General features: G+C 43.7%; 61 protein-coding genes, 1 other RNA gene and 1 other annotated feature (1 of these 63 running past the window's edge). Of the genes, 59 read left to right on the forward strand and 3 right to left on the reverse strand.

The genetic code is table 11. The features are described from left to right. Nucleotides 1–168 precede the first annotated feature (168 nt). Nucleotides 169–837 (reverse strand): deoxynucleoside kinase, encoded by a 669-nt coding sequence (locus JKM87_RS16155; protein WP_202081413.1) that lies wholly within the window; start codon nt 835–837, stop codon nt 169–171. Further along, nucleotides 821–1,468 (reverse strand): deoxynucleoside kinase, encoded by a 648-nt coding sequence (locus JKM87_RS16160; RefSeq protein ID WP_202081414.1) that lies wholly within the window; start codon nt 1,466–1,468, stop codon nt 821–823. The genes JKM87_RS16155 and JKM87_RS16160 overlap by 17 nt, the downstream gene beginning before the upstream one ends. A 95-nt stretch (nt 1,469–1,563) precedes the next feature. On the opposite strand from JKM87_RS16160, the gene tadA reads away from it, so the two are divergent. The 18 genes from tadA to rsmI all read left to right on the forward strand — a co-directional run bounded on the left by tadA (nt 1,564) and on the right by rsmI (nt 14,696). Then, the gene (gene tadA, locus JKM87_RS16165; protein ID WP_202081415.1) at nt 1,564–2,076 is read left to right on the forward strand and encodes a tRNA adenosine(34) deaminase TadA; all 513 of its coding nucleotides are present in this window, start codon (nt 1,564–1,566) and stop codon (nt 2,074–2,076) included. A 103-nt stretch (nt 2,077–2,179) separates the two neighbouring features. Beyond that, nucleotides 2,180–2,445: signal recognition particle sRNA large type (ffs, locus tag JKM87_RS16170), an RNA gene on the forward strand. A gap of 205 nt (nt 2,446–2,650) precedes the next feature. Next, a complete protein-coding gene (gene dnaX / locus JKM87_RS16175) occupies nt 2,651–4,498 on the forward strand; it encodes a DNA polymerase III subunit gamma/tau (RefSeq protein ID WP_202081416.1) in 1,848 nt (615 codons plus the stop codon). Beyond that, the gene (locus JKM87_RS16180) at nt 4,495–4,806 is read left to right on the forward strand and encodes a YbaB/EbfC family nucleoid-associated protein (RefSeq protein WP_202081417.1); all 312 of its coding nucleotides are present in this window, start codon (nt 4,495–4,497) and stop codon (nt 4,804–4,806) included. Before dnaX ends, JKM87_RS16180 begins: the two co-directional genes overlap by 4 nt. Before the next feature lie 25 nt (nt 4,807–4,831). Next, nucleotides 4,832–5,428: a recombination mediator RecR gene (recR, locus tag JKM87_RS16185; RefSeq protein WP_202081418.1), complete on the forward strand. Its 597-nt coding sequence runs from the start codon at nt 4,832–4,834 to the stop codon at nt 5,426–5,428. 94 nt (nt 5,429–5,522) lie between these two features. Beyond that, nucleotides 5,523–5,759 carry a hypothetical protein gene (locus JKM87_RS16190; RefSeq protein WP_202081419.1) on the forward strand — a complete coding sequence of 79 codons (237 nt, stop codon included), beginning with the start codon at nt 5,523–5,525 and terminating at the stop codon, nt 5,757–5,759. Nucleotides 5,760–5,829: 70 nt separating this feature from the next. Further along, nucleotides 5,830–6,090: a pro-sigmaK processing inhibitor BofA family protein gene (locus JKM87_RS16195; protein ID WP_202081420.1), complete on the forward strand. Its 261-nt coding sequence runs from the start codon at nt 5,830–5,832 to the stop codon at nt 6,088–6,090. Nucleotides 6,091–6,257: 167 nt separating this feature from the next. Beyond that, nucleotides 6,258–7,451 (forward strand): DUF2515 family protein, encoded by a 1,194-nt coding sequence (locus tag JKM87_RS16200; RefSeq protein ID WP_202081421.1) that lies wholly within the window; start codon nt 6,258–6,260, stop codon nt 7,449–7,451. A 103-nt stretch (nt 7,452–7,554) separates the two neighbouring features. Continuing rightward, entirely contained in the window at nt 7,555–7,752 is a 198-nt protein-coding gene (locus tag JKM87_RS16205; protein WP_202081422.1) for a sigma factor G inhibitor Gin, read from the forward strand. A 133-nt stretch (nt 7,753–7,885) separates the two neighbouring features. Next, the gene (locus JKM87_RS16210) at nt 7,886–9,364 is read left to right on the forward strand and encodes an aminotransferase class I/II-fold pyridoxal phosphate-dependent enzyme (RefSeq protein WP_202081423.1); all 1,479 of its coding nucleotides are present in this window, start codon (nt 7,886–7,888) and stop codon (nt 9,362–9,364) included. A gap of 96 nt (nt 9,365–9,460) precedes the next feature. Further along, on the forward strand, nt 9,461–10,108 hold the full coding sequence (gene tmk / locus JKM87_RS16215) for a dTMP kinase (RefSeq protein ID WP_202081424.1): 648 nt from the start codon (nt 9,461–9,463) through the stop codon (nt 10,106–10,108). Between the two features lie 35 nt (nt 10,109–10,143). Further along, entirely contained in the window at nt 10,144–10,473 is a 330-nt protein-coding gene (locus JKM87_RS16220) for a cyclic-di-AMP receptor (protein WP_202081425.1), read from the forward strand. Nucleotides 10,474–10,491: 18 nt separating this feature from the next. Further along, on the forward strand, nt 10,492–11,475 hold the full coding sequence (gene holB / locus JKM87_RS16225) for a DNA polymerase III subunit delta' (protein WP_202081426.1): 984 nt from the start codon (nt 10,492–10,494) through the stop codon (nt 11,473–11,475). Between the two features lie 3 nt (nt 11,476–11,478). Beyond that, on the forward strand, nt 11,479–12,327 hold the full coding sequence (locus tag JKM87_RS16230) for a PSP1 domain-containing protein (protein ID WP_202081427.1): 849 nt from the start codon (nt 11,479–11,481) through the stop codon (nt 12,325–12,327). Nucleotides 12,328–12,350: 23 nt separating this feature from the next. Then, the gene (gene yabA / locus JKM87_RS16235; RefSeq protein ID WP_202081428.1) at nt 12,351–12,710 is read left to right on the forward strand and encodes a DNA replication initiation control protein YabA; all 360 of its coding nucleotides are present in this window, start codon (nt 12,351–12,353) and stop codon (nt 12,708–12,710) included. A gap of 72 nt (nt 12,711–12,782) precedes the next feature. Beyond that, on the forward strand, nt 12,783–13,511 hold the full coding sequence (locus JKM87_RS16240) for a tRNA1(Val) (adenine(37)-N6)-methyltransferase (RefSeq protein WP_202081429.1): 729 nt from the start codon (nt 12,783–12,785) through the stop codon (nt 13,509–13,511). Beyond that, nucleotides 13,504–13,791, forward strand: coding sequence for a GIY-YIG nuclease family protein (locus JKM87_RS16245; RefSeq protein ID WP_202081430.1), 288 nt, complete (start codon nt 13,504–13,506; stop codon nt 13,789–13,791). Before JKM87_RS16240 ends, JKM87_RS16245 begins: the two co-directional genes overlap by 8 nt. Next, a complete protein-coding gene (gene rsmI / locus JKM87_RS16250) occupies nt 13,788–14,696 on the forward strand; it encodes a 16S rRNA (cytidine(1402)-2'-O)-methyltransferase (RefSeq protein ID WP_202081431.1) in 909 nt (302 codons plus the stop codon). The genes JKM87_RS16245 and rsmI overlap by 4 nt, the downstream gene beginning before the upstream one ends. A 177-nt stretch (nt 14,697–14,873) precedes the next feature. On the opposite strand, the gene JKM87_RS16255 is transcribed toward rsmI, so the two are convergent. After that, complete coding sequence (locus JKM87_RS16255) at nt 14,874–15,161, reverse strand: AbrB/MazE/SpoVT family DNA-binding domain-containing protein (protein ID WP_202081432.1); 288 nt, start codon at nt 15,159–15,161, stop codon at nt 14,874–14,876. Nucleotides 15,162–15,470: 309 nt separating this feature from the next. Continuing rightward, nucleotides 15,471–15,753: a binding site (T-box leader), on the forward strand. A 42-nt stretch (nt 15,754–15,795) separates the two neighbouring features. Between JKM87_RS16255 and metG the strand changes: the two genes are divergently transcribed. The 41 genes from metG to JKM87_RS16460 all read left to right on the forward strand — a co-directional run. Then, nucleotides 15,796–17,781: a methionine--tRNA ligase gene (metG, locus tag JKM87_RS16260; protein WP_202081433.1), complete on the forward strand. Its 1,986-nt coding sequence runs from the start codon at nt 15,796–15,798 to the stop codon at nt 17,779–17,781. Nucleotides 17,782–17,839: 58 nt separating this feature from the next. After that, complete coding sequence (locus JKM87_RS16265) at nt 17,840–18,613, forward strand: TatD family hydrolase (RefSeq protein ID WP_202081434.1); 774 nt, start codon at nt 17,840–17,842, stop codon at nt 18,611–18,613. A gap of 135 nt (nt 18,614–18,748) precedes the next feature. Further along, nucleotides 18,749–19,825, forward strand: a complete 1,077-nt coding sequence (locus JKM87_RS16270) for a 3D domain-containing protein (RefSeq protein ID WP_202081435.1) — start codon at nt 18,749–18,751, stop codon at nt 19,823–19,825. Between the two features lie 8 nt (nt 19,826–19,833). Further along, nucleotides 19,834–20,415, forward strand: coding sequence for a ribonuclease M5 (gene rnmV, locus JKM87_RS16275; RefSeq protein WP_202081436.1), 582 nt, complete (start codon nt 19,834–19,836; stop codon nt 20,413–20,415). Then, on the forward strand, nt 20,408–21,289 hold the full coding sequence (gene rsmA / locus JKM87_RS16280) for a 16S rRNA (adenine(1518)-N(6)/adenine(1519)-N(6))-dimethyltransferase RsmA (RefSeq protein WP_202081437.1): 882 nt from the start codon (nt 20,408–20,410) through the stop codon (nt 21,287–21,289). Before rnmV ends, rsmA begins: the two co-directional genes overlap by 8 nt. A 132-nt stretch (nt 21,290–21,421) precedes the next feature. Next, a complete protein-coding gene (gene yabG / locus JKM87_RS16285; protein WP_202081438.1) occupies nt 21,422–22,282 on the forward strand; it encodes a sporulation peptidase YabG in 861 nt (286 codons plus the stop codon). 252 nt (nt 22,283–22,534) lie between these two features. Continuing rightward, nucleotides 22,535–22,813, forward strand: coding sequence for a biofilm formation stimulator Veg (veg, locus tag JKM87_RS16290; RefSeq protein ID WP_202081439.1), 279 nt, complete (start codon nt 22,535–22,537; stop codon nt 22,811–22,813). 105 nt (nt 22,814–22,918) lie between these two features. Beyond that, nucleotides 22,919–23,107 carry a small, acid-soluble spore protein, alpha/beta type gene (locus tag JKM87_RS16295; protein WP_202081440.1) on the forward strand — a complete coding sequence of 63 codons (189 nt, stop codon included), beginning with the start codon at nt 22,919–22,921 and terminating at the stop codon, nt 23,105–23,107. Nucleotides 23,108–23,215: 108 nt separating this feature from the next. After that, nucleotides 23,216–24,076 (forward strand): 4-(cytidine 5'-diphospho)-2-C-methyl-D-erythritol kinase, encoded by an 861-nt coding sequence (gene ispE / locus JKM87_RS16300; protein ID WP_202081441.1) that lies wholly within the window; start codon nt 23,216–23,218, stop codon nt 24,074–24,076. A gap of 67 nt (nt 24,077–24,143) precedes the next feature. Continuing rightward, nucleotides 24,144–24,980 (forward strand): pur operon repressor, encoded by an 837-nt coding sequence (gene purR / locus JKM87_RS16305; protein ID WP_202081442.1) that lies wholly within the window; start codon nt 24,144–24,146, stop codon nt 24,978–24,980. A gap of 14 nt (nt 24,981–24,994) precedes the next feature. Beyond that, nucleotides 24,995–25,381 (forward strand): RidA family protein, encoded by a 387-nt coding sequence (locus tag JKM87_RS16310; protein ID WP_202081443.1) that lies wholly within the window; start codon nt 24,995–24,997, stop codon nt 25,379–25,381. Between the two features lie 162 nt (nt 25,382–25,543). After that, on the forward strand, nt 25,544–25,834 hold the full coding sequence (gene spoVG, locus JKM87_RS16315) for a septation regulator SpoVG (RefSeq protein WP_202081444.1): 291 nt from the start codon (nt 25,544–25,546) through the stop codon (nt 25,832–25,834). 204 nt (nt 25,835–26,038) lie between these two features. Further along, the gene (gene glmU / locus JKM87_RS16320) at nt 26,039–27,418 is read left to right on the forward strand and encodes a bifunctional UDP-N-acetylglucosamine diphosphorylase/glucosamine-1-phosphate N-acetyltransferase GlmU (RefSeq protein WP_202081445.1); all 1,380 of its coding nucleotides are present in this window, start codon (nt 26,039–26,041) and stop codon (nt 27,416–27,418) included. Nucleotides 27,419–27,475: 57 nt separating this feature from the next. Continuing rightward, nucleotides 27,476–28,426: a ribose-phosphate diphosphokinase gene (locus tag JKM87_RS16325; protein WP_202081446.1), complete on the forward strand. Its 951-nt coding sequence runs from the start codon at nt 27,476–27,478 to the stop codon at nt 28,424–28,426. A 105-nt stretch (nt 28,427–28,531) separates the two neighbouring features. Continuing rightward, complete coding sequence (locus tag JKM87_RS16330; protein WP_202081447.1) at nt 28,532–29,149, forward strand: 50S ribosomal protein L25/general stress protein Ctc; 618 nt, start codon at nt 28,532–28,534, stop codon at nt 29,147–29,149. Between the two features lie 71 nt (nt 29,150–29,220). Beyond that, nucleotides 29,221–29,781, forward strand: a complete 561-nt coding sequence (pth, locus tag JKM87_RS16335) for an aminoacyl-tRNA hydrolase (RefSeq protein WP_202081448.1) — start codon at nt 29,221–29,223, stop codon at nt 29,779–29,781. Between the two features lie 81 nt (nt 29,782–29,862). Continuing rightward, complete coding sequence (locus tag JKM87_RS16340) at nt 29,863–30,093, forward strand: anti-sigma-F factor Fin (RefSeq protein ID WP_202081449.1); 231 nt, start codon at nt 29,863–29,865, stop codon at nt 30,091–30,093. A 119-nt stretch (nt 30,094–30,212) separates the two neighbouring features. Beyond that, entirely contained in the window at nt 30,213–33,752 is a 3,540-nt protein-coding gene (mfd, locus tag JKM87_RS16345) for a transcription-repair coupling factor (protein ID WP_202081450.1), read from the forward strand. Then, nucleotides 33,742–34,803, forward strand: coding sequence for a peptidylprolyl isomerase (locus JKM87_RS16350; RefSeq protein WP_202081451.1), 1,062 nt, complete (start codon nt 33,742–33,744; stop codon nt 34,801–34,803). Before mfd ends, JKM87_RS16350 begins: the two co-directional genes overlap by 11 nt. Nucleotides 34,804–35,033: 230 nt before the next feature. Next, nucleotides 35,034–35,576, forward strand: a complete 543-nt coding sequence (gene spoVT / locus JKM87_RS16355) for a stage V sporulation protein T (protein ID WP_202081452.1) — start codon at nt 35,034–35,036, stop codon at nt 35,574–35,576. A 178-nt stretch (nt 35,577–35,754) separates the two neighbouring features. Next, entirely contained in the window at nt 35,755–37,434 is a 1,680-nt protein-coding gene (locus JKM87_RS16360) for a putative polysaccharide biosynthesis protein (RefSeq protein WP_202081453.1), read from the forward strand. Nucleotides 37,435–37,444: 10 nt separating this feature from the next. Continuing rightward, nucleotides 37,445–38,530 (forward strand): MazG family protein, encoded by a 1,086-nt coding sequence (locus tag JKM87_RS16365; protein WP_202081454.1) that lies wholly within the window; start codon nt 37,445–37,447, stop codon nt 38,528–38,530. Nucleotides 38,531–38,607: 77 nt separating this feature from the next. Then, nucleotides 38,608–38,880: an HU family DNA-binding protein gene (locus tag JKM87_RS16370; protein ID WP_202081455.1), complete on the forward strand. Its 273-nt coding sequence runs from the start codon at nt 38,608–38,610 to the stop codon at nt 38,878–38,880. Beyond that, nucleotides 38,880–39,146 (forward strand): RNA-binding S4 domain-containing protein, encoded by a 267-nt coding sequence (locus JKM87_RS16375; protein WP_202081456.1) that lies wholly within the window; start codon nt 38,880–38,882, stop codon nt 39,144–39,146. The genes JKM87_RS16370 and JKM87_RS16375 overlap by 1 nt, the downstream gene beginning before the upstream one ends. Before the next feature lie 130 nt (nt 39,147–39,276). Next, nucleotides 39,277–39,573, forward strand: a complete 297-nt coding sequence (gene yabP / locus JKM87_RS16380) for a sporulation protein YabP (RefSeq protein WP_202081457.1) — start codon at nt 39,277–39,279, stop codon at nt 39,571–39,573. After that, the gene (gene yabQ / locus JKM87_RS16385; RefSeq protein WP_202081458.1) at nt 39,570–40,208 is read left to right on the forward strand and encodes a spore cortex biosynthesis protein YabQ; all 639 of its coding nucleotides are present in this window, start codon (nt 39,570–39,572) and stop codon (nt 40,206–40,208) included. Before yabP ends, yabQ begins: the two co-directional genes overlap by 4 nt. 12 nt (nt 40,209–40,220) lie before the next feature. Further along, nucleotides 40,221–40,586 carry an FtsB family cell division protein gene (locus JKM87_RS16390; protein ID WP_202081459.1) on the forward strand — a complete coding sequence of 122 codons (366 nt, stop codon included), beginning with the start codon at nt 40,221–40,223 and terminating at the stop codon, nt 40,584–40,586. 102 nt (nt 40,587–40,688) lie between these two features. Next, nucleotides 40,689–41,120 (forward strand): S1 domain-containing RNA-binding protein, encoded by a 432-nt coding sequence (locus JKM87_RS16395; RefSeq protein ID WP_202081460.1) that lies wholly within the window; start codon nt 40,689–40,691, stop codon nt 41,118–41,120. Between the two features lie 278 nt (nt 41,121–41,398). Further along, nucleotides 41,399–43,867, forward strand: coding sequence for a stage II sporulation protein E (gene spoIIE, locus JKM87_RS16400; RefSeq protein ID WP_202081461.1), 2,469 nt, complete (start codon nt 41,399–41,401; stop codon nt 43,865–43,867). Nucleotides 43,868–43,968: 101 nt separating this feature from the next. Further along, the gene (locus JKM87_RS16405) at nt 43,969–44,700 is read left to right on the forward strand and encodes a vWA domain-containing protein (RefSeq protein WP_202081462.1); all 732 of its coding nucleotides are present in this window, start codon (nt 43,969–43,971) and stop codon (nt 44,698–44,700) included. Then, on the forward strand, nt 44,684–45,640 hold the full coding sequence (locus JKM87_RS16410; RefSeq protein WP_202081463.1) for a protein kinase domain-containing protein: 957 nt from the start codon (nt 44,684–44,686) through the stop codon (nt 45,638–45,640). Before JKM87_RS16405 ends, JKM87_RS16410 begins: the two co-directional genes overlap by 17 nt. Before the next feature lie 64 nt (nt 45,641–45,704). After that, nucleotides 45,705–47,204 (forward strand): tRNA lysidine(34) synthetase TilS, encoded by a 1,500-nt coding sequence (gene tilS, locus JKM87_RS16415; RefSeq protein ID WP_236838901.1) that lies wholly within the window; start codon nt 45,705–45,707, stop codon nt 47,202–47,204. A gap of 4 nt (nt 47,205–47,208) precedes the next feature. After that, nucleotides 47,209–47,739 (forward strand): hypoxanthine phosphoribosyltransferase, encoded by a 531-nt coding sequence (gene hpt, locus JKM87_RS16420; RefSeq protein ID WP_419761871.1) that lies wholly within the window; start codon nt 47,209–47,211, stop codon nt 47,737–47,739. A gap of 71 nt (nt 47,740–47,810) precedes the next feature. Beyond that, nucleotides 47,811–49,808: an ATP-dependent zinc metalloprotease FtsH gene (gene ftsH / locus JKM87_RS16425; protein WP_202081465.1), complete on the forward strand. Its 1,998-nt coding sequence runs from the start codon at nt 47,811–47,813 to the stop codon at nt 49,806–49,808. An 89-nt stretch (nt 49,809–49,897) separates the two neighbouring features. Next, nucleotides 49,898–51,610, forward strand: coding sequence for an L-aspartate oxidase (gene nadB, locus JKM87_RS16430; protein ID WP_202081466.1), 1,713 nt, complete (start codon nt 49,898–49,900; stop codon nt 51,608–51,610). Next, entirely contained in the window at nt 51,579–52,451 is an 873-nt protein-coding gene (gene nadC / locus JKM87_RS16435; protein WP_202081467.1) for a carboxylating nicotinate-nucleotide diphosphorylase, read from the forward strand. Before nadB ends, nadC begins: the two co-directional genes overlap by 32 nt. Further along, entirely contained in the window at nt 52,448–53,218 is a 771-nt protein-coding gene (locus JKM87_RS16440) for a type III pantothenate kinase (RefSeq protein ID WP_202081468.1), read from the forward strand. Before nadC ends, JKM87_RS16440 begins: the two co-directional genes overlap by 4 nt. Before the next feature lie 30 nt (nt 53,219–53,248). Continuing rightward, nucleotides 53,249–54,175, forward strand: a complete 927-nt coding sequence (hslO, locus tag JKM87_RS16445; RefSeq protein ID WP_202081469.1) for an Hsp33 family molecular chaperone HslO — start codon at nt 53,249–53,251, stop codon at nt 54,173–54,175. A gap of 22 nt (nt 54,176–54,197) precedes the next feature. Next, nucleotides 54,198–55,103 carry a peptidyl-prolyl cis-trans isomerase gene (locus tag JKM87_RS16450; protein ID WP_202081470.1) on the forward strand — a complete coding sequence of 302 codons (906 nt, stop codon included), beginning with the start codon at nt 54,198–54,200 and terminating at the stop codon, nt 55,101–55,103. Nucleotides 55,104–55,197: 94 nt separating this feature from the next. Then, on the forward strand, nt 55,198–56,142 hold the full coding sequence (gene cysK / locus JKM87_RS16455) for a cysteine synthase A (RefSeq protein WP_202081480.1): 945 nt from the start codon (nt 55,198–55,200) through the stop codon (nt 56,140–56,142). 187 nt (nt 56,143–56,329) lie between these two features. Further along, nucleotides 56,330–57,671: the 5' portion of an anthranilate synthase component I family protein gene (locus tag JKM87_RS16460; RefSeq protein WP_336885196.1), read on the forward strand. The gene runs 323 nt beyond the window's last position; the window shows 1,342 of its 1,665 coding nt (coding positions 1–1,342); the start codon lies at nt 56,330–56,332; its stop codon lies beyond the right edge, outside the window.

Below are 57,671 nucleotides of genomic sequence, written 5' to 3' on the forward strand. Positions count from 1 at the left end.
TTCCTCCGCCATACATACATGAGCAGAATCGATAAGCAGGATGATTGGAGATAAAAAATGGACCAGGATGACAAGTCGTCGCTCTGGTCCATTTTTTATGCATTTGAATCAACTATCTAACGACTCATAAATGCCGTATAGGAGATGTGGAGGGGAAATCCTGATCTGCTATCTGCCATGAATAACCGGATGATTTAATTTCTTGCTTAACTTTTCTAAGATCAAGTGGATAGAGTCAGGATTATTGACGACATCATATTCATTAATATCCATCCGTAATACTGGACAAGCGGAGAATTGATTAATCCACGCTTCATAGCGGTCATATAATTCCCTCCAATACGCTAGAGGGGTGTCTTGTTCCATTTGACGCCCACGTTCATGTATTCGCTGAACGATATCCTCGAAACTACCTTCAAGATATAAAATGATATCTGGATGCGGAAAATAAGGTGTCATCACCATAGCATCAAAGAGGGATTGATACGTATCAAAGTCTGTCTTCGTCATGTTCCCTTTTTCATATAGCATTCTAGCAAAGATACCCGTGTCCTCATATACTGAGCGGTCTTGGACGAAGCCACCGCCATATTCAAAAATTCTTTTCTGTTCTTTAAATCTCTCTGCTAAGAAATAAATTTGAAGATGAAAGCTCCAACGTGTAAAGTCTTGGTAAAACTTGTCTAAGTACGGATTTTGGTCTACTTTTTCAAAAGAGGTGCGGAACCCTAAAGCCTCCGCGAGACGTGTGGTCATCGTTGACTTTCCCACGCCCACAGTACCAGCAATGGTAATGATGGTGTCCTGTGGTATCTGATATTTATCTCGTAAATTCATACATATTCTCCTTTTCCAAGCTGTTTTCAAAATGCAGTAGGATAGTGTTCAAGTCGCCCTGACGGGTCACAAAGTCGAGTTGGTCACCGTCCACTTCAATCACCGGAATAGCGGGATGGGCTCGTTTAAATGCTGCCATGAAGGTCGCATAGTCCTCTGATAATTGCTTCAAATACACGTGGTCAATATTCTTTTCTATATGTCTGCCTCGAAGCTGAATCCGTTGAACGAGGGTATCGAGGCTTGCGTTTAAGTAGATAATAAGGTTAGGTGTTGGCATGTCCTCCGTTAAGATATCATAAATCTGTAAGTACTTGTCCCGTTCTCTTTCCTGCAGTGTCCTTTGAGCGAAAATTTTATTTTTAAAGATATGATAGTCGGAGACAACGGGCTGTTGGTGACGGAGAAAGTGCTTCTCGACATCTTGTAACTGTTTATACCGATGGCACAAGAAATACATTTCAGTTTGGAAACTCCACTCTTCAATATTGTCATAAAATTTATCTAGAAAAGGATTTTCTTCTACGATTTCCTGTACTAGTTCAAATCCGTAACGGTCACTAATCGCTTTAGCTAGTGACGTTTTCCCTACCCCGATAGGGCCCTCAATACTGATAAAGGGCGTGGTCATAGGCTTATCCTCCTCTTGTTGATTTCCTAATTACTTATTGTACCATAGGTCTATATCAAGATATAATATTCTCATTATAATGAAGGAGTATTTTCATGGATCAACAAGCATGTGGCAGGTCAGAGCACGACAAATACATGGCTGAAGCGATTGAATGGGCTAAGATAGCAGAAACCTATGGAGAAATTCCTATTGGCGCAGTCATAGTGAAGGATGAACAAATCATTGGTACAGGTTACAATCGTAGGGAAACGGACCGTAATCCGTTAGGGCATGCTGAAATCATGGCCATTAACGAAGCAGCTCGCCACCTTGGAGGGTGGCGTTTGGAGAATTGTACGTTATATGTTACCCTAGAACCATGTCCAATGTGTGCAGGGGCGATTATTCAATCTAGAATAACCACGCTTGTCTATGGGACCGACGACCCCAAATCAGGGTACGCAGGGTCGCTTTATAACGTCTTACAAGATGAGAGGTTAAACCATCAGGCAGACGTCATTCCTCATATACGACAATTAGAATGTCAGTGCTTGCTTAAGGATTTTTTCCGACGTTTACGTCAGAGTAAAAAGCAAGAAAAACAAAGTCGGACGGAGTATGAGTGACATCATTCACGTTGGTAAACATTACCCTTGAGTTATGCATTGGTTTTCGTTATAATGGTATATGCATCACATTTTGATGCCTAACAATCATAAACAAAGTTTGCTGTGCTAGATGGGGAGGTAGCGGTGCCCTGTAACCTGCAATCCGCTATAGCAGGGTTGAATTCCTATCTAAGGTTTGTATCATGCAGGGTCTGGTTCATGCAAGTGGTGTTGACGAATGGGTCCTACGCAACGAGATCCCATGAATCCCGTCAGGTCCGGAAGGAAGCAGCGGTAAGTGGTCCATTTCGTGTGCCGCAGGATTGCCTGTTTTGAGCTAACTACATGGATTCGCTTGTGTGATACTTATCGAAGATAGGTGCGCAGCATTATTAAAATATACTGGTACTTAAACGATAAACACCTGAATGACAGGTGTTTTTTTCAATATATAAATTAAGTGTCTGCTACAGAGCAGTGAGTAGCATGCGCGTTATACAAACCTTCAGTCTCATATCCATACGCATGAGGTAAAAAGGTTTGTGCCATGATATAATAGATATAGCATGTAACGAAGAATGGAGAAGACTCTATGAGCTACCAAGCATTGTATAGGTTATGGCGACCGCAACAATTTCAAGACGTTGTGGGTCAGGAACACATCACCAAAACCTTACAAAACGCCTTGTTGGAAGCAAACTACTCCCACGCTTACCTCTTTAACGGACCGCGTGGTACAGGTAAAACAAGTACGGCGAAGATACTAGCTAAGGCTGTTAACTGCGAAAAAGCACCCGCCCCTGAGCCGTGTAACGCTTGTCGTACGTGCCAAGGTATTACAAATGGCACTGTGGTGGACGTGGTTGAGATAGACGCCGCTTCTAACAACGGGGTTGATGAAATTAGGGAGTTAAGGGATAAAGTACGTTTCTCTCCGACTGAAGCACGTGTGAAGGTGTACATCATTGATGAGGTACATATGCTAAGTCAGGGTGCGTTTAATGCGCTGTTGAAAACCCTTGAAGAACCGCCAGCGCATGTCATGTTTATATTGGCAACTACGGAGCCTCACAAAATTCCACTCACCATTATCTCCCGTTGTCAGCGATTTGACTTTCGGCGGATATCCAAATCAGCGATTGCTGACCAACTGCAGTGGGTGTGTGAACAAGAGGACATCGTGGCTGAACCCCAAGCGGTACAATTACTCGCGCAGGTCGCTGAAGGTGGGATGAGAGACGCTCTTAGTCTTTTAGATCAGGCCGAATCGTATGCGGTGGAAGAAGTAACGCTAGAGGACGTTCTCGCCGTCACTGGGGCGGTATCTCAGGAGGCCCTTTCAGATTTGGCTGATGCGATGCTCGCGGGTCAACTCGACCACGCGCTGACCTCTTTACATCGATTATTAGACCAAGGCAAGGAGCCTGTACGCCTAGTAGAAGACTTGATCTATTACTTCAGAGATCTGCTATTATATCAAACCGCACCCGGATTAGAGGATATGCTTGAGCGCGTTCAAGTCACTGAAGACCTGAAGCGCAAAGCGGAGACATATAGTCCTGAACAAATCAGCCAAGGCATTGAGAAGCTTAGTGCTGTCCAACAAGAGATGAAATGGAGCAACCATCCTCGGGTGTACCTAGAGGTCATTTGTATTCAGTTGGCTGGGCTCGAAGCAGGCGAGGATAGAAGGCAAGTACAAGCGGACACTCGCCCTTCAAACGTCACGTCAGCGTCAGGGCAAATAGCGGAGCACACAAGCACAAACCAAGCGGGCATAGCACCAACAGGACAACAAACTGAAGAGGTACGTGCTTTGCAGAGCAAGGTGTCGGAGCTTGAACAAGCGCTAACATCTATTCGGAAGGCGATACAATCAGGTCAAAAGGCAGCAGATGAGACCGACGCATCTAAACCGACTAAAAAGTCGGTTCCACCACCGATGTCTAGACAACGCTTGATAGAATTGCTCAAAACAGCAAGCAAGTCTCACTTACATCGTTTGGGTGAGAACTGGAGCCAGATTTTAGAGCAGGTTAAGAAAAAGAAAATTGTACTCAAGGCTTTATTGGATGATTGTGAACCTGTGGCTTGTGGTGACACCTTTTTTCTATTATCATTTAAAAATGAGTTTCATCGGAATACAACGGAAGATCCTGATAATCGTGAAATGATAGAGGAGGTTGTCGCAAACCTATTACAATCCCCTGTCAAAATGGTTACAATTATGTATAATGAATGGGATGAAGTGAAAGAACAATTCATCCGTGAACAAGCAGGGGAAAAAGACAATCCATCCCCTCCCCCTCATCCAGAACACCAACAAAATCAGCAAAATGACCAAGAACATCATGAAGAGGCGGTCAGACTCTTTGGTGACCTTGTCGAATTAGTTGATGGGGAAGATTCACAACATAAAAAGGAGGACAATGAATCATGAAAAACATGGGTGGCATGATGAAACAAGTACAAAAGCTTCAAAAGCAAATGCAAGAAGCACAAGAGAAGCTTAAAGAGAAAACAGTAGAAGGCACAGCCGGCGGTGGTATGGTGACCGTTACGGCCAATGGACATAAAGAAATTCTAGATATTAAAATATCAGAAGAAGCCGTTGACCCAGATGATGTAGAAATGCTCCAAGACCTTGTATTAGCGGCAATGAACGATGCCCTTAAACAAGTGGATGAGCTTGTTCAGGAAGACATGGGTAAATATACAGGAGGAATGAACCTACCGGGATTATTCTAACGGCCTTCCTTAAGGGGGAACAAAGGTGCATTACCCAGAACCGATATCAAAACTGATTGAAGGCTTTATGAAGTTGCCAGGCATCGGACCTAAAACAGCCGGTCGTCTGGCCTTTTACGTCCTTTCTATGAAAGAGGATGACGTCTTAGATCTTGCCAAATCACTCGTCAACGCTAAGCGAAATCTACAATATTGCTCTGTATGCAGTAATATAACGGATCACGATCCGTGTCGTATCTGTCAAGATAAACAACGAGATCGTTCCGTTATTTGTATTGTGCAAGACCCGAAGGATGTCATCGCTATGGAGAGAACCAAGGAGTACGATGGCTTGTATCATGTCTTGCATGGGGCAATCTCACCCATGGACGGGATCGGGCCAGAAGATATTAAGATTCCCGATCTTCTAAAACGGCTCCAGGATGACGAGGTCCAAGAGATCATATTGGCTACTAATCCAACAATTGAAGGAGAAGCAACGTCCATGTATATCTCCAAGTTGGTCAAACCATTTGAACTTAAGGTGACACGTATCGCCCACGGATTACCGGTGGGTGGGGACCTAGAGTATGCTGATGAGGTGACTCTAAGCAAGGCGTTAGAAGGTAGACGTGAGCTATAATAAATTGAGTTGGCTGTGAAGAAAACAGGAGGAACGCACAAAGTGTCATGAACGTCCTTTCTCTCTCATAGGATGGAGAGAGGGAGGGATGGACATGTTCTGGCATAAGCGTGACGTGAAGTTGAACGAGCAGTACCGGCTCATGACAAGTATCGAACATGCTAGAAAAAAGTGGACCGAGATTCAGGCCTGGCGGATAGAAGACAAGGAAGACATGTATTCTCAAATGCCTAAGGTGCTAGCGGAAATCAGGTACCGCTACCTTTTACAACAGGCGAGAAAAAGGGAATTTATGAATTATTGGTATTTAGATCTAGACCGTGATTCATGACGGTTCTAAATCCTTTGTAGACGAGTATGTATGCCATAAGGACGTCTAAAATAAAGGAGGATTTAAAGCCATGGATATGTACCCTATCGGTGTGATGATCATCGTGACACTACTATTCCTTATTCTTAATCACTATAGGTGGAAACCTGTACAATGGTTTGGAAAAGGAGTCATCCATCTGATGATGGGGGCTGCCTTTCTGTTCGTCTTTAACATTTTTGCTGATTATTTTAGCCTCTATATACCTCTTAACATCATTACGGTGGCCGTTGCAGGATTTTTAGGGCTGCCGGGGGTAGCCGCTCTAGCCTGTCTAAAAATGATGATGTAGACCCTTTACTTAACTTTTACTACGTATGTACGTATGTTGCGAATATCTAAATAATAAATTTATCGTCACCACACTTGCAGATGTCTGCAAGTATTTTTTTTGCCTCGTTTTCGGATGCTAAACATAAAGAAAGTTTACGGCATCATGAAGGAAAGGGTTGAGGTGTGGTGAAGGGAACAAAGAGACAGTATGGGTATTTACAACATTTTGAGCAGAATGCTTCTATCCCTTCCTGGGAAGTCACACGGCTTATGTCTGAATGGCAAAAGCATGATGAAAGATTTTTGCAGGGAAAGCCCTCTATCAAACTAACGGATGATGAACAAAGGGTCGTCTCTGAGATAGAGGATTTAACTGAAAAATATAATCGTAACAATGTCACCCGAACGAAGGCGTATCTTTCTTTTTATCGCCGACATCCAGAAATACACTGGGCCCTTCTAGCGCATATGGTTTCTAGAAATGGGGGCTGGAACATGACTGATCTAAAAGGGGACATGCTCCCACATTTACTCTCGAAGGATGAACTGAAGCATTTTTTCCACCTATTAGAGCGGTGTAACTGGTTGATCTTTCAGGATGCTTATCCTCAACTTCTTCTGTATGAGCGGAGCAAACAATCTAAAAAACCCTTGTTTCATCTACTGCCTTATTTTCACGTCTCTACTTTCATGAAGCTCATGTGGTCATGGTTTTGGTTGCGATACAACCAACTAGGTGTGACGCAACGATCATCTAAAGGCATCACATACGCCCTTATTATGAATGAGCAGCATCATATAGAAGACCGCGTTGTACAGCATCCATCGTATGAGCATCAAGTCTTTGAACACTGGCCATTCATCATACAACAAATTATGCATTTCAATCAGGTGCTATTCCCTTACCTTCAGGGACGGCATATCCGTGTCGCGGGGACCATCATGAGGAAATTTCAAGACATACAAGAAAGAATCCGCGTAGGAAAGAGATTATATCAGATTTTGTTTATCACTCCTGAAGTGTCCCCAGGTATCCAGCGTTGGGCATTGAAGACTGAACATACTGGCTCTAGGCAGGATTATTGGCCCCGACTATTCAGCGATCAAAGGTCCTTTTTATCAGCGTCCCATACTCATCTGAAGGGGAACCAACTCCACAAGAAAAACGACGCCATTTATAGTCCCACTTTACAGCAAGCGTGGCCCAATGTTACACATCGACCGGCCGAGCGCGCCGAATGGTGTACGAAGGAGGCGTTTTTTCAGCAATGGGCACAGGAAGAAAAAAATAAAGCTTTTGAGATGACCAATGAGCATCTTGATGCATTAAATAAGATAGACGCGACTTCAGTTGGGTTTGTAAAACTATTTAGAAAATAAAATTGAAAAATAAAAACGTTTAAAAAGTATAAAATGAAGCCCAACATCCCATAATGTGGGAAAAAGCATTGTAATAAATAATGGGGAAAGTGAGGATGGTGTCATGCAAGCACAAGTCAAACAGCGTGTACCTGAAATGTGCGTGATCTGCTCACGCCATCAGGATGAAGGTATTCATATTTGGCATCAATTTATCTGTCGAGAGTGTGAAACCGAGATCGTTATGACTGACGTTTCTGAGGAAAAATATAACTTTTTCGTACAACAAATGAAACGGATATGGCTCAAAGAAAATGCCTGATGTCACACGGCTTAAAAGGCATTGGCTATAATGAGGTCTAATAATAAGATACGCAGCGCACACGTGTTAAAATAAACAGGGACAGAACAATGGGGTCTGTCCCTGTTTATTTTTAGTGTAGGAGGACAAAAACATGAACGATACACTATCTCATGGTCGTGCACCGATTTTAGAGGCATTATTACAACATGATCAAGAGCGCAGAGCTAGATTCCATGTCCCCGGTCATAAGGGAGGGCATGTCTTTGATCACGTCGGATATGAGATTTATGATTCCTTGCTTCGAATAGATTTAACAGAACTGACAGGACTCGATGACCTTCATGATCCACACGGTATCATTGCTGAAGCCCAGCAGCTTGCAGCGGGAGTCTTTCATGCGGAGGACACGTCCTTTCTTGTTAATGGAAGTACAGCGGGTAATCTGTCTATGATACTAGGTACACTGAACAAGGGAGATAAGGTGCTTGTTCAGAGGGATGGCCACAAATCCGTCTTTCATGCACTCGCGATGGCTGAAGTGGAAGCCGTTGTAATCAGTCCAAAAATGAGTGATATTTTTCATATCCCGCTCGGGCTCACACTGCAACAAGTAAAGGAAGCTTTTAGATTGCACGAGTCAATCAAGGCGGTCATCCTGACAACCCCCAACTATTACGGGGTGTCCATACAACAATTAGAGGCGATTATCTCCTATGCACACAGACATAATGCCGCGGTATTAGTAGATGAGGCCCACGGTGCTCACTTTGGTCAACATCCAGCATTACCTCTGTCTGCAATGAAAAGTGGCGCAGATGTCAGTGTCCAGTCTACACATAAAATGCTAAGCTCCCTGACGATGACGTCGATGCTCCACATTCAGGGTTCACGAATACCTAGAGAAGATATCGCTCACTATATTCACAGCCTACAATCTAGCAGTCCATCGTATCCCCTTCTGGCATCTCTTGACTTAGCCCGATTGCAACTCCAGCAAATATCTGAACAGGACTGGCATCACTATATACGCGCAACTGAAAAACTAAAAAATGATATCCATAAGACGGAGCGTTATATGGTCATGGGTTTAGGAACACAAGAAGAGGGAATTCCAGTTTGTGACCCTTTTAAACTGACTATACAGCCTGTCTTTAATATAAGCGGATATGACCTGCAACAAGAACTAGAGGCACGAAGCATCGACGTTGAAATGGCGGACCCATATAATGTCCTTCTGACCCTGCCACTTGTTCCTCATGAGGATTGGAGTGGGGCACTCTTAACCGCGTTAAAGGATATTGCAACACAGTTTCAGAAAAAGCCATACAGGTCTGTACGAGCGTTAAGCGGACAAGATGCATCCTTTCTCAAAGATATGTACACTGACGAACGCTCAACATTTCAGATGAAAACGTACAAACAACACGAAATAGAATCTGTGCATATTGAGGAGGCTGAAGGGAGAAGAATAGGTGAAATGATGACTCCTTACCCGCCGGGTGTTCCGATTAGCATACCAGGAGAAGTGGTGACCAGAGACATGCTCCAAACCATACAAGCGTTACAAACAGCAGGGGCATATTTTCAGGGGAAAAATCGGCCTATTCAAATGATACGAGTGTTAAGATGAAAGAAAGTGAATGCAACTTGGGACAACTTCAATTATAATAATGCTAACAGAGTAGACTGTAGATAACGTTATTTTCATATAGAAAGGAATTAAACAGTGAGCGGTATTTTTATTACATTCGAAGGACCTGATGGAGCCGGCAAGACCACACAGTTGGAACTTCTCGCCGAGTTTGTGAAACAGCAGGGGTTGCCCTGCTTGACCACTCGTGAACCAGGGGGAACAGATATTAGCGACAGAGTTCGAGAAATTATTCTCAATCCTGCCCACACTGAAATGGCGCCTGAGACAGAAATTTATCTCTATGCAGCCTCTCGGGCTCAACACGTCCATGAAAAAATCAAGCCTGCCCTCGATAAGGGGACGGTAGTCTTATGTGATCGATTCGTAGAGGCGAGTGTCGCATACCAAGGTTACGGGTTGGGTTATGGCGAGGACCTTATTCGTCAAATGAATGAACTCGCCACGGGAGGGCTAAAACCTCAGCGCACTTATCTGATAGACATCAATCCTGAAGTCGGCCGTGGGAGAATGAATGGTCGTAAGCAAACCGAGTTCCAAACGGACCTAGACCGTATCGAACAAAAAGAACTGCATTATCATCAAAGGGTAAGAGAAGGGTTTAAAGCTCTCGCTAACAGCCAGGACCATATACATCCCTTAGATGGGAATCAATCGATAGAAGATATTCAGTTTCGAATCAGAAAGGATTTCAAGCGATTAGTAGAGACAAAGAAAGACTAAATGCATAATGTACATTAAAAAGGGAGGTGCCTATATTGAAGTTAATTATTGCTGTCGTGCAAGATAAGGATAGCAATCGTTTATCAAATGCGCTCGTTGAAGCAGAGTTTCGAGCTACAAAACTAGCCAGTACGGGAGGATTCCTTAAAGCTGGGAACTCCACTTTTTTAATCGGTACAGAGGATGAAAAAGTGGAGGAAGTCATGGAGATTATCAAGCAAAATTGTAAAGCAAGAGAGCAGCTCGTTGCCCCCGTTTCTCCGATGGGTGGTAACGCAGATTCGTACGTACCCTATCCGGTCGAAATCCAAGTCGGTGGCGCGACCGTATTTGTTGTTCCAGTTGAACAATTTGAGCAATTTTAAGGTGGGAAGGTAAAGGGTATGGAAAACAAAGCACATAAACAGAGACAACAGCATATCCAACAATGGGTACAGAGACTTTTTGTAAAGGATAAATTAGCGCACGCGTATCTATTAGTGGGGCAAAAAGGGGCTGGGAAACGAGACATGGCACGACTGTTTGCTCAGTCCCTTTACTGTAGGCAAAGGGAAAATGGATTGCCCTGTCAAGCGTGTATCGATTGTACAAGAGTGGCTAACCACAATCATCCTGATGTTCATTGGATCGCACCACAAGGACAGAGCGTCAAAATAGAGCAGGTACGTGAGTTACAAAAAGAATTTTCCTATCGGGGAGTGGAGGAGCAAAAAAAATTATATGTGATTGAGCAGGTAGAAACCATGACGACGCAGGCCGCTAACGGGTTGCTTAAATTTCTAGAGGAGCCCCATCCAGGCACTTATGCGTTATTACTAACAGAACATAAGCACCGCTTGCTTCCCACGATACTCTCTCGATGCCAGGAAATTGCCTTTCCTCCTCCTTCACCTCTAGAGATTAAACATGCACTAGAAGAATCCCACCCTCCTGGACTCGCTTCTCTCGCTTCCCATATTTCAACAGACATGGAAGAAGCTAACGCCTTATGTGAGGCGAATGAATTTGCAGAGGCTAGAACCTTAGTGATACAATTAGTAGAAGAGGTGGAGAAGGTCACAACACAAGCCGTATTTCACATTCAAGATAAGTGGACAAACATCTTAAAAGACCGTGAACAATTGGCTGTTGTACTAGATCTCCTTTTAATGTGGTATAAGGATTTACTTTATATCCAAGCAGGCTTGACGCAAAAAATCGTCTATATAGATCAGATGGATAAACTATCAACACAAGCGCTTCAGTTGTCTAAGGAACGATTAGCGAGGAATCTTACGTCAATTTTAGAGGCAAAAAAGAGACTACATGCGAACGTAAACCCACAACTCCTTCTTGAGCAGATGGTGATTCGTTTACAGGAGGGATAAACTTTGTACAGTGTCGTAGGGGTACGATTTAAAAAGGCAGGGAAAATTTATTACTTTGACCCGGATGAGTACCCGGTGGAAAAAGACCAATTTGTCATCGTAGAGACCTCGCGCGGTATTGAGTACGGCAAGGCCGTCACGCCCATCAAAGAAGTGGACGAAGAGGATGTTGTGCTTCCGCTAAAAAAGGTGCTACGTATTGCAGATGGTGAGGATCGAAAGAAAGTTGAAGAAAACCAAGCAGCTGCCAAAGAAGCGTTTGACACTTGTCTCCATAAGATTAGCGAACATAAATTAGACATGAAGCTTGTGGATGTTGAGTACACGTTTGACCGTAATAAAGTCATCTTTTACTTTACGGCTGAGGGACGGGTTGACTTCAGAGAATTAGTGAAAGACTTAGCTTCAATTTTCCGTACCAGAATAGAACTCAGGCAGATTGGGGTACGTGACGAGGCCAAAATGCTCGGAGGGATTGGACCTTGCGGAAGGGTCTTATGTTGTTCCTCCTTTCTAGGGGACTTTGAACCCGTATCCATTAAGATGGCTAAGGACCAGAATTTATCCTTAAATCCAGCGAAGATCTCAGGTTTATGTGGTCGTCTCATGTGTTGCTTGAAGTATGAGAACGATCAGTACGAGTCCGCCATTAAAGAGCTCCCGGATATAGGGGAAATGGCCGTCACTTCACTAGGAGAAGGGAAGGTCGTAGGGCTAAACTTACTGGAAAGACTGGTACAAATAGACCTTAAGGAATCAGACCGTGTAGTTGAATTCACGCTGGATGAGCTCATACAACATCAGGAAGGGCCAGAAGAAGAGCTTGCCATGAACGATGCACCTAAGGAATAGCTTGCTGTATGGGAGTGGAGATGATGGATAAAAAAGCGTTGTTTGAGCAAGTGTCACACCTTGAGAACCAAATCGGGGCTTTATACAAAGAGCTCGGGTCTCTCAAACAGCATATCGGTGAGTTAATTGAAGAGAATCAAGGCTTAATCATAGAAAATGGACATCTTAGAAAACGATTAGAAGATATACAACCAGAACACCAAAAGTCGGATCAAAAACCTGCTCAAGAAGGGGAACGTGGTAAGACATACAAGGTTGGTGAAGGATATGATAATCTCGCCCGGTTGTATCAAGAGGGGTTTCATATCTGTAATCTTCATTACGGAAGTATTCGTAAAGAAGGGGATTGCCTGTTTTGTCTATCGTTTCTAAACAAATCATAAAAGCGGAAATGAGGGAGGAGTCTGGGGAGCCAGGCTCTTTTTTTACATCAATGAAAAGGATTGTGTGTAAAAATGTTAAAGGATCATGAGAGACTAGATTATGTGTTGAATGAAGAGATTAAAATTATTCAGAGTCCAGAGATCTTCTCCTTTTCAATGGATGCGATACTGTTAGCGAAATTCGCCTACCTGCCACTGAAAAGAGGACGTGTACTGGACCTATGCACAGGGAACGGGGTGATACCTTTTCTGCTTGCTCAACGGACGAAGGCTACAATTGAGGGCGTAGAAATTCAAGACAAAGTCTTTGATATGGCCCAAAGAAGTTTAGCTTTGAATAAGTTGGAGGATCAAGTTAAATTCTATCGTATGGATATCAAAAATGCCCCATCGAAGCTAGGACATGGGCGCTATGATGTGGTAACCTGTAACCCTCCTTATATGCCGGTCACAACGGGGGAGAAGCATCATAATGAGCATTTTGCCATAGCAAGACATGAGATATATTGTGAGCTAGAGGATGTCATCCATATCAGCAGTCAACTTGTACGTCCGGGAGGAAAAGTGGCCCTGGTTCATCGCCCAAGTCGTCTTATTGATATCGTCACCTTCATGCGAGCATACCGCCTAGAACCAAAACGGGTGCGTTTCATACACCCTAAGTCAGAAAAAGAAGCGAACATGGTACTTATTGAAGCGTTGAAGGATGGGAAGCCTGAACTTACCACATTGTCGCCTCTCATCGTCTATGATGAGAATGATCAATATACTGAGGCCCTGAAGGAGATTTACTATGGCTGAAAGGAAAGACAGTCAGCACTATGTCTATATCTTACGGTGTAAGGACAACACGTTATATACTGGCTATGCTACGGATGTTAGCAGACGGTTAGCCGAGCATCATGCAGGAAAGGGTGCCAAGTACACACGCGGCCGTGGACCGCTTAAGCTTGTGTATGTCGAACGTTGTGAAGACCGGTCTGCTGCGTTAAAACGTGAAGCCCAAATTAAAAAACTAGGTAGAACGCAAAAAATAAAACTCATCCACCATTTTGAACGGAAAGGAGGCGTGGTGACATGAAAGTACAAAAAAGTTTTCAGGCGCAACGGAAGGTCGGTTCCCTAACGCTGGTTCCTACCCCCATTGGGAATTTACAAGATATGACCTTTAGAGCTGTGGACATACTCAGACAGGCAGACTATATTGCCGCTGAAGATACTAGACAGACCCAAAAGTTACTGAATCATTTTGATATACATAACAAACTGGTGAGTTATCACGAACATAACAAGCGCCAAAGTGGTCAGCGTATCTTAGAGGATTTACGAGCAGGGAAGCATGTCGCCCTCGTGTCTGATGCAGGCATGCCAGGGATATCAGACCCAGGAACGGACCTTGTACAGGCTGCCATCACTCAAGACATACCTGTCATTTCTTTACCGGGGCCTAATGCAGCACTCACAGCCCTCGTGGCTTCAGGGCAAAGCACAGATCACTTTTTATTTTATGGCTTTTTGGATCGCAATAAGAAAAAGAAAAAAGTGCAACTCGATTCACTTCGACGGGTACCTTATGCCATGATCTTCTATGAATCCCCACACCGTATTAAAGAGACACTGTCCGCTATCTTACATACGTTGGGTAATCGCCAAATATCACTTGTGCGTGAAATCAGTAAAAGGCATGAAGAGTACGTAAGGGGATCTGTGGAAGACGTTTTTCAATGGGCCACAGAGCACACTGTAAGAGGGGAGTTTTGTCTCATTGTCAGCGGCCATGAAGACATCGCCACTTTTGCTTTAGATGCTGGGGAAGAAAAAGCCTGGTGGGAGGAGATGTCTGTGCAAGAACATGTTGATACGTATATCAACGAAGGACAAACGTCCAAAGAGGCGATAAAAAAAGTGGCCAAAGATAGACAAGTATCTAAGAGAGACGTTTATCAGACTTACCATGTACGTGGCGACATAGGGAATAAAGCGTAAATGATTCATTGTCTAGACACATAAAAAAGCCCTGATCCTGGTCTTATGTATAACGGAAAATGTTGACCTACGAGATCGGGCTTTCATCACAGAATTTATATATTAATTAATTTTTGATATACGGTGAAGGCAATCAATATAGTTCTAATATCTTTATGATTTCATGAGACGTTTATCTTAGGAATGCTTCTTCGCGTACTCTTCTAACGTTGGTAGAAGTTCTTTTACAGCGTCTGGGCTAAGTATAATCTTGCCATCATTCAAGGCAATGTTGTTTTCACTAATTTGTCCCGTAACCATACAGGCCATTCTAGGTTCATACTTTCGAAGAATGATCTTGTCCCCATCAACATAAATTTCGAGTGCATCTTTCTCAGCAATTCCAAGCGTACGACGAAGCTCAATTGGAATGACAACGCGGCCTAACTCATCCACCTTACGTACAATACCAGTACTTTTTAACATTTGCGTTTCTCCTCTCATCATTTAGTAAAAATGAATGTATTTTTTATATCGTCAAAATTCGACACGTTCTACCCACATAATACCAGTGGAACAGGCACTAGTCAATCACTTTTTTTACAGAAAAAGGGTAACTTCAACAAAAATAATTAAAATTCGACAAATATATTAGTATATTTCGACAAAATATTCGCTTTATCGGGTAAAAACTTGACAATGCTTGGGAAAGTTAGGTATATTTTTGCTTAGAAAATGTTAGACTTGTAAAGATAATTCCACATCGACCTTATAAATAAACATAAAAGTCTATAAAGATACTCTATGAACAGATGAGTACATGTTCACGTTTATAACAGAGAACCGGGGAAGCTGGAAACCGGGATAAACGAAACATGGAAGATGGTCTGGGAGAGTTTAAGATTCGAGATCTACTTTTATTAGAAGATTAAGGGTCTTACGTTCTTCCCTGCGTTAAGGGGGTAGGCTAGGGACCTGCATTTATCGTGTGGGAGGCTTTTCCTAGGCTCTGGAGCTTGTCCTTCGTAAGGAGGCAGGGAATTAGGGTGGTAACACGAGAGTAACTCTCGTCCCTTTATGGGATGAGGGTTTTTTTAATATACGCAAAGGGGAGATTAGAATGGCAGATCAAAAAACGTTTTATCTGACAACACCGATTTATTACCCGTCCGACAAACTGCATATCGGTCACGCATATACGACAGTGGCAGGAGATGCGATGGCTCGATACAAGCGTTTAAGAGGCTATGATGTTATGTTTTTAACAGGAACGGACGAACATGGTCAAAAAATAGAACGTAAGGCGGAGGAAAAAGGGGTCAGTCCACAGGCGTTTGTCGATGACATTGTCAGCGGGATTAAGCTTCTTTGGGATAAGCTTGATATTTCTTACGATGATTTTATAAGAACAACGCAAGACAGACATAAAGTTGTGGTGCAGAAGATCTTTGAACGCTTTTTAGAACAAGGCGATATTTATCTTGATGAATATGAAGGTCTATACTGTACGCCTTGTGAGTCTTTTTGGACAGAGCGACAGGCAGCGGATAACGTCTGTCCGGATTGTGGGCGTAAAGTGGAACTTGTACGCGAGAAAAGCTACTTCTTCCGTATGAGTAAGTACGCTGACCGTTTATTACAATTCTACGAAGAGAACCCCGATTTCATCCAGCCTGCTTCAAGAAGAAACGAGATGATCAATAACTTTATTAAGCCTGGTCTGGAAGATTTATGTGTATCACGGACCACTTTTGATTGGGGTATTCGAGTGACGAGTGACCCGAAACATGTCATTTACGTCTGGATTGACGCCTTAACGAATTACATTACGGCCATTGGTTACGGGGCAGAAGATATCTCATTACAAGAGAAGTATCAGCGCTATTGGCCAGCTGATGTGCATTTGGTTGGGAAGGAGATCGTCCGTTTCCATACGATTTACTGGCCCATTATGCTCATGGCCTTAGATCTACCCCTACCGAAAAAAGTATTTGCACACGGATGGTTACTGATGAAAGACGGTAAAATGTCTAAATCTAAAGGCAATGTTGTTGACCCTGTTACGCTCATCGAACGTTATAGTTTGGATGCTCTAAGGTACTATTTATTGAGAGAGGTTCCATTCGGTGCCGATGGTGTGTTCACACCGGAAGGTTTCGTTGAACGGTTGAACTTCGATCTTGCCAATGACTTAGGAAATCTACTTAATCGAACGGTGGCCATGATCAATAAATATTTCGATGGCGTAGTACCTGAACGCTCAAGCCGTTTGTCTGAATTTGATCAGGGATTAGAAGCTTTAGCGCTAGAAACAGTAAACAAGGTTGAAGAGGCCATGGATAATATGGAGTTTTCTGTCGCGTTGACTGCGATATGGCAACTTGTAAGCCGGACGAATAAGTACATTGATGAAACTCAGCCTTGGATTCTAGCCAAGGAAGAGGAGAAGCGTGAGAATTTAGGTTCAGTGCTGTACCACTTAGCAGAATCTCTGAGAATGATCGCTGTTCTCATTCAGCCGTTTATGACAGCAACGCCTGATAAGGTCTTCACGCAATTAGGTATACAGCAAGGCAATAAGACAGCTTGGGATAGCTTACGCCAGTTTGGTCAGTTAGACGCTGGGGTCCAAGTACAAAAAGGTCAGCCCATTTTTCCGAGATTGGACATGGAAGAGGAAGTGGCTTATATCGTAGAAGCGATGAGTGGCAGCAAGCCCGTGACTGAGGAAAAGGCAGAGAATGATACAGCCCAGGATATGCAGATAGAGGCACCAGAAGTAGATGAAATCACCATTGATGACTTCACTAAGGTCGAACTGAGAGTGGGTCAAATTTACGAAGCGGAACCCGTTAAGAAGGCTGATAAACTGTTAAAGCTTCAAGTCGATTTGGGTTATGAGAAACGTCAAGTCGTCTCTGGTATCGCCCAGTATTACAAACCTGAGGAACTCGTAGGTCAAAAAGTGATCTGTGTCACGAACCTTAAACCCGTTAAGCTACGTGGAGAGCTTTCCCAAGGCATGATACTAGCAGGATCAGCAGGAGACTCCTTGACCCTGGCGACGGTGAGTGATCAATTACCAAACGGCGCTAAAGTGAAGTAAAACCGACCCTTATAAACACTCAAATCACTCTAAACTCACATGTTGAAAGGAGTATTGTATGCTTTTTGACACCCATACACATTTGAATGACCACGCTTTTGACGAAGATCGAGAGCAGGTATTTGCTAGACTGCAAGAAGCGGATGTGTCTCTGCTCGTCAATGTAGGCTTTAACAAGGAGACGATTCCAGCTACCCTAGAATTAGCTGAACAGTATGATTTCGTATACGCTGCAGTGGGATGGCACCCGCACGACGCCAAGGATTGTACACAAGCCGATCTTGATTGGATAGAAGAGATTGCCACAACACATCCAAAAGTAGTCGCCATAGGGGAAATGGGACTCGATTATCACTGGGATAACTCACCCAAAGAAGTTCAAATAGATATCTTCCGCCAACAAATCCAACTAGCCAAGCGTGTTGACAAACCGATTATTATTCATGATCGAGACGCCCATGAGGACGTTGTCAGCATTCTAGAATCAGAAGGGGCAGCAGAAGTTGGAGGGATTATGCACTGCTTCGGCGGTGATATAGACATCGCCCAGCGTTGCTTGGATATGAACTTCTATATTTCATTTGGTGGCCCGATTACGTTTAAGAACGCGAAAGAACCCAAGGAAGTGGCTAAGCAAATACCACTAGATCGTTTACTGATTGAAACAGATAGTCCGTATTTAACGCCGCACCCTTATCGTGGGAAACGGAATGAAACAAGTTACGTTCAATATGTGGCACAAGCCTTGGCCGATCTAAAGAAATTGTCGTATGAGGAAATCTGTCACATCACGCAAGAAAATGGGCGTAAAGTATTTAAATTAGACGTCTAGGTTCTACAAGCGACCTTCCCTTCATAATCATGTCGAAAAACACCATGTCCATTAAAATGTTGGCATGTTATGCTTTTTGACAACTTGTCAAGCCTACTATAGAATGGCTTCAAGGTTATGGAGGGGAGGATTTTTATGTGGTCACACATCATTGATTTGATGAGAAACGAAAGCAAGGAAGACCAACTAGGCCCTTACGTTACACAAAGGTTTGTTCTCCCTGTGCTCATGCTCACTTGCCTATTATCTGTGGCTTATGGCCTAGTGACCTACGAAATAAAAGTAGGCGTGCAGCTTGATGGGAAGCATCAGGAGGTTAGCACGCAAGCGAATACGGTTGAAGAATTAATGAAAGAACTAGATGTAGAGGTATCCCACCGTGATATCCTTCAGCCCTCCGCAGATACAGCCCTAGAAAGTGGTCTTACGGTTGTATGGGAACCAGCTAAAAATGTCAATTTAGATTATAGAGGCCAGCGCCAGTCTGTATGGACAACAGCCGATACGGTAGAAGCGTTCCTAGAGGAAGAGAACATTAAAGTTCAAGAGTCAGAAGAACTCAACGTTGCATTGCAAGATCGTATACGTCACGATCAGCAAATACAAATCGCTCATATTGAGCAAGAGGAAGTAACCGAAACTTATACTGTTCCTTATCAAACGATTCGTAGAGAAGATGATGAGCTCTTACGAGGACAGGAGCGAGTCGTACAAAAAGGGATCGCAGGAGAAGGCATCGACCGTTTTCTAGTGACTTGGAGGAACGGAGAAGAATATAGTAGGGAGAAGATCTCTACTGAAGTTGTACGGAAAAAACAGGATAAAATTGTAGCTGTTGGGACTAAAGCAAGCGTGTCTCGAGGCGGATACGTTTTTGCTCCTTCACGTGTCCTTCAGGACGTCACCTTAACCGCTTACTCTGCTAGGTCAGCTGGTAAGGGAAAGAATGATTCCCAGTACGGGATGACAAGTTCTGGGACACGAGCCTCAGATGGACGGACCATCGCAGTGGACCCTAATATTATTCCTATTGGCACTTGGGTGTATATAGACGGCGTTGGGCTTCGCCGTGCTGAGGATATCGGTGGGGCTGTTAGAGGTAACAAAATTGATGTTTATTTTGAAGATCATAATCAAGCCGTGTCTTTTGGCACTCGCCATGGGTATACAGTGTATGTCATAGGCCCAGAGAGGCCAACAGCTAGCGAGTAGAGGTGCTTATGAAAATAGATGAAATAATCGTTGTTGAGGGACGTGATGATACGGTCGCCGTACAGCGTGCCGTTGATGCTGACACCATTGAGACAGGTGGTTCAGCGTTGAATGAAGAAAAGCTGAACCGCATCCGCCTAGCCCAAGAAAGAAGGGGCGTGATCGTTTTAACGGACCCCGATTACCCAGGGGAGCGGATACGGAAATTAATTGATGAGGCTGTACCCGGTTGCAAGCATGCCTTTATCCCCAAGGCGTTAGCGCTATCTAAGAGAGGCAAACTAGGGGTGGAACACGCTAGCCCTGGAGCAATTCGAGCGGCATTAAAGGATGTCAAATACGCTCATCATAAGAAAGAAGAGGCAGATTCAGAATATGATGCCTTTGCCCCTACAATCTCAACGTTGCAAGCATACGGATTAGTTGGAAGTCAGGAAGCGAGCCGGTTACGTGCATTAATGGGGGAAAATTTAGGCATTGGCTACTGTAATGCGAAACAGTTTCAAAAGAGGTTGCAATCGTTCCGCGTGACACAGGTAGAATTTGAACAAGCTTATGCACGAGCAAGACAGGAGAGTCAATATGAATAAAGATATCGCCACACCACTAAGAACAAAAGCCATACTTAACCAGTACGGGTTTTCCTTTAAAAAGAGTCTGGGCCAGAATTTTGTTATCGATGCCCAGCTATTAGAAAACATTGTAGAGACAGCTGATGTGAGGGAACAAGACGGCGTGATTGAGGTTGGACCGGGAATCGGTGCGTTAACGGAACAAGTGGCACGAAAAGCAAAAAAGGTGCTAGCTTTTGAAATCGACCAAAGGCTGATACCCGTTCTAAAAGATACTTTGCAACCCTATCCTCACGTTTCAGTGATCAATCAAGATGTCCTCAAAGCAGATTTGCCAGCTATCATACAGGAACACTTCACACAGGTAGAGAGGGTTCACATTGTAGCCAATTTGCCTTACTATATCACGACCCCTATCCTCATGCACATCTTGCAATCTGGTGTGCCATATACGAATCTTGTCGTGATGGTACAAAAGGAAGTGGCCGATCGTCTAGCCGCTGTGCCAGGCACCAAGAGTTACGGCTCATTATCGATCGCCGTACAATATTTTGCCCAAGCTAAGGTAGTCAAAACCGTACCCAAATCTGTATTTATCCCCCAACCTCATGTTGAATCTGCCATTATTAAGCTTGAGCGAAGAGAACAACCGCCCGTCGTTGTGCGAAGTGAATCGTACTTTTTTAAAGTCGTCAAAGCGAGCTTTGCTCAACGGCGAAAGACATTAGTGAATAACTTACAAAGCTTTTTAGGTCAATCGTACTCAAAGTCAGACATTCAAGACATGCTTGATGCAGTCCATATCGATGGCAAAAGGCGAGGCGAGTCCCTTACAATGGACGAGTTTGCCACGTTAAGTGATGCGCTATATCAACATACGGGTAGTGAATAACACGAGTGGAGATGAGCATGTAAAGGGCTTAGATTGGTTTTTCTGGCCTTTTCAAATTAAATACATCATCAGCATTATGGGGCATACACCCCTCCTCTTTAGACTGCATAGGATAAAGCGAGGAGGATGGGTATGTCTTTTAATGTTGGAGATATTGTGGGTAGGAAATCGTATGATGTTGATGTGCATTTTCGGATTATCTCAATTGACCGCAACGAACAAATAGCAGAATTAAAAGGGGTCGACATGCGTCTGTTTGCAGACTCTCCATTGGGGGATCTGGTCAAAATAGACGATGGTACCAGAGGGAGAAAACAGATGGAAGAGGAGGAACGCACCTCGAGCTCCCTGCAAGAAATCAAACATAAAAGAGAGTATGGAGAATCCTATTTTGAGCTCCCTGGACGCGTCTTGCATATGGATGGGGATCAGACTTACCTCAAAAAATGTATGGAAGTCTATAGGGAGCTCCAGATCCCTGTTTATGGCATTCATGTTCCTGAGACAGAAATGCCAAAGCGTCTCTTATCTCTATTGAAACAAATACAGCCCGACATTCTAATCATGACCGGGCATGATGCATACAGTAAATCAAAGGGTGAAAAAGATGACATCAATGCGTACCGTCACTCCTCCCAATTCCGTGAGGCGGTGCACAAAGCACGAGAATATGAGCGTAATAGAGATCAATTGATTATATTTGCAGGGGCGTGTCAGTCGCATTTTGAGGCCTTAATCTCAGCAGGTGCTAATTTTGCAAGCTCACCAGAGCGGGTGAATATACATGCGTTGGATCCCGTTTTTATCGTGGAAAAAGCATGTTACACACCCATTAATCAGATTATTAGTGTGCGTCAAATTCTTTATTATTCCGTTACAGGAAGTTCTGGTCTGGGTGGGATAGACACGAGGGGGACATTACGCGTTGGTAAACCGGGCATACAAGAAGATGATGACGATGCCTCGGATGATCAAGACGTATACGACATATGACCCAAAGATAGGGTGATATAGCGCCGCCCAACGACATAGGACTATATGCCGATTTTATCGACAAAAAGGTCTCTTGTTTTGTAAAAAAACGAGGGATTTTTTTGTTTTTCCATACATAATGACGAATGATAAGGGAAAAGATAAATAAAAAATCATTGACAAACTTTTTGTCCGCTTGCTATAATTAATAATTTTGTTTGACATTATAGTTCCGGACATGCTATAATGTCTTATAGAGTGAGGTGGTCGTATATGGGAAGAAATGCGTTAATGGATATTAAACGTAGCTTAGATGAACACATCGGACAAAAGATCATGCTGAAGGCCAATGGAGGCAGACGCAAGACGGTTGAGCGCGAGGGTGTTCTTGAAGAGACGTATCCTTCAGTATTCATCGTTAAACTAGATGAAGAAACGAACTCCTTTGAACGGGTCTCCTACAGTTACGCAGATATACTAACAGAAACGGTCGAGCTCACAGTATGCCAAGACGAAGACAATCAAATTCGTATCTCCTACGTAAAACAGTAAGTTCTTCAAATCGAAGAACTTACTGTTTTGCTGTTTAGGCGTCAATGAGGTGTACATACTAAGAACAATCGGTTTCTGCTCCTGAGTTGAGGAGGAGGTTGTTCTATGGCCAGAAGAAGAGGGATCATGTCAGACGCATTGAAGTACGAACTAGCCAAGGAGCTAGGCTTCTATGATACCGTTCAACAGGAAGGCTGGGGCGGTATCAAGTCGAGAGATGCGGGTAATATGGTCAAAAGAGCAATTGAGATTGCGGAGCAAAATTTAGCCAATCAACAACAAAACCAGAAGTAGAAACTGAGGACGGGGCCTCCTAGGCCCCTAAAACGAATATTAAAACTGGTCATTCTCCATTTAATAATGGTAAAATGTTAAAGCAATATGGGGAAATGTGGTGAACGTATGGGATTAACAATGAAAGCACCAGCGAAAATAAATTTGACTTTAGACGTATTACATAAAAGAGAAGACGGTTATCATGAAGTCGAAATGGTGATGACCTCAATAGATTTAGCGGACCATTTACACATGGTGTCTCGAAAAGACATGGACATTCATGTTGAGTGTACGACAAGCTTTGTGCCCACTGATCAACGCAACCTCGTTTATCAGGCCGCCAAACGCCTACAAGCCCGATTTAATATTAAACAAGGTGTACATATTACCATTCAAAAAAAGATACCCGTAGCAGCTGGATTAGCTGGCGGGAGTAGTGATGCGGCAGCATGCATCAAAGGATTAAATCAATTATGGGGCTTAAGGTTAACAACGAATGAAATGGCAGCGCTAGGAGCAGAGATAGGGTCAGATGTTTCATTTTGTATATATGGGGGAACAGCATTGGCCACAGGACGTGGTGAGAAAATTATCCCTTTACCAGCGCCACCTCCATTTTGGGTGATCTTGGCTAAACCGCCTATTGGTGTTTCTACGGGAAATATATACGGTAAGCTTAAGGCGGACCAAATTAAGGCGCATCCTGATACCGAACGCATGATTGAAGCGATTAAAGAAAAGGATTTTGAATTGATTACGGCCTCATTAGGTAATGTGCTAGAGGAAGTCACACTATATGAACACCCACAGGTCGGACAGATCAAAGAACGGATGAAACGTTATGGTGCGGACGGTGTCCTTATGTCTGGAAGCGGACCCACTGTCTTTGGAATTACCCAAAAGGAATCGCGTATGCGCAAGATATATCATGCGCTAAAAGGATTTTGTCGCGATGTTTACGTCGTGCGTTCGTTGGGTGAAAGATAAAAACTTGAATAAAAACGTATAAAAGTGATATATTACCCTCATAATATTCGGATTTCGGAGGGGTGACATGAAGAAATTACGTAGAAGTGCAAGGATTGCCGATATGACGCAATATTTACTCGAACGCCCTCGTCTCCTCCTTCCATTAACGCTATTCTCTGAACGATACGGGTCGGCCAAATCTTCAATCAGTGAAGATCTACAAATTATTAAAGATGTGTTCGTCATGGAAGGCGTTGGTGACTTAGAAACAGTTCCAGGCGCAGCTGGCGGTGTGAAATTCCTTCCTGACGTCCATATGGCTCAGGTAGAAGAATGGATGCAGGAATTGATGCAGGGCTTAAGAACTGAACAGCGAATGTTACCAGGAGGTTACCTTTATCTTTCCGATTATTTGCACCAGCCGCAAATCGTGAACAAGATAGGTAAAATATTCGGTTCATTGTTCGCAGCGCAAGATGTCGATTGTGTCATGACAGTGGAGACGAAAGGGATACCATTAGCCTATGCCACAGCCCAAGTATTGAATGTCCCCATTGTCATTGCCAGAAGGGATACGAAAGTGATGGAGGGCTCTGTGGTCAGCATTAATTATGTATCCGGGTCAAGCAAACGCATACAAACCATGTCTCTGTCTAGAAGAGCGTTGCCTGAAAGTTCTAAAGTTGTCATAGTCGATGATTTTATGAAGGCAGGAGGCACAATTCGGGGTATGATGGACCTGTTACAAGAGTTCAAAGCAGAGGTCGTAGGGGCCTGTGTTTTCATGGAATCAGATACGACTACGCACCGGATTGTTGATGAGGTTTACTCATTAATACGTTTTAACCATGACGAACAAGTTCAAGAACCGATTAACTTAACCTTAGGTAATATTTTTGATAAACATAGCGATAAAGGCTAAAAGGAGGTCATAAAATGGCAGAGAAAAAGATAATCCAAACGGATGAGGCACCCCAAGCGATTGGCCCCTACTCACAGGCTGTTAAAATGGGCCCGTTTGTATACACATCAGGCCAAATTCCACTAACAAAAGACGGATCGTTAATTGAAGGAGATGTACAAGCTCAAACGAAACAGGTATTAGAGAACGTAACAGCGGTCCTCAAGGCCGCTGGGTGCGAAATATCTGATGTGATCAAGACAACGGTGTTTATCGATGACATGAGTGAGTTTCAATTAGTGAATGAGGTCTACGAACGCTATTTTGCAGACACAAAACCCGCAAGGTCTTGCGTTGAAGTGGCTGGCTTACCCAAGCAGGTCAAAGTGGAGATAGAATGCATCGCTTACCTTTCAGAATAGGCCCATAAAAGGGACATATTAACATTAAATAAGAAAGCAATAATCTTAAAAATAAAAAATGTGAAAAAAATGTGAAAAAAAATGAGGTTAAAAGAAGGATTTTCCCCACCTTTGTTGAAATTTATTGAAAAGCATTTATTTTGGATAAAGGTGGTGAAAAGCATGGAGGTTACTGACGTTAGACTCCGCCGTGTCAACACGGAGGGAAGAATGCGAGCAATTGCTTCTATCACTATCGATAACGAATTTGTAGTGCATGATATTCGCGTCATCGATGGAAATAATGGTATGTTTGTGGCGATGCCATCTAAACGTACACCAGACGGAGAGTTTCGTGACATTGCACACCCGATCTCTTCCGCAACTCGTGAGAAAATCCAAACAGCTGTACTAGCTGAATACGAGGCAGTTGGTGAGCAAGAAGATATGGAAGTGGAAGAAGCAGGGGCTTAAACCCGTCATGTTAGCATCATTAAAAGTTCATTATCAATGAAAAGAAGATTCAACCTTAAGGTTGGGTCTTCTTTTTATTATGTTAGATGCCATAAGCTAGCAAAAGTTTTGCCCAATGGATAATTTTTTCGACTTCTGAATTCTTGAAAATAAAGAAAGTTTAAGATATAGTCAGAAGGAATAAAACGTTACGGGAGGTACACTATGAGTGATATCTACACCGTTATTTTGGCAGCAGGAAAAGGGACAAGAATGAAATCCAAATTATACAAAGTGTTGCACCCTGTTTGCGGGAAACCTATGGTTCAACACGTTGTAGATAATTCTCGCCAGATGAAGCCAAAAGATACGGTTTTAGTCATCGGCCATGGTGCCGATAAGGTCAAAGAAGAGCTAGGTCCAGACGTGACATACGTCCTTCAAGAGGAACAGCTCGGTACAGGTCATGCGGTGATGGTCACGCGGGATCATTTATTAGATAAAAATGGGACAACACTGATATTATACGGGGATACACCCCTTGTGACGGCTGACGTTTTACAACAGCTCGTCAATCATCATCATGAAGTGGGTGCAGCGGCTACGATTCTGACAGCTCAAGTGAGCGACCCAACAGGTTATGGTAGAGTCGTCAGAAATGAACATGCTGATGTCACGCGGATCGTGGAACAAAAGGACGCCACACCTGAAGAACAGCAAATCAAAGAGATTAATACGGGCATGTATTGTTTTGACAATCAAAAACTCGTATCAATTCTACCCCAATTGACGAACGATAATGTACAAGGGGAATACTATATTACCGATTGTATTGAGATCCTTAAAAAACAAGAAGAAAAAGTATCTGCGTATATCACTCCGGATGCCGACATTACAATGGGTGTTAACGATCGTGTCGCCTTAGCGGAAGCGGAAAAGAAACTGAGAAAACGTTTAAATGAGCAGCATATGAGAGAAGGTGTGACCATCATTGACCCTGATCACACTTATATTGGGGTAGACGTTAAGATCGGTCAGGATACCGTGATACATCCTGGTACATCGCTCAGCGGGCAAACGGTCATCGGAGAGGATTGTGTGATTGGGCCAAACGCCGACATACGTGACGCTCAAATAGGAGAGGGAACAACAGTGCAACATTCCACGCTGACGGAGAGCACAGTTGGAGAACAGACCACTATCGGCCCATACGCTTATATACGCCCCGGAAGCGATATTGGGGATAACTGTAAAATTGGTGATTTTGTCGAGGTTAAAAATGCGGTTGTTGGCGATGGCGCTAAGATACCACATCTAAGCTACATAGGAGATGCCGATATAGGTAAAAAAGTGAACATGGGCTGTGGGTCTATCACAGTTAACTATGACGGGCAACAAAAGCACCGCACTGTTGTTGAAGAAGGAAGCTTTGTCGGGTGTAATGTCAACCTTATCGCACCTGTAGAAGTCGGAAAAGGTTCATATATTGCCGCGGGCTCCACGATTAATCGTTCGGTCCCAGAGAATAGCTTAGCGATCGCAAGGGAAAAACAAACGAACAAAGAAGGATACGCTTCGAGGTTGAGGGCAAAAAATAAAAAATAAATCATCACATAGATCAACATTCAAGATGAAATCAAAGTCGGAGGGAAAGAACAAGATATGGCCAACTATCGTGACCCAAAGTTAAAGGTATTTACATGTAATGCTAATCAATCTTTAGCGAAAGAAATATGTGATCATATAGGTGTTCCCTTAGGAAAAGCGAATATCTCTCATTTCAGTGATGGTGAAATATCGGTGCATATTAACGAAAGTGTCCGGGGGGCAGACGTCTTTGTCATTCAGTCTACATGTGCACCTGTGAATGATCACATTATGGAGATGCTCGTGATGATTGATGCCCTAAAGCGGGCGTCAGCCAAAAGTATCAACGTTGTTATGCCATACTATGGATATGCTAGACAGGATCGGAAGGCAAGAGCAAGAGATCCTATTACAGCCAAACTGGTCGCTAACCTAATCCAGACAGCAGGGGCGAACAGAGTCATCACGATGGATTTACACGCCACACAAATTCAAGGGTTCTTTGATATTCCAGTGGATCATTTGTTTGGCGTCCCGATACTTGGTGATCACTTCTTAGAGAAAAACTTAGAAGATGTTGTTGTCGTATCACCGGACCATGGGGGTGTGACCAGAGCGAGAAAATTAGCTGAACGCCTGAAAGCGCCGATTGCCATTATTGATAAGCGTCGACCTAAACCAAATGTTGCTGAAATTATGAATATCGTTGGTCATATTGAAGGCAAAACAGCGATCTTAATTGATGACATCATCGATACGGCGGGAACGATTACACTAGCAGCGAACGCATTATCCGATAACGGAGCCAAGGAAGTTTATGCCTGCTGTACACATCCAGTCCTATCTGGCCCTGCCATGGAACGTATAACCCAATCAAAAATCAAGGAACTCGTCGTCACAAACTCCATTCCTCTAACCGAGGATAAGAAAAATGATCAAGTGCGCGTCCTTTCAGTCGCTTCTCTTATGGGGGAAGCCATTATTCGAGTGCATGAGGAGTTATCTGTGAGTAAACTTTTCGACTAGATACGCGTTGCCTAACAATCGGTGACAGCATAGATTTCTTCATGAGTGTTTGACACCTTCCACCTAGGGGAATACTGGGGACAATAATATAGGGAAGGTGATCATATGCAAAAACTAGCCGCTCAACCGAGGCAGACCGAAAGGAAATCAGTTGCCAAGAATTTAAGGCAAGAAGGAAGAATACCTGCTGTCGTCTACGGTGAGAAAGTCGGAAACGCTTCTTTGTCCGTGGAAGAAGGGGAATTCTCCAAGCTCCTTAGAGAGTATGGACATAACGTGCTAGTCAAATTAGATTGGGACGGTCAACAAGCCACAGCCATCATAGGTGAAGTGCAGAGTGATCCATTAAAAGGGACAACGTTACATGTTGATTTCCAAGAGGTGAACCTAGACAAAACTTTAACGGCTGACATACCTTTGGAGTGGGTTGGGGAGGATGGAGCAAACAAAAAAGGTGTATTACAGAAACAAACCCATGCCTTACAAGTAGAGTGTCTACCGAAAGACTTACCGGATTATATTACTGTCGACGTTTCAGCACTTGACATTGGTGATAGTCTGTCAGTAGGAGACTTAAATTTTGGACAAGGCATAAAGCCGACTAATGAAGAAGATACAGTTATTGTACGTTTAGCCGCACCATCTACTGAAACGGAACCAGAAGAACCGCAGCAGGAGGTAAATGAACCAGAATTAGTGGAAAATGATGATGGTGAAGATTAATTGTTGGACGATAGGCGTAACCGGATGGGGTTGCGCCTTCCTTAAGTGTACGCAAATGGGGAGGAAAGATCATGAAATTGATTGTGGGACTAGGAAATCCCGGTCCAAAGTATGAGGATACGAGACATAATATAGGGTTTATGGTCATCGATCACCTTGCTAGAGCATTAAATATAGAGGTGACACAAAACAAGGGCAAGGGATTAGTGGGGGAAGGTTTAGTTGAAGGACAAAAAGTGATGCTCGTGAAACCGATGACGTATATGAACCTATCAGGAGAATGTGTACGCGCTTTAATGGATTATTATAAAATACCGATTGATGATGTCCTCATCATTTACGATGACTTGGACCTGCCATTCGCTAAGTTTAAGCTAAGAATGAAAGGGAGTTCTGCCGGACATAACGGCTTAAAATCTATTATTGCTCACTTGGGCACCCAAGCTTTCCAGCGTGTCAAAATGGGAATTGGGCGACCAGAATATGGTGACATTATCCCTTATGTACTAGGAAAGTTTGCCAAAGAAGAACAGAAGCATCTCCAGCCGTGGATTGAAGAAGCTGGGGAAGCAAGTCTTGCGTTTGTCACAGAACCTGATTTTTCAAAAGTAATGAATCGTTTTAATCGTTAATAGGACAATTAATGAATGAATACGCTTAAAACATGGCATACTAAAAATGGATTATGTTTAGACAACAGGAGGAAAAACTTCATGGCCATCCGTTACGTATGCCGTTATTGTAATCACCACCTTGGTGATATACGTCATCAAGAAGTGGAAGAAGAGAAACTGGGTTTTCATGCCCTATCTGCAACTGAGCGTGAACAAATGCTGCAATATCAGGAAAATGGTGATATTATTGCTCAAGTGTGCTGCGAGCATTGCCAAGAAACGATTCAAAGATATCCGGAGTTGTTACTTCAGACAGACATTTTACAGTAAACATAGAGGGATAAGCCTTAGAACGGTCTAAGGCTTATTTGCCTTGTGAGTTCGCAATCATATATGACTAATCGTCCTTCATGTTAAAACTATCAATAGGTGCGAGAGAGGAGGTTGCTATGAATAGGATTATACAACACTTTTCCTTAGGAGAAGATTTTCAAAACGTGCAAACGGCATACGAAAATGGGATAAAAGAACAAATGGTGTCTGGCCTAAGTGGCTCTTCCCGAACACTATTTATGAGTGCCATCTATCAAAAGCAAGAACAATCTGTTCTGGTTGTCACACATAATCTCTATCAGGCTCAGAAAGTTTATGAGGATATGGTAGAGTGGTTACCAGAAGAGGATGTCTTACTGTATCCCGTCAATGACCTGATGTCCTCTGAAATTGCAACCGCAAGTCCAGAGTTAAAGGGGCAACGTATTCAAGTCCTAAATGAATGTTTAGAACCGAATAAAAAAGTATTAATTGTACCTTTAGCAGGCATTCGTCGCTTGTTGCCACCGAAGGAAGAATGGCAGCAGTCGCAAATAACTTTTTCTTTAGGTGAAGACGTAGATTTAGAAACGCTACAACATCAGTTGAATCACTTAGGGTATCAGAGGGTGGATATGGTAGAAACACATGGCGAATATAGTGTTCGTGGTGGCATTATCGATATACTACCTGCTTCTGATGACCACCCTATAAGAATGGAATTGTTTGATACCGAGGTGGATTCCATTCGCACCTTTGACTTAGAGACACAACGCTCAATAGAACAGAAAAAGCAAGTCACCATTGGCCCCACTTCCGAATTGATTATCAAACCAGAGCATTACCAAAGTGCTGCCCAAGCACTAGGCTCTATGCTAGAGACACAACTAGGACGTATGAAGGATCAGGATGCCAAAGACAAATTACAAGAAAAACTAGGATGGGAGCTCGAACAATTAGAACAAGAAGCTGCTTTTCAAGGCATCTACAAGTATGTCAGTGTATTATATGAAAGGCAAACCACGCTTTTAGATTACTTATCAAAGGATACTGTTATCATTGTCGACGAACCCACTAGAGTATTGGAGTCTGAAGAACATTACAAGACGGAAGAAGCAGATTGGCAAACGTCCTTGATACACGCAGGTGAGTATTTGGGCGATCTCCAATTATCTCAACCATTGGACCAGTGGTTAGGTAAGAAGGTTAATCCGATTATCTACTTGTCTTTATTTCTTAGACAAATACCTCATACGCATCCAGAAAATATTGTGAGCTTCACTTCTAAAACGATGCAGAACTTCCATGGGCAACTGCCCATGCTTAAGAATGAAGTGGCCCGTTGGAAGAAAAGTAAACAAGTGGTGGTCTTTCTTGCGAGTGATACAGACCGAGCGGAACGTATGTTAAATGCGCTTCAGGACTTTGACATTGAGATTTCACATGATCGCGGACAGGTTTTAGAAGAGGGAAGTCCTGTCGTGATGACGGGCAGTTTACATCAAGGATTTGAGCTTCCACTTCACTCACTCGTGGTTGTGACTGAAAGTGAAGTTTTCACTAAACAACAAAAAAGGCGCTCTAGAAAAAGCAGACAGCTCTCCAACGCTGAGAGAATTAAGAATTATACAGAACTTAACGTAGGAGATTACGTCGTCCACATTAATCACGGGATCGGTAAATATCTCGGTATCGAGACGCTCGAGATTGGTGGGGTGCATAAGGATTACCTTAATCTAAGATACTCTGGGAATGACAAGCTATATGTCCCTGTCGAACAGATCGATCAGGTACAAAAATACGTCGGGGGAGAAGAAAAAGAACCTAAGCTGTATTCCTTAGGCGGTAGTGAATGGAAGAAAGTAAAAAGTAAAGTACAATCATCCGTCAAAGACATTGCTGCTGACCTTATTAAGCTTTATGCCCAAAGAGAAGCAACAACCGGTTACGCCTTTAATAAAGACAGCGCCATGCATCGTGAATTTGACTCCTTATTTCCATATCAAGAGACGGAGGATCAACTTCGCGCCATTGAGGAAATTAAAAAGGACATGGAACGGACGCGCCCTATGGACCGTCTATTATGTGGAGACGTAGGCTACGGCAAGACCGAGGTGGCTATCCGTGCAGCGTTCAAAGCGATAATGGATGGCAAACAAGTGGCGATCCTAGTACCGACCACCATACTGGCCCAACAGCATTACGAAACGTTAAGAGAGAGGTTTAACGATTATCCAGTTGAGATTGAAGTTTTGAGTCGTTTCCGTACGAGGAAGGAACAAAACCAAACGGTGAAAAAGTTAAAGGAAGGCCTTGTAGACGTCGTAATTGGAACCCATCGTCTCTTATCTAAGGATATCGTGTTTAAGGACTTAGGATTGCTTGTCGTCGATGAAGAGCAACGTTTTGGTGTCTCGCACAAAGAAAAAATCAAACAAATGAAGCAAAACGTGGATGTCTTGACATTAACGGCAACCCCCATTCCAAGAACCTTGCATATGTCCATGCTTGGTGTACGTGATCTATCCGTTATAGAAACCCCGCCTGAGAACCGTTTTCCGGTACAGACGTATGTCGTTGAATTTAATGCTGCACTCATACGGGAGGCGATAGAAAGGGAGTTAGCCAGGGGGGGACAAGTATATTTCTTGTACAACCAAGTACAAGGGATCGACCAAATGGCTGAACATATTCGCGCTTTAGTACCAGACGCCAGAATCGCAACAGCGCATGGTAAAATGAAAGAAACGGAGCTAGAAGCCATTATGATTGACTTTCTTGATGGAGAGTATGACGTCCTCGTGAGCACGACGATCATTGAGACGGGCGTTGATATTCCTAATGTGAATACGCTCATCATTCATGATGCCGATAAAATGGGATTATCACAGCTCTATCAGCTGAGAGGTAGAGTCGGTCGTTCCAGTCGTATGGCTTATGCTTATTTCACATACCAGAGAGATAAAGTGTTAACGGAAGTGGCTGAGAAACGCCTTCAAGCCATTAAGGAATTTACTGAGCTTGGTTCAGGCTTTAAAATCGCCATGCGAGACCTTTCTATTCGAGGAGCCGGTAACTTACTCGGAGCTGAACAGCATGGTTTTATCGCTTCAGTCGGTTTTGATTTATACTCTCAGATGTTAAAAGAAGCCATAGAAGAAATGAAGGGTGAAACCAAGGTAGAGGATAAAAAAGAGTTAGAACTAGACTTACATGTGGACGCCTACCTCCCTGACAGTTATATTAAAGATGGGAAGCAAAAGATTGAGATGTACAAAAAAGTTCATGCCACCCGTACGCAAAAGGACGTATTTGAGCTTGAAGATGAGCTGTTAGACCGTTTTGGCACGATACCAGACCCAGTTCAACGCTTGATGTCTGTGGCAAAGGTACGGGCATACGCCCATCACCTTAACTTAGAGAGCATCATCCAAAAACAGGGTGTTGTGCGGATGCTCTTTGAGCAAAACCAGAATGATAAACTCGATGGAGGGAAGCTTTTTCAAATTGTCACAGAATTTGGCCGAAAAGTCGGATTGATTTCCGAGCACCAAATTGGTATATCTGTTAGAATAAAGGGGTTAGCTGAAACGGAATGGCTAAGTATAATTGAAAGACTATTACATCAATTAGTTGAAGGAGACATCCTGAAAGGAGAAGAAGAGCATGCACTTTAAACGATTCACCATTTTAGCATTGGTTGTTGCACTGTCCTTGATCGTAGCCGCTTGTGGAGGAGGTAACGATGAAGAGGCATCAGGAGACGAACAAAATGCTGATCTACCAATGGAACCAGACATCTCATTTACAGAAATAGACCGCACTGGCTTAGAAGCTGATACCGTGGTGGCAACGTATGAGGGTGGAGAGATTACCGGTGACCAATTGGCTAGTTATTTAGGTTTCCATGGTTTTGTCAATCCTAGTGTTCAAGTAAACGAAGCAGAAAGTCGCCAAGAACTACTTAAATTCTTAATCCTTCAGGAAACGGTCGCTGATGAAGTGGCGTCAACTGAATGGGCAGAACAAAAAGCTGAAGAGCTATGGGATGAGATCAACAGCGTGTACACAGAAGATCAGACTGAAGAAGCTTACGAAAAACTGCACACTTCTGAAGAAGAGATTAAAGACCATCTCGTAGGGTATTACTTAATGGAGAGCTATTTCCGTGAACAAATCGACGAAGATGAAGCTTTGGCGTTCTATGAAGACATCCAAGAACAGATCACAACCGCTTCAGTTCGTCATATATTAGTGGCAACTGAAGAACAACAGCCAGATGGGTCGATGGAAGAAATCCGCACAGAGGAAGAAGCGAAGCAATTAGCGGATGAGCTTTATGCAGACCTTCAAGAAGGGGCTGACTTTGCCGAGCTAGCAGCAGAACATACAGATGATCCAGGAAGCAAAGATAACGGGGGTTTGTATGAGGACGTTGCCGTTGGCCAGTGGGTTCCAGAGTTCAAACAAGCTGCACTAGAGCAAGATATTGATGAGATTGGTGAGCCGGTTAAGACCGACTTTGGATACCATATCATTCGCGTCGAGGACCGTACTGTGACACCTTTTGAAGAGATTGAAGATAACGTTTATGGTCAATTGGCGAACGATAAGATCTATGATTACTACTCTAATACCCTTCCGGATAAAATTGAGGAAATTAACATTCAAGTTGAAGAGGCGGATGCTGATGATCAATCAGAAGATGCTCAATCTGAAGACGAGTAAGCTATAACGTAACGGCGGTGTCAATCTGTCACTGTCATATAAGAGTGAAAAAAGGGCCACATCAAGGCTCTTTTTTTTTGTCTAAAATCAGTTTTTCCTGTGATTAGTGCATATGTTTTATCTTGGTACAAATAATAAAGGCAAGACCTGCAGAGGCAAGGATAAAAAGGGAGATGTGACATTTAACCAAAATACAACAAAGAAAAACAAAGAAAGAGAGGCATCAATACATGAAAGCAACAGGCATTGTTCGTCGAATTGATGATTTGGGAAGAGTTGTCATTCCTAAAGAAATTCGTCGCACGTTAAGAATTAGAGAAGGAGACCCACTGGAGATATTTGTAGATCGTGAAGGTGAAGTGATATTAAAGAAGTACTCCCCGATTGGCGAATTGGGGGACTTTGCCAAAGAATATGCGGACTCATTGTATGAAAGTTTAGGACATACCACCCTTATTTGTGACCGTGACCATATTATTGCGGTTGCTGGCATATCGAAAAAAGAGTACTTAGAAAAATCAGTTGGACATGTCGTTGAATCAAGTATGAACGAACGCAAAACATTGGTAGAGGGTAACAAAGGAAATTTTGAGATTTGCAAAGATGTGAATGAAGAATATACATCATACTGTGTATCCCCTATTGTAGCAGGAGGAGACCCTATCGGTGCTGTTATCCTCTTAAGTAAACAAGAGGGCGTCGATATGGGGGACATCGAAGAAAAATTAACGGAAACGGCAGCAGGATTTTTAGGTAAACAAATGGAGCAGTAAGTTTGAAGATAGACACGTGAGCCTATCCTAGTGGTAGGCTTTTTTTATTGTGTCAAAAACGTCCTAAATAAATTTTTAGCCCCAAGTACGGAAATAGGATTAGACCAAAGAACAACGTCATGAGGCTTATAATGTGGTATAATATGGGGAGTTTGGCGAGTGAGAGGAGTTCACATCCATGACAGAGCAAGAACAAACAAAAGTCTTATTAAAAGGAACTGCGATATTAGCTGCTGCAGCTCTTATATCCAAGGTTTTGGGTGTTGTGTACCGTATCCCATATCAAAACATAACAGGGGATTTAGGTTTGTATGTCTTTCAACAAGTGTATCCATTATATAGTTTGTTATTAATAGTGGCGACGGCTGGGTTTCCTATAGCTGTTTCCAAGCTAGTGGCCGAAAGGATTGCTTTAGGAGATCATAACGGAGCCAAAAGGGTGTTCCGGGTGTCAGCCGTCGCGCTGTCACTGACCGGTCTTGTCACGTTTTTAGCCATGTACGCGGGGGCGCCGTATATCGCCTCCTGGATGGAAGATGATGGCCTTATCTTGCCCTTACGCAGTGTATCATTTGCCTTATTAATTGTGCCCTTTATGGCTGCCATACGTGGATATTTCCAAGGTCATCAAAATATGGTACCGACGGCCATATCTCAGGTCATCGAGCAAATTATAAGAGTAATCACGATTATTGCACTCAGTTACTGGTTTATGGCCAATCAATATGATGAGTACTATGCGGGTGCCGGTGCTGTTTTTGGTGCTTTTACCGGGGCGGCGGCCGCGCTGATCTTTTTATTATTACTGTGGCGTCGAGTACAAGCTAAGCACAATAAACAACCACAAAAAGCGACGCCCACCACGGAAGAGTCCCATGGTGATGAGGATCAATCATCAGCGCCAGAGACTTTCACTCAAGAAACGGTAGTCCAGCTTATTAAGCGCATTTTATACTTAGCCATTCCGATATGTCTAGGCGCGATGGTTTTACCGTTGTTTCAAATAGTGGATGCGATGACGGTGGTTAAAGTTCTTAATCATACAGGTATCGAACCGATCGATTCTAGGAATTTAAAAGGGGTCTTTGATCGGGGGCAGCCCCTCGTCCAATTCGCTGCCTTCTTTGCGACAGCTTTATCATTGGCTCTAGTCCCTTCTATTTCTGAGGCTTACGCCAAAAATAACCACAAACTCATCGCCGTTCGGTCTGAAATGGCTTTAAGGTTAACTTTATTTTTAGGACTGGCAGCTTCTTTTGGTCTTGCGGTGTTAGCAGGTCCTGTCAATATTATGCTGTACAAAACGGGCGATGGTACGATAACGCTTGCTGTCCTCGCTTTTACGACCATGTTTTCAACACTCGGGATTGCGTCCGGTGCCGTGTTACAGGGGCTCGGCCGTGTTATCTTACCTGCCCGAAATTTGCTCGCAGGTGTTGTTGTCAAGACTATACTTAACGTTGCCCTTATTCCGATATGGGGGATCACTGGTGCCGCATTAGCTACCGTCTTAGCTTACGGTGTAGCCACCATCCTAAATCTTGTGGCCTTGCACAAAATCACGAAATTGCAACTATCCTTTAAGGTATTTTTCGCCAAGCCGTTCACGGCCGTTATAGCAATGGCCGTGTTGGTCTGGTTAACAATGGAAGGTCTATTGTTCGCCTTAAGTGGTGTCATTACGCATGAGCGTATATATTTTGCCATTGTGGCCTTATCTTCAGTGGCAGTGGGTGTCGTCACCTATGCACTTGGACTATTAAAGTTCGGTGCTGTGACTAAGGAGGAGCTGCAATCAGTTCCTAAAGTTAATCGGTTCGTTCCCTTATTAGATAAGTTTAAATTCTTTAAATCGTAGGAGGTCAGAGATGTCTATCATACACGTGGTTGGTCTAGGAGCTGGAGACTTGAAACAGTTACCGCTAGGTAGCTACGATGTGTTGAAAGAAAGTCAATTGATCTATCTCCGGACAAAGGAACATCCTGTTGTTCACCAACTGGAACAAGAAGGCTTAACGTATGAATCATTTGATGAGATATATGAGCAACAGGATGATTTTGAAGCAGTGTACGAACAGATTGTAACGACGCTGTTGGACAAGGCCAAGGATCTAGAAGTACTCGTATACGCTGTACCTGGCCATCCTATAGTGGCTGAGAAAACAGTGCAATTACTCTTACAACGCGGACCCTACCACGATTGTCAAATCATCGTTGGGGCGGGTCAAAGCTTTATTGATCCCTTACTTAGTCGGTTGCGTGTCGACCCTGTGGAGGGGTTCGCACTGTTAGACGCACTAGCCTTCAGCGTGAAAGATATTCAACCAGAATGCCATATGATACTGACACAAGTGTATGACGCTATGGTGGCTTCCGAGGTGAAGCTGACGTTAATGGAGATTTTCCCAGATGAATATGAAGTCACGATTGCCACAGCCGTAGGGTCGGCACAGGAGGTTGTACAGACGGTGCCATTATACGCATTAGATCGTGTAACGGAAATGAACAACCTCACAGCAGTGTATGTACCACCAACAGATGAGGAGCGCATCCTTAACCGCCGCTATGAAAAATCTAGAGACATCTTTCGTACACTAAGAGGACCGGATGGATGCCCTTGGGACAAGAAACAGACGCACCAAAGTCTGAAAAAGTACATGCTTGAAGAAGCCCAAGAGGTGGTAGAGGCGATTGAGGAAGATGATGTCGATCATCTCATAGAAGAACTGGGTGATGTGCTATTACAAGTGTTCCTACATGCACAGATTGGGGAGGACGAGGGGTTATTCACCATGGAAGACGTGATACAGTCATTGAACGACAAGATGATTCGACGTCATCCTCATGTGTTTGGAGATTCCTCCGTGGATCAGGTGCAGGACGTGATCGATCAATGGGAAAATATCAAGGTACAAGAAAAACAAAAAAACGGGAGCACTGAGGAAAAAAAATAATATTTTTTCTTCATAAAGAAGGATTTCCTCAGTCAGTCACGAATAAGTTGGGTAGATTGAAAGGGAGGTATAGACTTATGAACAAAACTGAGTTAGTGTCTAACATTGCTGAAAAAAGCGGTCTAACAAAAAAGGACGTTGAAACTGTCGTGAACGGTTTATTAGATGAAATTACGGGCGCACTTTCTTCCGGTGATAAAGTGCAGTTTGTTGGGTTCGGTACGTTTGAAACTCGCAAACGCGCAAGCCGCTCTGGACGTAACCCACAAACGGGTAAAGAGATCCAAATTCCAGAGACGACTGTTCCAGCATTCAAAGCTGGTAACAAGCTTAAAGAAGCTGTAAAATAATGCGCTTAGATAAGTTTCTAAAGGTGTCTAGACTGATTAAACGCCGTACATTGGCCAAAGAAGTATGTGAAAAAGGCCGAGTATGGATTAACGGGAATCAAGCTAAAGCGAGTAGTACGGTCCAGGTAGGGGACACGTTACAGATTCGTTTTGGACACAAACTTGTTTCTGTTCAGGTCGACAACCTTAGAGAAACGAGTAAAAAGGATGAAGCGGGATCCATGTATACCCTAAAGTCGGAAGAACCGCTGGATTCGGAGAAATGAGTCCTTAATGACCTCTTAAGTGGGCAAAGTTGCCTTGCCATACTTAAGAGGTTTTTTAATGCTTTTACACCAAATTTAGTTCTAAACCCCTATCCTGTCCCATAATTTATACTAGAAGGAGGGGACAGGTATGGACCATAATCGGTACGGCCATATAGAAAGTAATAGTCATGAGATAAAGATGAATAATAGGAAGTCTATGGACATCTCAGGTGTCATCAATGTTGAAAGTTTTGACAACGAAGAATTCTTACTCGAAACGGAGTGCGGATTTCTAGCGATACGTGGTCAGAACCTGCACATGAAAAACTTAAACGTTGAGAATGGGCTGGTATCTATAGAAGGCACGATCGCGGATATGGCTTACGTCGATCACACTTCAAGCGGGGATAAAGCTAAAGGCCTCTTTAGCAAGTTATTTAAATGAGTTTAACGATACAAGCTCTGACCATGCTTCATATGGTTGGGGCTGGTCTTTATCTCGGTGCCTCCCACGATACGTATGCCCGTTTAAGACTGAAAAAAAACCAATGGCTCACTTTTGTTCAAGACTTTCTATTCTGGCTGCTGAACGGGCTCTTTATCTTTTTGTGGCTTCAGTGGGTGAACGAAGGGGTCGTGAGAGTTTACATCTTTTTATCTCTCCTCTGTGGTTACGCCATGTATCGAGCTTTATTTCAAAACTTGTACAGACGTACCCTAGATACGATTATCCGCATCGTCGCCTGGTCTTATCATACCGTGATTAAAGTGACGGACATATTACTGATAAAACCCATGGTTTATCTATATAAAATGATTATTGCGCTCATCGTTATGGTCATGACCTTACTTTTACGTATCGGTCAGTTTGGGTTACGTTTTTTAGGCGTGTTATGGCGTCCTTTGGGGCGTTTGATAAGCAGACTGAGGAACGCCATCGCAACGAGGTTTAAACGGTGGCTCGCTCATAAAATAAAGAAAAAAGAAGTAAAAAAGGGACCTCATACACAACAGCAAAATAAAAAAGAAGGTTTTTTTATAAGGATGTTGAATAGGTTGTTAAACAAATTCCAGAAGTAAGGATGATCCAAGATGCAACCTTTTCAACACCCGCCTTTACAACATACTCAGAGAGCGCAACAACAAGTTCGAGAAGGACTCGCAGAAGAGGAGCGCCAAGCAAGAAAACGTAAAAAGCGCTTTAAAATACTTGGTGTCGGTTTAGTTGTATTTATGATTTGGGCAGGTACAAAATGGACGGCACAGACAGAAGAGATCGTCAAACGGCAGGAAGAGCTTGAAATGGTTCAAGCACAGGTGGACCAAGCGGAAGAAGAACAGATGGAGCTTGTGTACCAGGTGCGCAGATTGCATGACAAAGACTATATTGCTGAGATTGCACGTAGCCAACTTTTCCTTTCACGACCAGGAGAAATGATATTTGTACCCGGGGAGTAAAAACTGGAAGTGGATTTCGTTGCACACCATGACAAACTTCGGGTATAATCTGAAGTAGAGAGGTTTATTTTTATTTAGTTTTTAAGGAGGATCATTTCGTAAATGTCAATCGAAGTAGGCAGCAAGTTAGAAGGAAAGGTTACAGGGATTACTCACTTTGGTGCATTCGTTGAGCTGCCCGAAGGAGTTACAGGTCTTGTCCACATCAGTGAAATTGCAGATAACTATGTGAAGGATGTCAACGAATTTTTAAAGATCAACGATAAGGTCACAGTGAAAGTGATCAACGTTGAAAAAGATGGTAAGATTGGACTATCTATCAGAAAGGCACAAGATCGCCCTGCGCGTGAAAACAAGCCTTCCAAGTCTGCGAAGCCTCACCATTCCGGTGACTCTGACCGTCCACGTTCTCGTCGTCGTTCAGCGAGTTTTGAGGACCTCATGAACCGATTTCAAAAAGATAGCGAAGATCGCTTGACGACATTAAAAAAACAGGATTCCAAACGAGGAGGTCGAGGTGGCCGTCGAAGCTAATTGCCATTTATATCATGTCAATGACATAAAACACAAAGCATGAAATGTTTAAATATAGATCTATAAGAAGGCACTGAAACTTTCAGTGTCTTTTTTATATATCGTGACAAGTTCCCCCACTAACGAAGACTAATAGTGCAAATGCAGCACTGATTTTAGCTGAACAATTGGAATTATGTCGCACACTTTTTTGTGAGGTGCTGCTTATTTTGACAAATTCTTAGGAGCCTCCTCGTTATAATGGTACCACCAAAACGAAGAAACCAGGTGGTGTTCATATGTTTCGGAAAGTTGAAGAACGAGTCATCCATCCATTCTTTGAACGAACCTTCAAACATGAAGCTATAACCAGGTGGGTTCAGAATAGCATTGATACAATCGTTCATCGTTGGGGACTATTATTGGTTTTGTTAGGGTTTTTGCTTGGAAGAGCGGTGATTGTTGGGGAATTGGCTCCTTTTGTCATACCGTTTATGGCCGTTTTGTACCACGTCCGAAAAGACCGCATGATGTTGGTCGGTTTTGCCGCTCTCTCCGGCGCCATGAGTCATGAATTAGGAACACCGTACACATTATTGACCGGTATACTACTTTTCCTCCTTGTACAACGTCTATTAGAGGTATGGGGGAAGGGAGAACTGACCTATACCCCATTTGCCGTGTTTAGTGTCGTTTGGTTGTCTAATATCGGAGCGGCACTGTTAACAGAGTGGACAGGCTATAGGCTGTTTATGGGGACGATTGAAGCCGGTCTAGCACTGGTGCTCACGCTCATCTTTGTGCAAAGCATCCCACTCATGACAACGAATAAACGAACGCAACCGTTGAAGAATGAAGAGATCGTTTGTGTGGTCATACTACTAGCATCAGTCATGACGGGCACAGTAGGCTGGATGATGTTTGGACTATCACTTGAACACATTTTGTCACGGTACGCCGTGTTGGTTTTCGCCATGGCCGCAGGAGGTGCCATCGGTGCTACCGTTGGTGTTGTCACGGGTATTATTTTAAGTCTTGCTAATACTGAAGCGTTACTGCAAATGAGCTTACTCGCTTTTAGCGGTCTGTTAGGTGGTTTATTAAAAGACGGTAAAAAGATCGGTGTGGCCATCGGTTTACTCGTGGGAACATTATTAATTGGCCTCTATACTGGAGAAGGTGTGTTGCTCAGTACCGTACACGAATCTCTGTTTGCCATCGCGCTTTTCTTCCTGACACCCAAGTCCGTATTTCAAAGACTATCGACCTATATACCCGGCACGGTTGAATATAGTAACGTACAACAAGATTATGCAAGAAGAATCAGAGATATTACTGCTGTTAAGGTGAATCAATTCTCACAAGTCTTCGGTCAGCTTGCGCACAGCTTTACAGCTAACCCGCAGGTGGTAGAAGAGGATCAGGAACGAACAGTCGATCTATTTCTTAGTAAGATAACGGAGAAAACGTGTCAGTCGTGTTTTAAAAAGGAGCAATGCTGGGAGCGTAAATTTGACGAGACGTACGGTTATATGAAGGAAATGTATGAAAACATGTATAGCTTTGGAGAAGTGAAACAACCCCTCAAGGTTAACTTTAGCAAGCATTGTATCAAGTCCGATAAAGTGGCAAGCGCCATGGAAGATGAATTTGAACAGTTCCGCTCACAGCTTTTATACAAACAAAAAATGGCAGAGAGTCGTAGAATTGTAGCTGACCAATTGTCAGGGGTCTCTCAGGTCATGACAGATTTTGCCCGTGAGATTCAGAAAGAAGGGGAAAGTCACCAAGTGCAGGAACAACAGATTTTAGATGCCTTTGACGACCTTGGGCTATCCGTACGTTATGTTGATATCCTCTCCCTAGAAGAAGGCAATGTCTTAATTGAAATCAGTCAGCCTCAATGTGACGGACGGGATGAATGTGCCAAAATCGTTGCACCATTACTATCTGAAATTGTGGGAGAAACGATCACAGTGGCTAAAAAGGAATGTGCATTCTTTAATGATGGCTACTGTAAAATGACTTTGGAATCGGCCAAATCTTTTCGGGTAGAAACAGGGATCGCCAGTGCGGCCAAAGGAGGAGGTTATGTGTCCGGAGATAACCTGAATACCATGGAAGTGGGTAATGGTAAGTATGCGCTCGCGATATCGGACGGTATGGGCAATGGAGAAAGAGCGCACCAAGAAAGCTTAGAAACACTGTCCTTACTACAACAAATACTACAATCAGGTATTGAAGAAACGGTAGCCATCAAATCGATCAACTCCGTGCTGTCCTTACGTTCATCAGATGAAATATTCTCGACGTTAGATTTAGCGATGATTGACTTACAAAACGCTAAAACAAAATTTCTGAAAATAGGGTCTACTCCGAGCTTTGTAAAAAGAGGAGACCAGGTGTTAACCGTGTCCGCCCACAATCTACCAATGGGGATTTTGCAGGATATCGATGTGGATGTGGTCAGTGAGCAGCTAAAAGCTGAGGATCTCCTAATCATGGTGACGGATGGTATTTATGATGCCCCCAGAACGATAGAAAATAAAGAAGTGTGGATGAAGCGTTTGATATCTGAAATAGAAACGACAGACCCACAAGCTGTAGCAGATTTATTACTAGAAAAAGTGGTCAGGTTACACCACGGTCACATCATAGATGATATGACGGTCGTTGTGGCGAAAGTGGAGCGAAACCTACCAGAATGGTCTTCCATTTCACCGATCGGTATTCCAAGGCTTAAAACTAACCATAATCGTATATCTTAATAGCCGCGATGGTCATCCATGTATGGGGAAGGCCAAACTAGTATGAAATCCTCCTCACTGGTCAACACTGCTACTAGATTGTGAGACCAGGAGGGTGTTCAATGAATAAAGGAAAACTGAAGCAGATTTTACTGTTAACGGACGGATGCTCTAACGTTGGCAGTGATCCCGTGGCGGTGGCAAACATGGCAGCTGAGTACGGTATTACAGTTAATGTGATCGGCATTGTGGATGATGATAGTTTTGGTGAACAAGGGATACAAGAAATCAAAGAAATTGCATTAGCGGGTAAAGGTGTACACCAGATGGCACATAGCAAGCATTTACCACGGACTGTACAGATGGTGACGAGAAAAGCGATGACACAAACGATTCATCAAGTAGTGAATAAAGAACTACAGCACATCCTAGGACAAGAAGATGTCCAATCTTTACCGCCTCAGAAGAGAGGGCAGGTCGTCGAAGTTGTTGAAGACCTAGGTGAGACGATGGCCGTCGATGTGCTCGTACTCGTAGATGTGAGTGCCTCAATGGCGCACAAGCTACCAGCTGTTAAGCAGTCTTTACGAGATTTGAGCTTGTCGATGCAAGCGAGAGTTGGAGATCATCGTTTCTCACTGTGGACCTACCCGTGTACTGGCAAGCAACCGAATGCGTATAAGCATATGGACTGGTCAGATGATTTTCACAGCATCGAAAAGACATTGGCGCGTATATCACCACAGGGAACGACCCCTACTGGACCAGCTCTGGAGGAAGCGATTCGCTATTTCACGGGCAAAGACATAGGTGGAAGCGAGGAAGAAGGGGTTTTCCGTGACTACGTCTATTAAACAAGTAAAACCAACCCTGATCCGTGGCAAATGGACGGGACATGAGTACCATGTCCAACGAGAGCTGGGGGAGGGGGCCACTGGGACTGTATATTTAGTGACTCATCAAGGTAGACAGCTCGCCCTTAAAGTAGGAGATGATGCCTATGCCATGATGTCTGAAGTGAACGTACTTAAGCAGTTTCAGAAGGCTCGAGGAGGTATCCTTGGGCCTTCATTAGTGGATGTTGATGATTGGATAGATGACGGGCATGTTCGCCCCTTCTATACGATGAATGTCATAGCAGGTTCGGAGTTACAAACCTTTATTCGTCGTCGTGGCCGGATTTGGGTCCCAGTGTTAATGGTACAATTACTAGGTTTTTTGGAAGAATTGCACCAAAGCGGCTGGGTTTTTGGGGATCTCAAGCCTGATAATCTCAGAGTGACGAACGAGCCCCCGCGTATGGCCTGGTTCGACCCAGGGGGTATGACTAAAATGGGGCGATCTATAAAAGAGTATACAGAATGGTATGATCGGGGTTTCTGGGGCATGGGAAGTAGAAGAGCAGAACCCCGTTACGACTTGTTTAGTGTGGCCATGATATGCCTTCAATTATACGGCCTGACGCATATCCAACGGTCAGACCAAACGAAGGCTACATTGAAAAGCCAGATCATGTCACATTCCGCCTTGCACCCTTATCAATCAGTTGTTTGGCAAGCGATGAACGGGGACTTTCAGTCAGCGAAACAGATGAAACAAGCCTTAGTGCAAGCGTGGCAGAAAAAACCTACGGACAAGCGTCATCATAACACTATGAAGGATAACGCTTCCGCTACTGACCCCAAACATCAAAAACATAATGGATTCGTCAATAAGCTTTTATCTTTTTTATTGTTTTCCTCTTTCTTGATCTTCCTACTTGCTCTATACTTAGTTTCACAGGTATTTATCTAGATTAAAATTGTACTCAATCTCCCTGGGTCAATGGTTTGTGGATGGGAAAGGACGGACAGATAGTATGGAGCAAAACATGAGGCGCTATATACGAGACCATCAATTGATTCATGCTCAAGATCGTGTGTTGATAGGAGTCTCAGGCGGTCCTGACTCCATGGCTTTACTCCATGCACTTTGTCAGCTTCAGCGCCAGTTACATATTAAGGTTTTTGCTATACATGTTCATCATCATTTAAGAGAAGAAGAAGCAGACAACGATTCAACCTATGTACAACACAGGTGTCGTGAGTGGGGAGTTCCCTGTAAAGTCATATCTGTCAATGTTCATGCGTATGCTGAACAACACAAGGTCAGTAAACAAGTGGCGGCTAGAGAGTGCCGTTACCAAGCTTTTTATCGAGTGGCCGAGGAGTGGGAGTGTAATAAGATTGCAGTGGCCCATCACGCTGATGACCAGGTAGAGACAGTCACTATGCGTCTGATACGTGGGACTGGGCTCAGTGGATTGACTGGCATACCATTACGGCGGGAAGTGGAAGGTACTAATCTTACAATTGTGAGGCCGTTACTATCCGTTAAGCGTATGGAGATAGAGGACTATTGTCTGAAACATGATATATCGCCACGTCATGACTCCAGTAATGATTCGGACGCCTATACGCGCAACTATATCAGGCATCATGTGACTCCGGCGATGAAAGAGCTCAATCCAGACATCCATTCCACTATCTCTGAAATGGTTGACACGATCTTAGAGGAAGATCGTTATATGTCGGTTGAAGCAGAAAAGCACATCTCCGATATTTTAATATCGGTTGATGAACGGGAAGCCCGGATCTATCTTGTACCACTGCAACGTTTGCCTCTTGCTTTACAAAGGAGAGTGATTTTACTAATATTAAATTGTCTGTCTGAAAGATGGCGTTTCTCATCCCAAAATTGGGGAAAAGTACATATAGATCAAATCTTACACGTGACAAAGAAGACGGAAGGAAGTCAGCAACTTCATTTGCCAGGTCCATGGACCTTTGAACGAGAGTACGAGTGGTTGAAGGTCTCAAAGCATGCGGACCAATCTATTAGCGGCAAAAGGACAGGGCACACTTCAGACATGCTCGCCTCCTTAGTAGAAGAGGGGAGTGTCAGTTGGCATGTCGCTAACACGACCTATATGATCACAGTAAAATCGGTCCAACAGCAGAGCGATCGATCGGCCATTCACCAGACCAATCCCGTCTCAAAACGAGATGAAGGTGGTGTACAGTATAAAGTACAATTTGACAAACAACATATCGAAGGGCGATTAGCTGTCAGGACACGAAGGTCGGGAGACAAGATACAACCGTTAGGTATGAAGGGGCATAAGAAAGTAAAAGATATTTTTATTGATAGTAAAATTCCAGTCTCCCAAAGAGACAAGTGGCCCATCATTGTTGACCAAGCAGGTATCCTCTGGATTCCTGGACTTAAAGTTGCTGAACGCGGCCGTTGCAGGTCGCAATCAAAGGATGTCATTGAAGTCACAGTGGAAAAACTAAGGGAGGGTCAAAACTTTGATTAACGACATGCAAGACGTGCTTATTTCTGAAGAAGAATTACAGAACAAGATCAGGGAACTTGCTCAAGAGCTATCTGAGGAATACAATGGGAGATATCCATTAGCCGTATGTGTGCTAAAAGGGGCAGCACTATTTATGTCCGATTTAGTCAAGCGAATGGACATCCACCTCGAAATGGACTTTATGGATGTATCGAGCTATGGGAACTCCACACGCTCATCAGGTGAAGTGAAGATTGTCAAAGACCTTAATACTTCCGTTGAAGGTAGAGACGTTCTTATCGTGGAGGATATTATAGATAGTGGATTAACACTAAAATACCTTGTGGAGCTCTTACACTACCGCAAAGCAAGATCTGTCAAAATTGTGACATTGTTAGATAAACCGCATAACCGCACCGTCGACCTAAGCCCTGATCTCGCGGGTTTCGTTGTACCCGATGAATTCGTTGTAGGATACGGGCTCGACTATGCTGAGAAATATCGTAATTTACCTTACATCGGTATACTTAAACCTGAGGTATACCAAGGCGAATAAACTTGAGAGGCTGTTTTGGGATATGCTACAATATAAAATAGTTCTTTTTTACTCGCGAGAGGAGGTTGGGGATGAATCGGTTTTTTAGAAATACTGCATTCTATCTACTTATATTCCTAGTAACGGTCGGAATTGTAAACTTTATTGCACAATCAGGAGAAGAATCCCCTGAAATCGAATACACAGAATTTGTTGAAAGTTTACAAGAGGACCAAATTGAATCGTTAAATATCCAAGCTGCTAGGGGCGTTTGGTACATAGAAGGTGAATATGTCAATCCAGACGATTTAGATTCAGAGACAGACACATTTTTCACATATGCGCCTAACCCATCGGAAGATTTTCTACAGCTTGTTGAAGAATCCACGGCGGATATAACGTATATTGAAGCAAAAGGGGACCCCATCTGGCTCACTTTCTTCACCACGTTAATTCCGTTCTTATTAATCTTTATATTGTTTTTCTTCTTGATGAGCCAAGCGCAAGGTGGCGGCAATAAAGTTATGAATTTTGGCAAGAGTAAAGCCAAAATGTATAACGAAGAGAAGAAAAAGGTCACATTCAAAGATGTGGCTGGTGCAGACGAGGAAAAACAAGAACTCGTTGAAGTGGTTGACTTCTTGAAAGACCCGCGTAAATTTAATGCTGTCGGGGCACGCATACCAAAGGGTGTGCTACTCGTTGGACCTCCAGGTACAGGTAAGACTTTGCTCGGCCGTGCCGTAGCCGGGGAGGCGGGCGTACCGTTCTTCAGCATATCTGGTTCTGACTTCGTTGAAATGTTTGTTGGGGTAGGGGCGTCACGTGTACGTGACTTATTCGAAAACGCCAAGAAGAATGCCCCATGTATCATCTTTATCGATGAGATTGATGCCGTCGGTCGTCAACGTGGCGCAGGCCTTGGTGGCGGGCATGATGAGAGAGAGCAAACACTAAACCAACTCCTCGTTGAGATGGATGGATTCGGGGCCAATGAAGGGATTATCATCATGGCAGCCACGAACCGTCCTGATGTATTAGACCCTGCATTGCTACGTCCAGGACGTTTCGACCGTCAAATTACGGTTGACCGCCCAGATGTACGAGGGCGTGAAGAAGTCCTTGCCGTACACGCTAAAAACAAGCCACTTGCTGATGATGTTGATCTTGAAATCGTCGCGAGAAGAACACCTGGCTTCTCAGGTGCTGACTTAGAAAACCTTTTAAATGAAGCGGCACTCTTAGCAGCGAGAAGAGATAAAAAAGAGATCGGTATGAAAGATGTTGATGACGCCATCGACCGCGTACTAGCTGGTACTGAAAAGCGCAGTCGTCGTGTACCAGAAAAGGAACGTAAAATTGTGGCCTATCACGAATCGGGTCATACGGTAGCAGGTTACTTTTTACCTAATGCTGATCTCGTTCACAAGGTTACTATTGTTCCTCGAGGTCAAGCGGGTGGATACATGATTCCTATACCGAAAGAAGAGCGCTTCTTACTTACAGAGCCAGAGCTTAAGGATCGTATCGCAGGTCTACTAGCTGGTCGAGTGGCAGAAGAAATTATCTTCGGTGAAGTGAGTATTGGTGCGAGTGATGACTTCCGCAAAGCAACTGGTTTTGCTAGACGCATGGTTATGGAGTGGGGTATGAGTAAGCTAGGCCCACTACAATTCGGTGAACATCAAGGGCAGGTTTTCCTTGGCCGAGACATCGGACATGAGCGCAACTACAGTGAAGCCATTGCCCATGAAATTGACCAAGAAGTACGTAAAATTGTTCAAGAACAATATGCTCGTGCCAAAGAATTGCTGACGAAGTACAAAGATAAATTAGAACTGGTTGCACAGACATTACTTGATATCGAAACATTGTCTGCAGATCAGATCAAAGATCTTCTAGAAGAGGGCAAATTAACTCAAACGCCACAGAAGAGCACAAACAACGATCAAAGCAACGACGTAAAGGTACAAATTAACGCTAAAGAGGACGATAAGTACGTGCCAACTGAAAAAGATAACGATGACAAAGCCCCTGAGTCTAACGACGACGAGTCAAACACTGACGATAAGAAAAAAGGGGACGAATAAGGAAATTGTGATAAAATGGGAGGAGAGCGGTATACGCTCTCCTTTCGTTATGTTTAAGCTTGTGAATAACCTCACTAGGAGGGGAACACATGTATATTCCAAGGTATGCATTACCTAGACCAGATCGCCTTCATGATCATTCCATTATACATACGGATTGTCTCGTGATAGGCTCAGGCATAGCCGGCCTATATAGCGCCATTGCAGCGAGTGAACATATGAACGTCATGCTCATGACCAAAGACACATTGCGAGCCAGTAATACACAGTATGCACAGGGTGGTATTGCCGCTGTGCTAGCTGAGGACGATTCACCTTCACAGCACAAAGCGGATACCATCATGGCTGGTGCCGGTCTATGTGACGAAGACATCGTTGATCTACTAGTGAGAGAGAGTCCGCGCATGATCGATCAGTTGATGTCTTACGGCGTTTTATTCGACCAACAGCATGGACGATTAGCTTTAACCAAAGAAGGGGCTCATACGCATCGTCGTATATTACATTGTAATGGGGATGCCACAGGAGCCGAAATTGTGAGAGGATTAACTGAAACGATTCAGAATAATGAACGTATAACCATACATGAGCACACTTACGCCATAGATTTACTGACGCAAGGTCATCGTTGTTATGGTGTCATAGCCCAAGAAAAGACAGGGAGAGACATCGTTGTTTTAGCACAATCCGTCGTCTTGGCTACCGGGGGTATAGGACAATTGTACTCATATACGACTAACCCTTTTATCGCCACAGGTGATGGGATAGGCATGGCTTTGAGAGCGGGAGCGGAACTGCAAGATATGGAATTTATACAATTCCACCCCACCGTATTTAAAAATAAACAAGGACAAGGCTTTCTCATATCTGAGGCGTTGAGAGGAGAAGGGGCAGTACTGCGAAATATTCGCGGAGAACGTTTTATGCCTCAGTACCACGATTTGGCTGAATTAGCACCACGAGATGTGGTCTCTCGCGCTATTTTCAATGAAATGATGGCTACAGAACAACCTTCAGTTTATTTAGATATTACTCAACATACTGAGGCATGGCTATCTCAACGCTTCCCGACCATTAATGCCGTTTGTCGCGAGCATGGTATCAACATGGCCAAGAATTTAGTCCCTGTCGCTCCAGCTGCGCACTATGCGATGGGTGGGGTCAAAACAAACCGTCATGGAGAGACGAATATAGACGGCCTATATGCTTGTGGAGAAACGGCTTGTACGGGCCTTCATGGTGCTAACCGTTTAGCATCAAATTCCTTATCAGAGTCAGTTGTGATGGCCGATAGAATTGTAAAAAAAATAGTCGAAAAGAATGACACACAAGTCGGAAGTCCTCCTCATTTGGAGACGCTCTTATATGGCGCAGATAGTGCTAAAATATATGCTTCATCGGATAACAAATTCAGATCAGATAAAATACAAAACATCCGTCACACCCTCCAGACGTTAATGACGTCTCATGTGGGAGTGGAACGACAAGCGAGCGAATTGCAAGAAATGCGCACCCACATAGAAGCCTCCATGCACGACGTGTACCAACACCTCGATAGCAGGGTTGAAAGGCGTGAAGAATCAAGCCAGCAGATCATAGAGCTCACAAACCTCCTATCCTGTGCGCTTTTGTGTACAGTGAGTGCTCAGTCACGTGAAGAAAGCAGGGGCGGACACTATCGTCGTGACTTCCCTCATACAAGAGAAGAGTGGCGAACACACCTGATATACCAAAGAGATGAACACGGTTATTTAAAGGGGAGACGAAAAAATGTATCTTCAAAAATGGAAAAAACATATTAATCAATGGTTGGAAGAGGATTTACGTCATGGTGACTTAACAGCCCCGTTGTTTGAAGGGAAAGAAGAAAAGGCATGGATACGAGTCAAAAAGCCAGGCATCATAGCAGGTCTTCCTATAGCGCGTATGGTCTTCGGTGAATTGTCTCCTGAGATCAAATATATAGCGCATGCCCACGATGGGCAATATGTCCAACCAGGCGATGTGATAGCAGAGCTTGAAGGTCCTATAGCGGATATACTCGCCGGTGAACGATTGGCGCTCAATTTACTCCAGCGGCTTTCAGGCATTGCCACGATGACGCGTGACTACGTTGAACAGACTGAAGGGTCAGACTGTAGAATCATCGATACACGCAAAACCACACCAGGACTGAGGGAGCTGGAAAAATACGCGGTCACAATCGGTGGTGGACATAACCATCGCTTTGGCCTGTTTGACCTGGCCATGCTTAAGGATAACCATATTAAAGCTGCAGGGAGTATCACTGAAGCCGTGCGTCGACTGCGCCTTCACTTACCTCATTCGGCCAAAATTGAAGTAGAAGTGGAAACCTTAGATCAAGTCCACGAAGCCCTTGAGGCAGAGGTTGATATTGTCATGCTCGATAATATGACGGTGAAACAAATGAAAGAGGCTGTGCACATCATAAATGGGCAAGCCTTAGTGGAAGCCTCTGGGGGTATATCACTTGACGACGTTCGCCCGATTGCGGAAACTGGTGTAGATGTGATTTCTGTGGGAGCATTGACTCACTCTGTCCAAGCACTCGATATCAGTTTAGATGTCAAAGTGATGAAACAGAAACCACATCAGTTCCAGGGGAAGGAGTCTTCAACATGATCTTCGTTATAGATGTAGGAAACACCAATATCGTTCTTGGGGTGTATCAAGACGATGAGTTACTCTATCACTGGCGTTTAACCACAAGTAAGAAACAAACAGAAGATGAATACGGCACCATGATCAAAGGGTTATTAAGAGAAGAGGGCATATCACCGGAGGATATCACGGGTATTATTATTTCATCCGTCGTTCCTCCTTCGATGACCATGCTTGAACGCATGTGTGTTAAGTATTTTAAGCAAGAGCCTCTTATCGTTGGTCCCGGTATTAAAACCGGGTTATCTATTCATTATGACAATCCACGTGAAGTTGGGGCCGACCGTATTGTTAATGCGGTTGGGGCGTTAGAGACGTACGAACCGCCACTGATCATCGTAGATTCAGGAACAGCGACAACCTTTTGTTATATTGATGGGCAAGGTCATTATCACGGTGGCGCCATCGCACCGGGAATGCAAATTTCTATGGAGGCCCTTTACCATTACGCGTCCAAATTACCAAGAATTGAATATCGATTACCAAAGCAAGTCATTGGGAAAAATACAGAGACTGCCATGCAATCTGGGGCGGTCAACGGTTATATAGGGTTAGTAGACGGTTTGATCGCCAAAATGGTCAAAGAAGTTAAAACAGAACCAACGGTTTTGGCTACGGGGGGGCTAGCCCAAATTATTGCCGACGAATCAGAATATATTGAGCACTATGAACCATTCTTAACGTTAAAAGGCTTATATACCATATACAAGAAAAATAGACATGAATAACGGTCCGTTTTCATACAAGGAGGTCACAACATGAGTTCACAAGAACAAGAAAATCACATTCAGAGACAAGATCAAGACTACATGGTACGCGCTTTAGTCCTTGAGGGCAAAGTGCGTGTGTATGCGATACGTTCAACCCAGACGGTACAGGAAGCACAAGAAAGACATCAAACTTGGCCGACGGTAACCGCTGCTCTTGGGCGAACATTATCCGTAGGTGCGATGATGGGCGCCATGATGAAAGGGGAAGACAAGCTTACCATTCAAGTACGAGGTAACGGACCGATCGGGAAGATCATGGTTGACGCGAACAGCAAAGGACAAGTCAGAGGCTATGTCGATAACCCGCAAGTCCATCTACCTAAAAATGAACAAGGAAAGTTAGATGTAGGAGGAGCCGTGGGTCCCGAAGGTGCGATTTACGTCAATAAAGATTTAGGTATGCGTGAACCTTACCAAGGTCACTCAAAGCTCATTAGTGGGGAAATCGGTGAGGACTTCACCGTTTACTTTGCCCAGTCAGAACAAACGCCTTCCTCTGTCGGTGTGGGTGTCATCGTCAATCCAGACAATAGCGTGAAGGCCAGTGGCGGTTTTATTATTCAACTGATGCCAGGCGTTCCTGACGATTTTATCAATCAATTGGAAAACCAACTAAAAGCTATACCACCTGTGTCTCAGCTTGTAAATGAAGGTCTGACGCCAGAAGAAATGATTAAACGTGTCTTTGTATTGGATGAGGTAAAATGGTTAGATACGGTACCCGTTTCATATTCTTGCCACTGTTCATATGAACGTGTATCTCAAACGCTTATCAGCCTTGGCAAGGAGGAACTAGAAAACCTACTACAAGAAGAAGGAAAGGCAGAAGTCAATTGTCATTTCTGTAATTCAACATATAACTTTGAACGTGAGGACCTCGAACAATTAATCCAAGAAATTGAGAGACAAAAGTAACATGAAGAGGTAGGTGCCTTACATGAAGAAAATAAAGGTGCTATGGGGGATCATTTTTGTCCTGATTTTACTCCAGGTGGTCACCATAGGATATATCTTTAATGATGCGACTGTAGAACCAACACATGCTTCTAAAGATATCGTTGCAGACATCAACGGTGAGACCATCACGATGGATGAACTAACGGAGCGTTTACTGCATGATTATGGTCCAACCGTGCTGGCCGAAATGATTGATCGTAAACTTGTCTTTTCTGAAGCCGAACGTGTGGGGATGACCATATCTGATGAGGAGCTTGAAAGAGAAGTGACACATCTCAGGAGTGATTACAGCTCGGAAGAAGAGTTCTATGCAACGCTCCAAGAACAAGTAGGTATAGGCAGAGAAGAGCTTTATGAAGAAATCAAATACTATCTCCTTCTCGAGGAACTAGCCACGAACGATGTCGTTGTGACAGAGGAGGAGATGAGGGCGTATTACGAGGAAAATACGGATGCGTTTTATATCCCTACCCGCTTTCATTTACATCAGATCATTGTCCCTACTGAGCAAGAAGCAAAGACCGTCATTGAAGAAATTGAAGAAGGATCGAGCTTTGAGGCGGTTGCAGCTGAACGCTCGACCGACATGATTACCGCCTCTGATGGGGGGGATATGGGTATTGTTTCAGCGGATGCGTTTTATATCCCCTATGATATTGTCACAGTGGCAGAGGACATTGAACTAGAAACGCTGAGTAACCCTATTGCCGTTGATGACGGGTTTGCGATTATAAAAGTAAGTGAACGATATGAAGGGGGCCAACAGACCTTCGACGAGGTGAAAGGGGCGGTCAGAAGAGAGTTAGCCCTACAACAGATTGACGGCATTAACGTTTACCTGAAATCTTTGCGTGAATCAGCGGGTGTAAAAAAATTCTTAAAATAATGGGCGTGATGATTGACGTTCCATCCTTTTCATTGGTAAAATGTTAAAAAAGTATAAAACCAATAAATTTACTTGGTTTTTGGTAGGAGGTTCAATCATGAAAGTTGTTAACTCCATTACTGAATTAATCGGTCAAACCCCATTAGTAAAATTAAATCGTTTAGTTGGGGAGGAACATGCTGACGTTTATCTCAAACTAGAGTATTTTAACCCAGGTAGTAGCGTTAAAGATCGTATTGCTCTTTCTATGGTTGAAGAGGCTGAAAAGTCAGGGGATCTCAAACCTGGCATGACCATCGTCGAACCAACATCAGGGAACACAGGTATTGGTCTTGCTATGGTTGCCGCCGCGAAGGGCTACAAGACTAAGCTTGTCATGCCTGATACGATGAGTATAGAACGTCGCAGCCTGCTACGTGCTTACGGTGCAGAATTAGTACTTACGCCTGGCGCCAAAGGCATGAAAGGGGCTATTGCCAAAGCGAATGAACTTGTTGAAGGTCATGAGGATTATTACATGCCCCAACAGTTCCAAAACCCTGCTAACCCTAAAGTGCACCGTGAAACAACAGGGAAAGAGTTACTTGAGCAAGTGGGTGACCAACTAGACGCCTTTGTCTCCGGTATTGGGACTGGTGGGACCATCACAGGTGCAGGTGAAGTATTGAAGGATGCCTTCCCGAACCTACACCTCGTGGCTGTTGAACCTAAGGATTCCGCGATCTTATCTGGCGGAGAGCCCGGCCCACATAAAATTCAGGGCATCGGTGCAGGATTCGTGCCCGAGATACTAGATACGGACCTCTATGACGATGTTATTGCAGTTGCTAATGAAGAGGCGTTTGAAATGGCACGTCGCCTTGGTCGTGAAGAGGGTATCCTTGGAGGGATCTCTTCAGGCGCAGCCGTACACGCAGCTCTAGATGTAGCTAAAAAACTAGGCAAAGGGAAAAAAGTGGTCGCTGTTATCCCTAGTAATGGTGAACGTTACTTGAGCACGCCTTTATTTAAATTTGATGAAGAAGAAACTCAAGCTTAACATCCGCTTTAATAACAAGTTTGAAAGACTGTTTATCAGTATCAGACAATCATTTACAGTATAAATATAACATGCTTAAGAAGAGAGGCTGTTGACTTTGTCCAGCCTCTCTTTTCCATTTTCATAGCCAAACAGCTTGAACGGTAGCAAACGGAAGAGAAAAAAGGTAAAATAAGAGGGTAAATTAATGTACTGGAGTGTGTGGCTCGTAATGAATATTTCGGCACAAGACGTATTCACAAAACTAAAACCAACGCATCGATACATGCCCGTCATTCAAGCCTTTGACATGAGCCACGCTCATTGGATGGCACTTTACCGTACACTTACGCAGGGACGGCAATATCATGCGTTACTAGAGAGTGGTCGAACAGGCCGATATTCTATCATAGGCTATACACCCACTCATGTGTTAAAAGGAAAAGATGATAAACTTGATATACACACGCTTGACAAAGATGGTCAAGTGGTTCATAAACAGCAGCGAGAAGGAGATTTACTTCTTCAGCTCAAAAAATGGCTCGAAACCCGACAGGCGGTGCAATTAGAAGGACTCCCTGACTTCAAAGGGGGCTTACTCGGCTTTTTCAGCTACGATGTTGTCAGGCAAATAGAGTCCCTCCCTAACCAAAGTACAGATGATCTGGACATGCCGGACATGTACCTCATGGCTTTTGAACAATTAATGGTCTATGATCACCAAGCAGATCAACATTACGTTATACGTTATCAACCGGTCGTTAATCATACTGTAGCGGCTATCGAACAGTCCTTAAATCAAGGACACGAGTGGCTTTCGCAATGGATAAGCGAAATAAATCAAATACTTGAGACGATGGCCGAAAGCACAAGCGAGCCGAACAGTGAGAAACATGCCCAACACGCTACCGGGCAGCAGACATCAATACCGTTTCAGCGGGACATGCTGAACCTCGATGACATAAGGCAGAAGATAAAACCTTCTCTCGAAGAAGATGATTTTATTCAAGCGGTACAGAAGGTACAGTCTTACATTTCTACTGGTGACGTCTTTCAGGTTAACCTTTCAGTGAGGCAGTCTAGACCATTACAAACACAGCCCATAGACGTATACCAAGTGCTTCGGGAGATTAACCCTTCCCCGTACATGGGTTACTTGCATTTTCCTGAATGTCAGATTGTCAGTGGTTCACCAGAACAATTGATCAAGGTGAAAAACGGTGTGGTGAATACACGTCCCATTGCGGGGACACGCCCCAGGGGGCAGGATCGTCAGCATGATTTACACTTAGCCCAAGAACTGATCAATAACGAGAAAGAACGGGCTGAACATGTCATGCTTGTGGATCTGGAACGCAATGATATTGGCAAGATTTCTCGCTTTGGCACCGTAAATGTAGATGAATTTATGGTCATTGAAGCGTACTCTCATGTCATGCATATCGTCTCAAATGTGCAAGGCATGCTAGCCGAAGGGCATGACGCCGTAGATGTCATACGGGCGGTGTTTCCTGGAGGCACCATCACGGGGGCCCCGAAAGTAAGAACGA

This window comes from Caldalkalibacillus salinus, assembly GCF_016745835.1.
GTDB classification, from domain to species: domain Bacteria; phylum Bacillota; class Bacilli; order Caldalkalibacillales; family JCM-10596; genus Caldalkalibacillus_A; species Caldalkalibacillus_A salinus.

Coding starts and splice junctions, on each gene's coding strand:
- JKM87_RS16155 (WP_202081413.1), bottom strand. CDS start 837: ATGAATTTACGAGATAAATATCAGATACCACAGGACACCATCATTACC.
- JKM87_RS16160 (WP_202081414.1), bottom strand. CDS start 1,468: ATGACCACGCCCTTTATCAGTATTGAGGGCCCTATCGGGGTAGGGAAA.
- tadA (WP_202081415.1), top strand. CDS start 1,564: ATGGATCAACAAGCATGTGGCAGGTCAGAGCACGACAAATACATGGCT.
- dnaX (WP_202081416.1), top strand. CDS start 2,651: ATGAGCTACCAAGCATTGTATAGGTTATGGCGACCGCAACAATTTCAA.
- JKM87_RS16180 (WP_202081417.1), top strand. CDS start 4,495: ATGAAAAACATGGGTGGCATGATGAAACAAGTACAAAAGCTTCAAAAG.
- JKM87_RS16190 (WP_202081419.1), top strand. CDS start 5,523: ATGTTCTGGCATAAGCGTGACGTGAAGTTGAACGAGCAGTACCGGCTC.
- JKM87_RS16195 (WP_202081420.1), top strand. CDS start 5,830: ATGGATATGTACCCTATCGGTGTGATGATCATCGTGACACTACTATTC.
- JKM87_RS16205 (WP_202081422.1), top strand. CDS start 7,555: ATGCAAGCACAAGTCAAACAGCGTGTACCTGAAATGTGCGTGATCTGC.
- JKM87_RS16210 (WP_202081423.1), top strand. CDS start 7,886: ATGAACGATACACTATCTCATGGTCGTGCACCGATTTTAGAGGCATTA.
- holB (WP_202081426.1), top strand. CDS start 10,492: ATGGAAAACAAAGCACATAAACAGAGACAACAGCATATCCAACAATGG.
- yabA (WP_202081428.1), top strand. CDS start 12,351: ATGGATAAAAAAGCGTTGTTTGAGCAAGTGTCACACCTTGAGAACCAA.
- JKM87_RS16240 (WP_202081429.1), top strand. CDS start 12,783: ATGTTAAAGGATCATGAGAGACTAGATTATGTGTTGAATGAAGAGATT.
- JKM87_RS16245 (WP_202081430.1), top strand. CDS start 13,504: ATGGCTGAAAGGAAAGACAGTCAGCACTATGTCTATATCTTACGGTGT.
- rsmI (WP_202081431.1), top strand. CDS start 13,788: ATGAAAGTACAAAAAAGTTTTCAGGCGCAACGGAAGGTCGGTTCCCTA.
- JKM87_RS16255 (WP_202081432.1), bottom strand. CDS start 15,161: ATGTTAAAAAGTACTGGTATTGTACGTAAGGTGGATGAGTTAGGCCGC.
- metG (WP_202081433.1), top strand. CDS start 15,796: ATGGCAGATCAAAAAACGTTTTATCTGACAACACCGATTTATTACCCG.
- JKM87_RS16265 (WP_202081434.1), top strand. CDS start 17,840: ATGCTTTTTGACACCCATACACATTTGAATGACCACGCTTTTGACGAA.
- JKM87_RS16270 (WP_202081435.1), top strand. CDS start 18,749: ATGTGGTCACACATCATTGATTTGATGAGAAACGAAAGCAAGGAAGAC.
- rnmV (WP_202081436.1), top strand. CDS start 19,834: ATGAAAATAGATGAAATAATCGTTGTTGAGGGACGTGATGATACGGTC.
- rsmA (WP_202081437.1), top strand. CDS start 20,408: ATGAATAAAGATATCGCCACACCACTAAGAACAAAAGCCATACTTAAC.
- yabG (WP_202081438.1), top strand. CDS start 21,422: ATGTCTTTTAATGTTGGAGATATTGTGGGTAGGAAATCGTATGATGTT.
- veg (WP_202081439.1), top strand. CDS start 22,535: ATGGGAAGAAATGCGTTAATGGATATTAAACGTAGCTTAGATGAACAC.
- JKM87_RS16295 (WP_202081440.1), top strand. CDS start 22,919: ATGGCCAGAAGAAGAGGGATCATGTCAGACGCATTGAAGTACGAACTA.
- ispE (WP_202081441.1), top strand. CDS start 23,216: ATGGGATTAACAATGAAAGCACCAGCGAAAATAAATTTGACTTTAGAC.
- purR (WP_202081442.1), top strand. CDS start 24,144: ATGAAGAAATTACGTAGAAGTGCAAGGATTGCCGATATGACGCAATAT.
- JKM87_RS16310 (WP_202081443.1), top strand. CDS start 24,995: ATGGCAGAGAAAAAGATAATCCAAACGGATGAGGCACCCCAAGCGATT.
- spoVG (WP_202081444.1), top strand. CDS start 25,544: ATGGAGGTTACTGACGTTAGACTCCGCCGTGTCAACACGGAGGGAAGA.
- glmU (WP_202081445.1), top strand. CDS start 26,039: ATGAGTGATATCTACACCGTTATTTTGGCAGCAGGAAAAGGGACAAGA.
- JKM87_RS16325 (WP_202081446.1), top strand. CDS start 27,476: ATGGCCAACTATCGTGACCCAAAGTTAAAGGTATTTACATGTAATGCT.
- JKM87_RS16330 (WP_202081447.1), top strand. CDS start 28,532: ATGCAAAAACTAGCCGCTCAACCGAGGCAGACCGAAAGGAAATCAGTT.
- pth (WP_202081448.1), top strand. CDS start 29,221: ATGAAATTGATTGTGGGACTAGGAAATCCCGGTCCAAAGTATGAGGAT.
- JKM87_RS16340 (WP_202081449.1), top strand. CDS start 29,863: ATGGCCATCCGTTACGTATGCCGTTATTGTAATCACCACCTTGGTGAT.
- mfd (WP_202081450.1), top strand. CDS start 30,213: ATGAATAGGATTATACAACACTTTTCCTTAGGAGAAGATTTTCAAAAC.
- JKM87_RS16350 (WP_202081451.1), top strand. CDS start 33,742: ATGCACTTTAAACGATTCACCATTTTAGCATTGGTTGTTGCACTGTCC.
- spoVT (WP_202081452.1), top strand. CDS start 35,034: ATGAAAGCAACAGGCATTGTTCGTCGAATTGATGATTTGGGAAGAGTT.
- JKM87_RS16360 (WP_202081453.1), top strand. CDS start 35,755: ATGACAGAGCAAGAACAAACAAAAGTCTTATTAAAAGGAACTGCGATA.
- JKM87_RS16365 (WP_202081454.1), top strand. CDS start 37,445: ATGTCTATCATACACGTGGTTGGTCTAGGAGCTGGAGACTTGAAACAG.
- JKM87_RS16370 (WP_202081455.1), top strand. CDS start 38,608: ATGAACAAAACTGAGTTAGTGTCTAACATTGCTGAAAAAAGCGGTCTA.
- JKM87_RS16375 (WP_202081456.1), top strand. CDS start 38,880: ATGCGCTTAGATAAGTTTCTAAAGGTGTCTAGACTGATTAAACGCCGT.
- yabP (WP_202081457.1), top strand. CDS start 39,277: ATGGACCATAATCGGTACGGCCATATAGAAAGTAATAGTCATGAGATA.
- yabQ (WP_202081458.1), top strand. CDS start 39,570: ATGAGTTTAACGATACAAGCTCTGACCATGCTTCATATGGTTGGGGCT.
- JKM87_RS16390 (WP_202081459.1), top strand. CDS start 40,221: ATGCAACCTTTTCAACACCCGCCTTTACAACATACTCAGAGAGCGCAA.
- JKM87_RS16395 (WP_202081460.1), top strand. CDS start 40,689: ATGTCAATCGAAGTAGGCAGCAAGTTAGAAGGAAAGGTTACAGGGATT.
- spoIIE (WP_202081461.1), top strand. CDS start 41,399: ATGTTTCGGAAAGTTGAAGAACGAGTCATCCATCCATTCTTTGAACGA.
- JKM87_RS16405 (WP_202081462.1), top strand. CDS start 43,969: ATGAATAAAGGAAAACTGAAGCAGATTTTACTGTTAACGGACGGATGC.
- tilS (WP_236838901.1), top strand. CDS start 45,705: ATGGAGCAAAACATGAGGCGCTATATACGAGACCATCAATTGATTCAT.
- hpt (WP_419761871.1), top strand. CDS start 47,209: ATGCAAGACGTGCTTATTTCTGAAGAAGAATTACAGAACAAGATCAGG.
- ftsH (WP_202081465.1), top strand. CDS start 47,811: ATGAATCGGTTTTTTAGAAATACTGCATTCTATCTACTTATATTCCTA.
- nadB (WP_202081466.1), top strand. CDS start 49,898: ATGTATATTCCAAGGTATGCATTACCTAGACCAGATCGCCTTCATGAT.
- nadC (WP_202081467.1), top strand. CDS start 51,579: ATGTATCTTCAAAAATGGAAAAAACATATTAATCAATGGTTGGAAGAG.
- JKM87_RS16440 (WP_202081468.1), top strand. CDS start 52,448: ATGATCTTCGTTATAGATGTAGGAAACACCAATATCGTTCTTGGGGTG.
- hslO (WP_202081469.1), top strand. CDS start 53,249: ATGAGTTCACAAGAACAAGAAAATCACATTCAGAGACAAGATCAAGAC.
- JKM87_RS16450 (WP_202081470.1), top strand. CDS start 54,198: ATGAAGAAAATAAAGGTGCTATGGGGGATCATTTTTGTCCTGATTTTA.